Genomic DNA, 57,671 nt, shown 5'->3' on the forward strand with positions numbered 1-57,671 from the left:
GGTTCATCACGTTCGTGTGAATGAAATGAATATCCTTAAATTACTCACTCGTTGCTCAGTTTTGAGAGTTCAAACTCTCGAACGTTTGGTGGCGATAGCGGAGGGGTTCCACACGTACCCATCCCGAACACGACCGTTAAGCCCTCCAGCGCCGATGGTACTTGGACCGCAGGGTCCTGGGAGAGTAGGACGTCGCCAAGCGCAACCACTAAAGAAGAACTTCTTTGGTGGTTTATTATGGGCCCTTAGCTCAGCTGGTTAGAGCGCACCCCTGATAAGGGTGAGGTCGGTGGTTCGAGTCCACTAGGGCCCACCATATAACTTTATATTTCCTTTTGGGGCCATAGCTCAGCTGGGAGAGCGCCTGCCTTGCAAGCAGGAGGTCAGCGGTTCGATCCCGCTTGGCTCCACCAAAAAAAAACTGCATGAATACCATCTACTCAGTTGAGTTAGATCGATATTCACACAGGCTACAGTTTCAACGAAACTGTATTGCACCTTGAAAACTGGATACCGAAACGAATTTGCGTTTTAGAATATTCCTTTAAGCTGATCTTGTGTAAACAAGTGAAATAAAGGTAGCAGGTAAGGAAAGATTTTTTGCCTTTGGCAAAAATCATTCTTTATCGAACATCGACATTTTCTTTCTTTGAAAGAAAAGTCTAGGTTAAGCTACAAAGAGCACACGGAGGATGCCTAGGCGCCAGGAGCCGACGAAGGACGTGGCGAACAACGATAAAGCCTCGGGGAGCTGTAAGCAAGCTTTGATCCGGGGATGTCCGAATGGGGAAACCCGGCTGTCTTCATCGACAGTCACTTTCTGCTGAATACATAGGCAGAATAGAGGCAGACCAGGGGAACTGAAACATCTAAGTACCCTGAGGAAGAGAAAACAATAGTGATTCCGTCAGTAGCGGCGAGCGAACGCGGATTAGCCCAAACCAAGGAGCTTGCTCCTTGGGGTTGTGGGACGTCTCACATGGAGTTACAAAGGAACCGGTTAGATGAAGAGGTCTGGAAAGGCCCGCCAGAGAAGGTAAAAGCCCTGTAGTTCAAAACTTGTTCCCTCCGAGACGGATCCCGAGTAGTGCGGGGCACGTGAAACCCCGTATGAATCCGGCAGGACCATCTGCCAAGGCTAAATACTCCCTGGCGACCGATAGTGAAGCAGTACCGTGAGGGAAAGGTGAAAAGCACCCCGGAAGGGGAGTGAAATAGATCCTGAAACCGTGTGCTTACAAGAAGTCAGAGCCCGATCTATGGGTGATGGCGTGCCTTTTGTAGAATGAACCGGCGAGTTACGTTCCCGTGCAAGGTTAAGGTGAAGAGCTGAAGCCGTAGCGAAAGCGAGTCTGAATAGGGCGATCTTTAGTACGTGGACGTAGACCCGAAACCGGGTGATCTACCCCTGTCCAGGGTGAAGGTGCGGTAACACGCACTGGAGGCCCGAACCCACGCATGTTGAAAAATGCGGGGATGAGGTGGGGGTAGCGGAGAAATTCCAATCGAACCCGGAGATAGCTGGTTCTCCCCGAAATAGCTTTAGGGCTAGCCTCGGAAAAAGAATCGTGGAGGTAGAGCACTGATTGGGTGCGGGGCCCGCAAGGGTTACCAAGCTCAGTCAAACTCCGAATGCCATAGATTTAGTTCCGGGAGTCAGACAGTGAGTGCTAAGATCCATTGTCGAAAGGGAAACAGCCCAGACCATCAGCTAAGGTCCCCAAGTGTGTGTTAAGTGGGAAAGGATGTGGAGTTGCACAGACAACCAGGATGTTGGCTTAGAAGCAGCCACCATTGAAAGAGTGCGTAATAGCTCACTGGTCGAGTGACTCTGCGCCGAAAATGTAACGGGGCTAAACACACCACCGAAGCTATGGCTTGATGCATTGCATCAGGGGTAGGGGAGCGTTGAATGCGGGTTGAAGGTGTACCGTAAGGAGCGCTGGACTGCATTCAAGTGAGAATGCCGGTATGAGTAACGAAAAGATCTGTGAGAATCAGATCCGCCGAAAGCCTAAGGGTTCCTGAGGAAGGTTCGTCCGCTCAGGGTAAGTCGGGACCTAAGGCGAGGCCGATAGGCGTAGTCGAAGGACAACAGGTCGAAATTCCTGTACCACCGTAATCCGCTATGAGCGATGGGGTGACGCAGTAGGGTAGTGACGCGGACTGATGGATGTCCGTCTAAGCAGTGAGGCTGGTGTGTAGGCAAATCCGCACATCGTAAGGCTGGACTGTGATGGGGAGCGAAAATTGTAGTAGCGAAGGTCATGATCTCAGACTGCCAAGAAAAGCCTCTAGCCAGGAGAAGGTGCCCGTACCGCAAACCGACACAGGTAGGCGAGAAGAGAATTCTAAGGCGCGCGGAAGAACTCTCGTTAAGGAACTCGGCAAAATGACCCCGTAACTTCGGGAGAAGGGGTGCCTCGGTAGGGTGAATAGCCCGAGGGGGCCGCAGTGAAAAGGCCCAAGCGACTGTTTAGCAAAAACACAGGTCTGTGCGAAGCCGCAAGGCGAAGTATACGGGCTGACGCCTGCCCGGTGCTGGAAGGTTAAGGGGAGTGGTAAGCCCTTCGGGGCGAAGCTATGAACCGAAGCCCCAGTAAACGGCGGCCGTAACTATAACGGTCCTAAGGTAGCGAAATTCCTTGTCAGGTAAATTCTGACCCGCACGAATGGCGTAACGACTTGGGCGCTGTCTCAACGAGAGATCCGGTGAAATTTTAATACCTGTGAAGATGCAGGTTACCCGCGACAAGACGGAAAGACCCCATGGAGCTTTACTGCAGCTTGATATTGAATTTGGGTACGATCTGTACAGGATAGGTGGGAGCCGTAGAACTTTGAGCGCCAGCTTGAAGGGAGGCATCCTTGGGATACCACCCTGATCGTATCTAGGTTCTAACTTGGTACCGTGAACCGGTGCGAGGACAGTGTCAGGTGGGCAGTTTGACTGGGGCGGTCGCCTCCTAAAGAGTAACGGAGGCGCCCCAAGGTTCCCTCAGAATGGTTGGAAATCATTCGAAGAGTGCAAAGGCAGAAGGGAGCTTGACTGCGAGACCTACAAGTCGAGCAGGGACGAAAGTCGGGCTTAGTGATCCGGTGGTACCGCATGGAAGGGCCATCGCTCAACGGATAAAAGCTACCCTGGGGATAACAGGCTTATCTCCCCCAAGAGTCCACATCGACGGGGAGGTTTGGCACCTCGATGTCGGCTCATCGCATCCTGGGGCTGAAGTAGGTCCCAAGGGTTGGGCTGTTCGCCCATTAAAGCGGTACGCGAGCTGGGTTCAGAACGTCGTGAGACAGTTCGGTCCCTATCTGTCGTGGGCGTAGGAAATTTGAGAGGAGCTGTCCTTAGTACGAGAGGACCGGGATGGACGTACCGCTGGTGTACCAGTTGTTCCGCCAGGAGCACCGCTGGGTAGCTATGTACGGAAGGGATAAGCGCTGAAAGCATCTAAGCGTGAAGCCCCCCTCAAGATGAGATTTCCCAATTAGTAAGACCCCTTGAAGACGACGAGGTAGATAGGTTGGGGGTGGAAGTGCAGTAATGCATGGAGCTGACCAATACTAATCGGTCGAGGGCTTATCCTAAGATAAAACGCAAATGAGTTTCGGATCCAGTTTTCAGGGTGTAACCTTGAAATTGCGCTTGATATTCCAAATCACTTTGTTGAGATACAGAATAACTTGCGGAGTTTTGCTAAGTGAGTCCATTTATATGGAGAGATACCCAAGTGGCTATAAGGGGACCCTCTGCTAAGGGGTTAGACTGCGAAAGTGGTGCGAGGGTTCGAATCCCTCTCTCTCCGCCATTTAGGACAAGCTAGCGAAATATTATGTTATGGCGGTGTAGCTCAGCTGGCTAGAGCGTACGGTTCATACCCGTGAGGTCGGGGGTTCGATCCCCTCCGCCGCTACCATACATACCCAGGAGGCTTAGCTCAGCTGGGAGAGCATCTGCCTTACAAGCAGAGGGTCGGGGGTTCGATCCCCTCAGCCTCCACCATTGTGCCGGTGTAGCTCAACTGGTAGAGCAACTGACTTGTAATCAGTAGGTTGGGGGTTCAAGTCCTCTCGCCGGCACCATTTTTGAATTTTGAAAAATCCAGGGAACTGTGGTGTAGAGGCCTAACATGCCTGCCTGTCACGCAGGAGATCGCGGGTTCGAATCCCGTCAGTTCCGCCATTTTTCAATTCAATAGTTTTACCGTACTAAAGTGGGAAGGGGTATCCCTCCGCACTTTATTTTTTTGTTAATGGATATGGCTCGGTAGCTCAGTCGGTAGAGCAGAGGACTGAAAATCCTCGTGTCGGCGGTTCGATTCCGTCCCGAGCCACCTTTATATGGAGGATTAGCGAAGTGGCCAAACGCATCAGACTGTAAATCTGCTCCCTTACGGGTTCGGTGGTTCGAATCCATCATCCTCCACCAGTTTTACGAGCCATTAGCTCAGTTGGTAGAGCACCTGACTTTTAATCAGGGTGTCGAAGGTTCGAGTCCTTCATGGCTCATCAGAAGTCATCAACTATAGGTTGATGGCTTTTTTTGTATTGTTTTAAGTTATGTTTTTATATAGCTTTTTTATTTTACGGTATCGACAGGTTATAATGAGTTCATTATGTTCGCTTAGTGCTTATTCTATATTCTAAAAAAAAGTGAAGTGGTGATCGCGTGACTCTGGATACAGAATGGATTCAGCAACAGCTTCAGAATATTATTCAAGCGCCTTTTACCATAGTGCCTTGGTGCCCGGAAATGATGGCAGAGGGAGAGACAGCCGATTCAGTTATTCCGGATAGATCGTTTGTCCGTGACAACAAGTTATATTTTCCATTTCGTGCGTCGGCAGGTGAACTGGCTGCATTTGTGGTAGAGGCCAGATATTTGACGGATCGAGAACGGAAACTGGTAGAAGCGCTATTGGGGAACATGGAGCAGGTCTGGCAGAACGGTCCACAATTGTCGGATAACCCGGTTTATAGCGAGGAAGAGCGCATGAATCGTTATGGACAATGGCTTATACAGCAGGCTGCCAATCTAAACAAGGAAGAAGAGGTTCCAGATGAATTGCAGCTTCGTGATTCGCTATCAGCGTGTATGGTTCCGATTTTACTGAATGGCGAGGGAACACAGGAGGGGGCTATTACTTATACCCAGCTCCATCGATTGTTCGCGAGCTATTTTGGAGGGGATGTGCTGCTTACTCCATTGGACAAACAGTCTTGGCTGATTATGGCTAAAAAGGAGCTTTTATTAGGAGCGGACGATGAACGGGATAAAGACACTGAGTCCAGGGATGCAGATTTTACGGAATCGTTGGAGGAGGTTCTCACGGCTTTTAGCTTGGGTCTATATGAGCTTATTGCGAATGAGTGGGTGGGTGTATTCCATTTGGCGGTTTCTAAGCCTTCAATCCCTTTGCAAAGTCTTCCCCAAGAGCTGAATTTGTTATGGGAGACCATACATTTGGGCAAGATTTTTCATGTAACAGAGCACATCCACTTTTCATGGGAGCTTCATTTGGAAAGGCTGTTAAACCGCATTTCCAAGGAACAACGCGTATTATTTTTAGAGCAGGTAATGAAGTCATCTGTCATACTGGAAGACTCAGAAACGATGGCCACATTAGACATCTTTTTTCAACTGGATTGTAATGTGAGTGAGACAGCTAAGCGTCTATATGTGCATCGAAATACGTTGATTTACCGTTTGGACAAGATCAAACAGGAGACTGGATTGGACGTGCGGACGTTTAATGATGCGGTTTTAGTCAAGCTCTATCTTCTATTGTACAAAGTGACAAAAAGGAAATAGCATTTTTGTGCAGTTTGCGAATAGCCATGCTACGGGGACTAGGATAAGATACAAGTAAGAAATGTATTCGATTTCATAACTTGATCTTAGGGAGGCAAAAGCTATGGCTGGTGTACGTTTAGAGCATATTTTCAAAAAATATCCGGGTGCAGATAAAGCTACGGTTGTTGATGTCAATTTGGACATTCAAGATAAAGAGTTTCTCGTGTTGGTTGGTCCTTCCGGTTGTGGTAAATCTACTACGCTCCGTATGATCGCTGGTCTAGAGGAAATTTCAGACGGTAAATTGTACATTGGAGATCGTGTTGTGAACGACGTGGCTCCAAAGGACCGCGATATCGCGATGGTATTCCAATCCTATGCCTTGTATCCGCATATGAATGTATATCAAAACATGGCTTTTGGTCTGAAACTCCGTAAGGTGAAGAAAGAAGAAATTGACAAACGTGTACGTGAAGCGGCTAAAATCCTTGATATTGAGCATCTGCTGGACCGCAAGCCGAAAGCGTTATCAGGTGGTCAACGCCAGCGTGTTGCCTTGGGACGTGCGATTGTGCGTGACCCGCAAGTGTTCTTGATGGATGAGCCACTGTCCAACTTGGATGCCAAGCTGCGTGGTCAGATGCGTGCGGAAATCACGAAGCTGGCTAAGCGTCTGGAAACGACTGTTATCTACGTAACCCATGACCAGGTCGAAGCCATGACGATGGGTGACCGGATTGTAGTTATGAAGGATGGTATTATCCAACAAGCTGCATCCCCAGATGAACTGTACAACCGTCCAGTGAATCTGTTCGTAGCTGGTTTTATCGGCTCTCCTACGATGAACTTTATCACAGGTAAGCTGGTTGAAAAAGAAGGTGCATTGCATTTTGCTGCGCCGGGTCTGGATCTGTTTGTACCAGAAGGTAAAGGACAGATTTTAAAAGCGAAGGGCTATATCGGGAAAGAAGTGATCTTGGGTATCCGTCCTGAGGATATTCATGAAGAGCCTGTATTCTTGGAGGCTTCTCCGAATACGATCTTTACATCCACTGTGGATGTAACGGAAAACCTCGGTCATGAAATGCTGTTGTACCTGAGCGGTGCTGGAAATGATACGATTATTGCCCGTGTAGACGGACGCTCCAATACTCGTGATGGTGTCAAAGCGAAGTTGGCTGTTGATATGAACAAGGTTCATATTTTTGATAAGGAATCGGAATTGAGTGTTCTGGTTGGCGAATAAAATTTGCCTCTGGAAGAGAGTCGCAGTTTTCCCCGAGCGGAGAACTGCGACTCTTTTTATATATCGCATACGGCTACTAGCTTCGGCATTGCATTCATTGGAAAATTCCGATACGATGGGTACAATGGACAGGTCTAGATGTAGGTTCGTTGGCAGGAGTCCTAGATGGGATCAACCCAGCTGGCGGAATGGAGCTAGCCTGGAACCATATGTTAAATCAAGTGGAGTGTGCATTGGCGCAGGATAGACTGGCGTTGGGTTGTATGGTTAATAGGGTAAAGCTACATAAATCAAGTGACGTATAGAATCTGGTTTTGCAGATGAAGGGGAGAATAAAATGGCTAAACAGGTAAAGGTATCCGAGCTTGTACAGCAGTTTCAAATGGAAGTTATTTCCGGTGAAAAAGGTCTGCGAAGACTGATCACAGTGGACGATTTAAATCGCCCAGGTCTGGAGATGGCCGGGTATTTTGAATATCATACACAAGAGCGGGTACAGCTTCTGGGAAGGTCTGAGTTGGCTTTTCTGGGAATGCTTCCTCCTGAGGAACGCCGGGATCGGATGGAGCGTCTGTGTACAGAGCTGACTCCATGCATTATCGTCACACGTGGTCTAGAGGTACCGGCTGAGTTAGTGGAGGCGAGCGCAGAGCGAGATATTCCTGTACTGCGCACTAATATGGCGACGACGATTTTATCAAGCCGCATCACAGGCTTTCTCGAAAGAAAGCTGGCTCCTACAGCAACTATTCATGGTGTACTGTGTGACGTGTATGGCGTGGGAATGCTTATCACAGGAAGTAGTGGAATTGGTAAAAGTGAAACGGCACTGGAACTGGTTAAACGTGGACATCGCTTGGTAGCAGATGACGCGGTAGAAATTCGGCAAACGTCCGATTTTCAGCTGCATGGTACAGCACCTGAGCTGATCCGTCACCTGTTGGAAATTCGTGGCGTGGGCATTATTAATGTGATGACGCTGTTTGGGGCCGGTGCAGTTCGTAATAACAAACGGATTACATTGGTTGTTCGTCTGGAGGCATGGCAGCAGGACAAGCAGTATGACCGTCTTGGTCTTGATGAGGAAACGACACGCATTATTGATACAGATGTTCCACTGGTTACGATTCCAGTTCGTCCGGGCCGAAACTTGGCTGTTATTATCGAGGTGGCGGCGATGAACTATCGTTTGAAACAAATGGGTGTTAATGCAGCCCTGCAATTTACAAACAAGCTGACTGCTACAATTTCTGAAGATATGGAAGAGATGGATTAAGGTTTGTTCGTTTGCAAGGAAGAACGAGGAGTGAGAGAAACATATGTCAACGGCAACATTACTGCTGAATCCGATCGCTTTTTCAATCGGGGCAATCAAGGTCCACTGGTATGGGCTTATTTTGGGGCTGGCGGCGCTTGTGGGTTTATATCTTGCCATCCGTGAAGGAAAAAGATTCGGTATTCCGCAGGACTTTTTTATGGATATGCTGCTTCTGGGTGTTCCCTCAGCTATTATTGGAGCGCGTATTTATTATGTAGCCTTCAAATGGGAAGACTACCGAGATAATCTATGGGATGTTTTTAAAATTTGGAATGGCGGTATTGCGATATACGGTGCCTTGATCGGGGCCATTATATGTGCGGTCATTTATTTCCGGTATAAAGGGTATAACTTCTGGCGTATCGCTGATATTTGTGCACCAGGCCTACTGATCGGTCAAGCGATTGGACGCTGGGGTAATTTTGTCAATCAGGAAGCCTACGGTGGACCGACGGAAGAGACATTCTTGCGAAATCAGCTCCATCTGCCGGATTTCATTGTGAATCAGATGAACGTTAACGGGGTGTTCCATCACCCTACATTTTTATATGAATCACTGTGGAGTATTGTAGGTGTGATTTTGCTGCTCGTCATTCGTCGTATGAAATTTGTGCGTGCAGGCGAAATGTTTGCATTTTACTTCATTTGGTACTCAATTGGCCGTTTCTTCATCGAGCGTGTACGGACGGACAGTTTGGCTTTTCAGGGACCGGATTGGCTGGCTTCCTTTGTGAATGCTTTGTGGTCTCCTATGGTATGGCTAGGGTTTGAACCAGGGCATCTGGACCCGAGTTACGGTAATGTACGGATCTCGCAATTGCTGCCTATCTTTATTGTTGTAGCTGCGGTGATTTTCATTTTGGTTCGTCGCCGGAAGGGTACATCTGTTGCTCGATATAGCGATCCGATTATCTCCAGCAAAGCGGGGATTGATCAGGTACCTGACGTGATGCCAGAGCAGGTATCCCGTCCAGGACAGGACGCGGTTCCTCCAACAGCTACGGCGGATAAGCTACCTAAGGAAGACACGGACGAGGACAAGAAGGAGCATCTATGATAAATACGATTTTGTTTGATTTAGACGGCACCATCATGGATACGAATGAGCTGATCATCAGCACATTTCTACACATTTTGAATCATCCGGATGCTGATCCGCTGACGCGGGAGCATATTATTCCTCATATGGGTGGAACGCTGGACGATCAACTCCGTACTTTTTCGGGATTAACGGATGTATCTAGGTTGGTTAAGGACTACCGTGCTTATAATCAGATTCATCATGACCAAATGGTGAAGCCATTTCCATATGTCATTGAGGTCATTCAGGAGTTGCGTGCGAGAGGGATTAAGCTGGGGGTTGTGACAACCAAAATACGACCATCCACGATACGTGTACTTAATCTGTTCAATCTGACTTCCTCAATGGACTATATTGTAACGGTAGACGATGTGGAACATCCAAAGCCACACGCTGAACCAGTGCTCAAGGCCTTGACAGGTTTGAATGCTGAAGCAAAGCATACATTGATGGTCGGAGACAGTTCTTTTGATATTTTGTCAGCTCAGGCAGCAGGTGTGAAATCGGCTGGTGTAGCTTGGTCGCTCAAGGGCGAGGAAACTCTGCGCGGATATGGGCCTGACTACATGTTGCATGATATGCGGGATTTGCTGAAGCTGGAGCTTCAGGGTGTCAATGTATCGTGAGAAGGGTGAACCGCTATCCTGTAGAAGGCCCCAATGCGTTGTGGCAGATTTATCGGACGGTGAGCCGCTGGAAAGGCATTAAGAACTTTATTTTTATACAGATTGCCCGGTATTGTCCTGTGCTTTCTCTGAAAAACGTCATTTACCGCAGAGTGCTGGGGATGAAGGTGGGGCAACATGCGGCCTTCGGCCTGATGGTGATGGTGGATGTTTTTTTCCCGGAGCATATTACGATAGGGAACAATTCGGTCATTGGATATAACACAACGATACTGGCTCACGAATACCTCATACAAGAGTATCGTATCGGTAAAGTGGTGATTGGTGATCATGTGCTGATCGGCGCCAACGCAACCATTTTGCCGGGTGTCACCATCGGTGACGGAGCTATCGTAGCAGCCGGAGCGGTCGTGCATAGAGACGTGCCCGCAGGTGCATTTGTGGGTGGCAATCCGTTGCGTGATTTAAGACGCTCTGGTGTGGATGAGTAGGAAATAGCACAATAAGGAAGACCCCTTATATATTAAGGGGTCTTCCTTATTGTTGTTTTTCTGTATAATAAGTGGGGTAATGCATGTTAATTATGTTTAAAAATTGATAACAGACATATTTGCAAAGCGATATGGGAGCGTGTTGATTTGGTCAAAAAAGAACGTATACCAGAGCTTGATGTTTACCGGGGAATATTAATTGCAGCCGTTGTTACCATTCATGCGACTTCAATGGCTTTAATTGATGCGCGCCATTCTCTATTGTTTTACCCTTTTCTATTTTTAAATATGTTTAGTAGCTTTGCGGTGCCAGTATTTATTTTTGTGAGCGGGTTTGTTTTATTTTACAATTATGTCGATAGGCCGCTTCGTGGTAAGAATATGCTTATATTCTTCCGAAAAAGACTGATGTTTATTGTGTTACCGTACGTTTTGTTTTCTCTTGTGTATTATTTGACCTTGGTAACACGCGGGTTGATGCCGCTCAGTGATCTTCCGCTCGTGCTGTTAACGGGAAAGGCGTACACGCATTTGTATTATGTCATCATCATCATCCAATTTTATTTGGTCTTCCCACTGTTGTTGTGGGGAGTGCAGCGCTTATGTCATTGGATATCGAGTCCACGGAGAGTAGCCTGTATCATTTTGGCAGTAGGGTTAGTCATTCAATGGGGGTTTGTATTGCTGAACAAATATGTTTGGCAAGAGGAAAGAGGAAGTCTCGCGATTACGTATATCAGTTATTTTGCCTTGGGCGCAGCTGTAGCGATTGGATATGAAGGGTTTAAAAAGTGGCTTTTTCCGGTGTCAGGTACAGTAATTAGACGCGGACAGTTGATCAGTTGGTGGGGCTTGTGGGTGGCTTGGCTACTCCTGGGTATAGCATATGTACAAATATGGTTTGTAGCATATCGCGAAGCCATCTATGCAGACTCGCTGATCTATGAACTGCTCCATAATGCATATGCCCTCGTCTCAGCGCTGGTGCTGTTTCAGTTCTCGGTTTTATTATATCGTCATGCTAACGATAGGCTGAGAGTGTTAATCAGCTGGCTGGGCTCATGCTCATTCGGCATTTATTTACTTCACCCGGCGTTATTGAGAGTATATCGCAAGCTGGATTTGCACGGAACGCCAGTAGAATATATCTTCTCTGTTGCGGGTGGATGGTTGTTGGCGTTGTTTGGCTCATGGTTGATTGTGACGTTGTGTTTTCGATATGTACCATTTGCATGGATCGGTTTGGGCACGGTTCCGAAGTTTTCTTCCCGGAGTAAAGATGAACAAATGAATAGCTAAATATTTTGATTGATTGGACTGTTGGCTTAAGGCTGGCAGTCTTTTTTTTAGGATTCGTGTATTTTGCATTGGATAAAATATAGAAAGGGGCAGCGGCTTGGCGAATCTGTAAAAAAGGGCTGCTCCGTTCGGTTGACGTTCACAAGTAGGGCATGATAATATATCGAATATACTTTAGTTTGTTAGCACTTTACCATGATAAAGATATTGTGAAATCATGAGGTGATAGAGATGTCTAAGCCAAAAGGATTCGAGATCCCTGTAGGGGTTCGAGATTATCTTCCACGTGCAGTGTCGAAGCTGCGGGCCATCGAACTGAATGTACTCGAATGCATGGAGCGCTGGGGTTACCGCCAGATCATGACGCCTACGATGGAATACTACGATACGGTAGGAGTGGCTAGTTCTACTTCCGATCGAAAGCTGTTTAAATTACTCAATAACCGGGGAACCACGTTGGTGCTGCGATCGGATATGACCGCTCCCATTGCGCGGGTGGTATCTTCGTTGCTAAAGGAAGAGGAAGTACCACTCCGACTTTCCTACCACGCAAATGTATTTCGGGCGATTGAGGAAGAGGCAGGAAGAGAAGCGGAGTTTTTTCAGACAGGTGTGGAGCTGGTAGGTGATGATTCGCCTGAGGCTGATGCAGAAGTTGTAGCATTGGCTATTGCATCATTACAGGCGGCAGGAGTGGCCTCTTTTAAAATTGCCATGGGACATGTGGGATTTCTGAACGGCTTATTTGAGGAAATCATTCCAGGCCGTCAGGCTGAACAACAAGCGCTAAAGGAACTGTTGCTCAGTCGTGATGTAGTGGGCTACCGAACAGCGATTGAAGCTTTGGGCTTGGCTCCCGAACATCGGGATAAGCTGGAAGCTATTCTTCGGTTGCGCGGTGGAAAAGAAATTTGTGACCAGGCTACCCGTCTTAGTGTGGAGCAGCAGACGATTCGATCCATTGCACATTTGTGCGAGGTGTGGGAAGTACTGGAGGCATACGGCGTATCTGAGCATGTGTTAATCGACCTTACCATGATCGGGGATTTTTCATATTATACAGGAATGACTTTTGAGGGCTATGCGGCGGAGATTGGGTTCCCGGTATGCAACGGGGGTCGCTATGACAATCTGCTTCAGCAGTTTGGTCGATCCGTACCTGCAACGGGATTTGCATTGAAGACAAACCGGATCGTCGATGGTGTGGATGGTATCCAAATGGAGACGAAGCTTCCTGTACTTATCCGTTATGACGAACAGGGACGCCAAGAGGCGTTATCCGCAGCCGCACAGCTACGCGCAACAGGTCTTACTGTGGTGACAGGACTCACGGGCGGACCGGAAGATCGACGTCGTGAGCAGCAGGGGCTGTACGCAGAGGTATACAGCTATACAGCCGAAGGAAGAGAGCCAGTACAAGGGGGGAACTGCCATGACAGAAACATTGAAAGTAGCCATGCCAAAGGGACGGATTTATAAGCAGGCTTCTGAGCTATTTCGCCGAGCAGGGGTTCCCATTCCGCTGGATGTGGACGAGACGCGCAAGCTGGTCATTCCACTGCCTGAGCTAGGCATGGAATTTATTATGGCGAAGCCCGTCGATGTTCCTACGTATGTGGAATATGGGGCAGCGGACATCGGCATTGTGGGCAAGGATGTTTTGCTGGAAGAGAACAAGGATGTGTATGAACTGCTGGATTTGGGGATCGCCCGTTGTCGGATGTCAGTGATTGCTTTACCAGATTGGCAGCCAGGTATTCGTCAGCGGGTCGCTACAAAGTATCCGAATGTGGCTTCCCAGTATTTTCGGGAGCAAGGCCAACAGGTGGAGGTTATTAAGCTGAATGGCTCCATTGAGCTGGCGCCGTTAATTGGTCTGGCAGACCGCATTGTTGATATGGTAGAAACGGGGCAGACCTTGCGGGAGAATGGATTGGTCGAGCAGATCAGCATACTGGATATTACCAGTCGTCTGATTGCGAATCGGGTCAGCTACCGGATGAAAAACAGCTCGATTCAGGCTTTGTGTGATCGATTGCATCAGGTGATTCCCAATGCGGTGGCACCCCGGGAGTAAATGAACTAAAGGAATAAGCCAAGGGTTAAAGGAGCATTCTGCAAGCTGCAAGTAAGGGGGAATGGACAAATGAAGATTGTATCAGCCCGTGATTTCAGTCTCCAACGGGAGGTGGATTACGGCACACCTGAGCAAAATGAGGCTGTGCGTACCATTATTCAGTCGGTACGCCAAGAAGGGGATGAGGCTGTCCTGCGGTATACGCAATCGTTTGATGGTGTATCGCTGATCGCAGAGCAGCTTCGTGTGACGGAGGAAGAATTGAAGGCGGCATATGACAAGGTAGAGCCTTCTTTTTTACAGGCGATTCGAGAAGCGGCGGATAATATCCGTGCTTTTCACATGAAGCAAAAACGTAATTCGTGGATGGATTTACAGCCGGATGGTAGCTTGCTCGGCCAAATTATCCGACCGTTGAAACGTGTAGGCGTGTATGTTCCGGGCGGTAAAGCGGCCTATCCATCCTCTGTGCTGATGAATGTCATTCCCGCTCAGGTGGCTGGTGTACCTGAGATTGTCATGGTGACACCCCCGGCGACAGGCGGCAAGGCAGGGATAGATCCATATACACTGGTAGCTGCGGCAGAGGCTGGTGTAACGGAAATATATAGGGTTGGCGGAGCGCAAGCGATTGCTTCCCTCGCTTATGGAACACATAGCATTGAACCAGTCGATAAAATTTGCGGTCCCGGTAACATTTATGTAGCGCTGGCGAAGCGCGAGGTGTACGGCGCGGTGGATATCGACAGTATAGCGGGACCAAGTGAAATTGTCGTGTTGGCTGACGACACGGCGAATGCCTCATATATAGCGGCTGACCTGCTTTCACAGGCGGAACATGACGAGATGGCCTCAGCCATACTGGTTACGCCCTCGCAACGCTTGGCCGAAGAAGTATCAGCTGAAGTACAGCGCCAATTGGCAGAGCTGCCGCGCAGAGATATTGCTGCTGCATCGGTGGAGGCTTACGGGGCTATCATTGTCGTCGACACTTTGGAAGAGGGCATCCATATTGTAAACCGACTGGCACCAGAACATTTGGAAATTATGACAGAGCAGCCGATGGAGCATGTAGGTCTGATCGAAAACGCGGGAGCTATTTTCCTGGGAGCGTACAGCTCGGAGCCAGTAGGCGATTATTTTGCCGGACCTAACCACATTATTCCGACGAATGGAACGGCACGTTTTTCCTCGCCAGTGGATGTTGATGATTTTATCAAGAAGTCGAGTATGATCTATTACAGCAAGGAAGCGCTGCTGCGCAATGGAGAGACGATTATGCAGCTTGCCCGCCATGAAGGACTGGAAGGTCACGCACGGGCGATACAAGTTCGATTGGACAATGAAAAGAAGGCGGTGGATGGCGATGGGGAACGAAAATAACGTAGCAGGACGTACAGGCAGCGTCAGCCGAAAGACGAACGAAACGGACATTCAGCTATCTTTTGCAGTAGACGGCACAGGGCAAGCTGAGATTGAAACGGATGTTCCTTTTCTGAATCACATGCTGGACTTGTTCACCAAGCACGGACACTTTGATCTGAATGTGCAGGCCAGAGGGGATGTGGATATCGACGATCATCATACCGTAGAGGATATTGGTATTTGTCTGGGACAGACCTTGCTGGAAGCATTGGGTGATAAAAAAGGAATTAAGCGCTATGCCAGCGTCTTTGTACCAATGGATGAGGCGCTCGCACAGGTTGTCATTGATCTGAGTAACCGACCTCATTTTGAGTATCGTGCGGAGTATCCATCACAGCAGGTAGGGAGCTTTTCGACAGAGCTGGTGCATGAATTTCTGTGGAAATTTGCGTTGGAGGCTCGCATGACGCTACACGTCATCGTTCACTACGGGCAAAATACCCACCATATGATTGAGGCGGTGTTCAAAGCGCTGGGACGTGCACTGGATGAAGCGACATCCATTGATCCACGGGTGACGGGAGTGCCTTCAACGAAGGGAGTGCTGTAGCCCATGTCCATTGCCATTGTGGATTACGGCAGAGGCAATCTGCATAGTGTGAGCAAGGCAGTTGAGCGTCTTGGCTATGAGGCTGTAGTAACGGGAGATGCCCAAGTGATTCGTTCCTCCAGCGGTGTGATTTTGCCGGGTGTAGGGGCATTCGGGGATGCTATGGAGCATTTACGTTCCAGCGGATTGGATCGGGTGATTCAGGAGGTTGCAAGCGCTGGACAACCACTGCTCGGTGTTTGTCTAGGAATGCAACTGTTGTTCACTCGTGGTGAAGAATACGGCAGTCACGAAGGGCTTAATATCTTACCAGGTGAGGTCGTTCGGTTTGCTCCTGATCTGGGGGTTAAAGTGCCGCATATGGGCTGGAATCGTCTGCGTATGACTCAGCCGAACCACCCGTTGTTACAGGGCTTGGAGGAAGGACATGTGTATTTCGTACATTCCTATCATGCGAAGCCGGAGGCCGAAAGTGACCTACTGGCGGTGACTGACTACGGTGGGCCCGTAACGGCTATCGTGGGCAGAGGCCATGTATATGGCATGCAGTTCCACCCGGAGAAAAGCGGGGAAATGGGGATGCGGTTGCTTCGACAGTTTTTGGAACTGGCGGAAGCGGAAAAGCGAGCGTAACGATTCATGTGTCTATAGTTGAGGGTACGCCAACTTTGGTCGTTGATGGATGTAAAGGCATATAGATGTTGAATAGCTCACAAGGGGGTCATACTTTGTTCACGATATACCCAGCGATTGATATTCGCGATGGCAAATGTGTACGACTGGTACAAGGAGATTATAGCCAGGAGACGATATACAACGAAAACCCAGTGGAGGTTGCCCAAGAATGGGAGCGTATGGGCGGCTCCTACATTCACTTGGTTGATTTGGACGGTGCTAAAGCAGGCCAACCGGTGAACGATGAGCTCATTGGGCGCATCGCTTCTGCGGTGCAAGTGCCTGTACAAGTGGGTGGCGGCTTGCGTACGCGTGAACATGTGGAGCGGCTGTTGTCGTTGGGCGTGAGCCGTGTGATCTTGGGTACGGCAGCGATTGAGGACCGTGCTTTTACGGAAGCGGTATTGGGTACCTACGGTGATCGGATCGCCATTGGTCTGGATGCACGGAATGGCTATGTGGCCACGCGCGGATGGCTTGAAACCTCGGAGGTTCGAGCGGATGAATTGGCTGCTGAGTTGGCCTCCAAGGGAGCGGAAACGTTCATTTTTACAGACATTTCCCGCGACGGAATGATGCAAGGCCCGAATGTGGAGGCTATCGTAGCGCTTGCGAAAAGCAGTGGACGAACCGTGATCGCTTCCGGCGGTGTCAGCAAGATGGACGATCTGATCACGCTGAGCACCTATGCGAAAGAGGGTGTAGGCGGTGCTATTGTGGGTAAGGCATTGTATACAGGCAGCATTGATTTACAGGTAGCCGTACAAGCTGTAGCAAAGGCATAGGGGGAGTAGGCATGCTGGCTAAACGTATTATTCCCTGCTTGGATGTAAAGGATGGCAGGGTGGTTAAGGGCGTTAATTTTGTGAACCTACGCGATGCAGGTGATCCGGTGGAATTGGCGGCGCTTTATGACCGGGAAGGGGCAGATGAAATCGTATTTCTGGATATTTCTGCTTCAGTTGAAGGGCGTGCCACCATGGAAGAAGTAGTTCGTCAGACAGCCGGAGAGATAGCCATTCCTTTCACCGTAGGTGGCGGGATATCTCATGTCGATGATATGAAACGCATTTTGCGTGCCGGGGCTGATAAAATCGGCGTAAATACGGCGGCTGTCCGTAATCCTCAGCTGATTGCGGAGGGTGCGCGCAGCTTTGGCTCACAATGTATCGTTGTTGCCATTGATGCCAAGTATAACGAGGCGTGGGGCGAGTGGGAAGTATATACCCACGGAGGCCGCACGCCATCTGGTATTCGCGCCTTGGCCTGGGCCAAGGAAGCTGAACAGTTGGGAGCCGGTGAGATTCTGCTGACCAGCATGAATGCGGACGGAACCAAGGACGGCTTTGACCTGCCGCTGACTTCTGCGGTATCGGATACCGTCGGAATTCCAGTTATTGCTTCTGGCGGAGCAGGCAAACAGGAGCATTTCTATGACGTGTTTACGGCGGGCAGAGCGGATGCTGGATTAGCAGCAACGATTTTTCACTATAAAGAAATAGGAATCCCTGACCTAAAACGGGATTTGAAGCGCAGAGGAGTGGAGATACGATGAGCAACGAATTGAACCAACAGCTATCTCTGGAGCAGATACTGGATAATGTCCGCTGGAATGAGGTGGGTCTTGTCTCGGCGATTGTGCAGGATGATGCCACCCTTCAGGTGCTTACGCTGGCCTACATGAACCGCGAGTCGCTGAAACTGTCTTTGGAGTCGGGAGAGACCTGGTTCTGGTCTCGTTCCAGACAGGAGCTGTGGCACAAGGGGGCTACTTCAGGGAATACGCAAAAAATCACTTCCATCCAGTTGGATTGTGACGGTGATGCTCTGTTGATACGTGTCATTCCGAACGGTCCTGCCTGTCATACAGGAGCAACGAGCTGCTTTTTCCGTGATATTTCCGCGCCAGGGACGGCTGTAGCACCTGTTGCAGGAAATGCAGGAGACCACACGCTGGTAAATCAAACCGATGATATTTCCAATGCTTCAGCAGACCGCTTTGAGGTACTTGCCCAGCTGGAGGCGATTATTAAGGAGCGCGAAGAGACACGTCCTGAAGGGGCCTATACGACCTATCTTTTTGATAAAGGTGTAGACAAAATCTTGAAAAAGGTTGGCGAAGAAGCATCCGAGACGATCATTGCCGCCAAAAATAAAGATAATGATGAACTGCGCCTGGAGGTTAGCGACCTGATTTATCACCTGCTGGTGCTGTTGCAGGAGCGCAAGCTACCGCTAGATCACGTGCTGGCTGAGCTGAATCGCCGTCATGAACGACCTCGTCGTGATTAGTACGATTTGTTGTAGTGTTGAAAGAGGGAGGATCGCATGAAAATTGACTATCATACGCATCACGCCCGCTGTGGGCATGCCATAGGGAGTCTGGAAGAGTATGTACAGCAGGGAATTCGGCTGGGGCTGGATCAGCTCGGCTTGTCCGATCACATGCCACTACTGCATGTAAAACCGGCTGACTATTACCCGGAAATGGCGATGCCTATGGAGGAGCTGCCCCGATACGTGGAAGAATGTTTGGAACTGAAGGAACGTTTTAAAGAGCAAATTGATATTCGTGTTGGCTTGGAAGGCGACTACATTGAGGGCTGGGAACGAGAAATCGAAGATATCATCACCGCGTATCCCTGGGATTATGTGATTGGTTCCGTCCATTTTCTAGGTGAATGGGATATCACGGACTTCCGTCAGGTACACCATTGGGAAGGCAAAAATGTGCTTGAGGTGTACCGCACGTATTATAATGCGGTTTCTAAGGCGGCAGCTACCGGTTTGTATGACATCATGGGGCATTTGGATGTCATTAAGCGCTTCGGCTATCATCCGAAGCCGGAGGAAATGGAGGAGCTGCGTGAACTGGAGCGCTCCGCACTCTCAGCCGTTGCCCGCAGCGGTCGGGCGATGGAACTGAATGCATCAGGGCTTTCGAAGCCCTGTGCTGAGATGTTCCCGAGCCGCCGCATGCTGGACGAAGCTTTTTCGCTAGGCATCCCGCTGACCGTAGGATCGGATGCCCATGATCCGGCGAAGCTGTCCGAGCACTTGGAGAAGGCACGCGCGCTTCTATATGAAGTCGGCTATCGCGAGCTTGCCGTATTTCAGCATCGCGAGCGCTCGCCGGTGCCGCTGACGCTTTAATTATTACGTTTATTGGGTCTAAGTATCATATCCAGTGGCTAGCCGAACGCTCCCTATGTATACAGGGAAAAGCGCTCGGCTATTTAGCGTATTCTTGTATATATATCTATTGTATACGAGCATATATCCGTTTTTTGGAATGAGGTAGGATCGACTGTCAAGTCGTTTTGAAGTTGTGGTATACTGAAGGGTATGAACATGTCAGTTACTTTTAAAGGAGGTGCCTTGGTTATTTATGAAAGGGAAACATCTGCGAGTATCGGAACCTAGCCCTAAGATTATTGCTTTGCGTTTCGACGCATCTTTCTTTTTTGAGAAAGCTGTGCGCTCGCTTGATCGCAATCATTATGACAAGGCATTGAAATATTTTCGCAAAGCCGTTGAATATGAACCGGATAATCCGGTGAATCATTGCAATATGGCGGGTATATTATCAGAGATGGGGGATTATGCAGGTTCGAATGAGATCCTGTCCTCTGTTCTGAGTGACGTAGACTCGTCGATGACAGAGTGTTATTTCTATATGGCGAATAATTACGCTAATATGGAGCAGTTTGAAGAAGCGGAGAAAGCATTGGTCACGTACCTGGAGGAGGACGAAGAAGGCCAGTTTCTTGATGAAGCGGAGGAAATGATGGAGCTGCTCTATTATGAGCTGGACCGTCCAACGAAGCTGAACCGCATTAAGGCCCGGCAGGGAGTAGTAGAGCATGATCAGGCTCGTGTCCTGCTGGAGGAGGGGAAATTTGCTCAGGCAGCCCAGTTGCTCAAGCAAATTTCAGAGGAACAACCGGATATGTTCGCTGCGCGAAATAATCTGGCGTTAGCGTATTACTACATGGGATTGTTCCAAAATGCTAAGGCTACCATTATTCAAGTGTTGGAGGATGAGCCGGGGAATTTACACGCATTGTGCAACTTGGCGATCTTTTATCAGCACGAGGGCGGCGGCCCGGAATTGGATCGTCTGGTGCAGACTTTGGCGGTCACTATACCGTTTCAGGAGGAGCAGGTATTCAAGCTGGCGACCACTATGGGCATTCTCGGACGCCATGAGGAGGCCTACAGACATTTCCGCAGGTTGCTTCATGGCGATGGAGAGAACAATGCGGACGCTTCTTTGTACCATTACACGGCGGTAGCTGCCAGCAATACGGGAAGATATGCGGAAGCACGGCGGTTGTGGAGTCATTTGCAAAAGCAGGATGCTTCCTCGGAAGTTCCGCGGTTTTTCCTGTCCCGACTGGAGGAACTCCAGCAGGAGGGTACACCGCTGCAAGTGCTCAGCTATCATTATCATCTCCCGTTTGAGGAGCAATTCCGCATGTGGGAGAAGTTTGGTGCTGACCAGGTGCCTGACAGCATGAAGAAGGACCCGCTAATCCGGTCATCCTTCTTCTGGGCCTTGCGCCACGGGGACCGGGCGACTCAGCTTCAGGTCATTCAGGCGTTAAGCTTGATCGGTGATGATGAGGTGCGTCAGGCACTGGAGTCCTTCGTAGAAGACCCGGACCAGGAGGATGAGCTGAAACGCCGTGCCTTGCAAGTATTGCAAGAGCTGGCGGAGCAGGGTGAGCAGAAAATGTACCCGGAAACGGAACGTTCTGATCAGTTGGAGGTTGAGAACGATCCTCATACAATTGAAGGTGATGTATCTGCCTCCCCGGTTGATCCACAATGGCAGGCAGTGCTGGATAAGGTACTGACCGTTATGAGCAAGCCATCCGATCCGGTCATGCAGCACGACTTGAGATCGCTGTGGCTGGAGTATTTGGATCGGCTTGCCCCGGAAGTTCCGATGGTTCAGCATACTGAGGGATGGGCAGCGGCGCTGGAATATTTGACTGCCAAAATGCATCATCATTCAGTCACCTATCAGGAAGTAGCCGATCGCTATGGTATTTCCGTATCGACCGTAAGCCGCTATGCACGCCAGATTGACAGCGTGTGTGGTATCAAACAGAAGCTGAAGCAGCCGCTCTCCACGTTTAAAAAGCAGGTCTGAGACCTGCTCCAAACATCACTTAAAGGAGGCAACAAACGTATGTATAAATCCATAATTATTGGTACAGGTCCTGCAGGCTACACAGCGGCTATTTATTTGGCACGTGCTAACATGAATCCGCTGATCATTGAAGGGATGCAGCCCGGTGGGCAGCTTACTACAACGACCGAAATTGAAAATTTTCCGGGTTTTGAGCAAGGTATCCTCGGGCCTGAACTGATGGATAATATGCGCAAGCAGGCTGAACGTTTTGGCGCTGAATTTACTTCCGGTTGGGTAGAGGAAGTGGATTTTAGCAAACGTCCTTTTAAAGTGAAGGTAGAGGGTAAAGGCATCATTGAGGCGGAGTCGGTCATTATTGCTACAGGTGCGTCCGCCAAATATCTTGGTATTCCGGGTGAGCAGGACAATGTAGGTCGCGGAGTCAGCACTTGCGCAACTTGCGATGGCTTCTTTTTCCGCGGGAAAAAGATTGTCGTGGTTGGCGGTGGCGATTCAGCCATGGAGGAAGCGAGCTTCTTGACCCGTTTTGCTTCCAGTGTAACCTTGGTCCATCGTCGCGATGAGTTGCGGGCATCCAAAATTATGCAAGATCGCGCGCGTGAGAACGAAAAAGTACATTGGGCATTAAACCGGACTCCTCTGGAAGTTGTGACGGGAGAATCTGGTTTAAAGGGTTTGAAGGTACACAATAATGAGACCAATCAGGATGAGCTGATTGAGGTAGATGGCGTGTTCGTAGCCATCGGGCATACACCGAATACAGGTTTCCTGAACGGACAAATCCATACGGATGAACACGGCTATATTGTAGTGAAGCCAGGCACAACGGAAACGAACATCCCCGGAGTTTTTGCCTGTGGGGACGTACAGGATAATCGTTACCGTCAAGCGATTACGGCTGCGGGAACGGGCTGTATGGCGGCTATGGACTGCGAGAAATATCTCGAAGGCAGTGCTGTTCACGACTGGAGCGAAACACTGGATCAATAAAAGCGTGTCTATAGTACACAAAAAGGCTAACGGGAGAGCGAAGGAAACCTCTGTTATGCCACATCTTTTGTTCAGGAAGAGAAAGCCTGCTGCGTTTGCACGGGCTTTCTCCTTTTTATGGGTGCATAAGGTTAAAAGTTCCTCTAATCGTACACTTTTCAACAAGGAAGTGTCCTTGACCGTAACGAGGGCTTCAATTATAGTTGGAACGTAGGATTACTATTATGAAGTAGGAATTATAAGCATATATTTCATACCAGGTTTTTAAGTAAACATAAAGGTGGCTTGGAACATGTCTGAAAGTATCTATGTGGGTGTCGATTTGGGCGGTACAGCGATTAAAGTAGGCATTTGTAATGAGAACGGACAGCTTTTGCACACATACGAGGGACCAACCGAAACCGATAAAGGTGTAGATGTTGTCATTGGTAATATCGAAAAATATGTGCGGCACATTGTTGAGGAATCTCCTTATGAGTGGGATCAACTCAAGGGTGTCGGTGCAGGCGTTGCAGGTTTTACGAATGTTCGTGATGGTATTATTGTCCTCGCTCCTAATATTGGCTTTCGTGACGTACCGATCCGTGCGCTCCTAGAGAACCGGATTGGCAAGCCTGTGAAAATAGACAATGATGCGAATGTTGCTGCGCTAGGTGAGGCTTGGGCTGGTGCAGGCAAAGGCATCGAAAACTGCGTATGCTATACCCTGGGAACAGGAGTAGGTGGCGGTATTATTATAAACGGTAGAATATACCAAGGTTCTTCAGGCATGGCCGGGGAAATTGGTCATATCAGCGTCGTACCTGATCTGGAGGCAATTCAGTGTGGATGCGGCAAAATGGGTTGCTTGGAAACTGTATCTTCTGCAACAGGCATCATTCGTATGGCCAAGGATGCTGTGGAACGTGGCGACCGGACCTCTCTGGCGCTGGAGGATCAAATTGCCGCCAAGGAAGTATTTGATGCTGCTAAAGCCGGGGATGAAGTCGCACTGCGTATCGTGAACCGGGCTGCCTTTTATTTGGGGAAATCCATGGCAGCGGTTGCCGCTGTGCTTAATCCAGAGTTGTTTATTATAGGCGGCGGTGTTTCTAAAGCAGGCGACTTTTTGTTTGAAGAGATGCGTCGCGTATACGCCAAGCTGGCACCTGAACCGCTTCAAAAAGGTGTATATATCGTACCAGCGGTGTTAGGCAATGACGCGGGTGTTGTAGGGGCTGCAGGGTTGCTGCTACGCTCCTGACCACAGGTTACTGATAATACGGGTACTGGCATAGAGCGAAGAAGCAAAAGGAGAGGGAAGTCCATATGACAGATAACCTAAAAAATGCTGCGCCGTGGGCAACGCTCATTATTATTACGGGGATGTCAGGCGCAGGGAAGACCATTGCGGTTCAGAGCCTGGAAGACTTGGGCTTCTTCTGTGTTGATAATTTGCCCCCTGTACTGATTCCCAAATTTGCAGAGTTGATTGAGCAGTCTAATGGTAAAATAGGCAAGGTTGCACTCGTCATTGATTTACGCGGACGAGAATTTTTCACTGCCTTGTCGGAATCGTTGAATTATATTAAAGATCATTTTACGATTCATTGTGAAATTTTATTCTTAAATGCGAATGATGGCGTTCTCGTACAGCGGTATAAGGAAAGTCGTAGACGTCATCCGCTGGCTCCAGACGGTATGCCTTTGGATGGGATTCGGTTGGAGCGCAAGATGTTGGAAGAACTAAAAAGCTCGGCTACACAGGTTATTGACACAAGTGTGATGAAGCCTGCAACTTTAAAGGCAAGGATTATTTCACGATTTTCTCATCTGGAGAGCAGTATGCTTTCCGTGAACATTACTTCTTTTGGCTTCAAGTATGGTATTCCCATTGATGCCGATCTTATATTCGATGTGCGCTTCCTGCCTAATCCCCACTATGTGGATCAACTACGTCCCCACACTGGACAGGATAGCGATGTATATGATTATGTCATGAAATGGCCCGAGACTCAGGCATTCTTGACCAAGTTGCTGGATATGTTACACTTTTTGATTCCGCAATATCGCAAAGAAGGCAAAAGCCAGGTCATTATCGGCATTGGCTGTACTGGCGGTAAGCATCGTTCTGTTGCAATATCGGAGTATTTAGGAAAAATGCTGGGTGCCAGCGAGACAGAATCTGTTTCTGTTTCGCATCGGGATGCTGATCGGGACCGGCATTAATGAGGTGAAATCATGAAAGAGACCGGATCACAACGGGAGCGCCCACGTATAGTTGTTATGGGCGGCGGAACCGGCTTGTCCGTCATGCTGCGGGGCTTAAAGCAAAAGCCGCTAGATATTACGGCTATTGTTACAGTCGCTGACGATGGCGGAAGTTCCGGGATTTTGCGCAGTGAGCTGCAGATGCCCCCCCCAGGGGATATTCGCAATGTGCTGACTGCCTTGGCTGACGTGGAACCAGTGATGTCAGATATGCTGAAATACCGTTTCGGTGCGGGATCAGGATTGTCAGGCCATAGTCTGGGCAATCTGATTTTAGCAGCGATGACCGATATATCGGGAGATTTTGTAACGGCGGTGCGTGAGCTTAGCCGTGTATTTGCTGTCCGGGGACGTGTGCTGCCAGCAGCCGAGGAAGGCGTTGTGCTAAGCGCCGAAATGGAGGATGGCACGGTGATTACCGGAGAGTCCAAGATCCCAGAAGCGGGCGGACGAATCAAACGCGTCTTTCTTGAACCGACTCACGTGGAGCCGTTGCCTGAGGCTGTAGAGGCCATTAATGAAGCTGATGCGATTTTGATTGGCCCCGGCAGTCTATATACCAGCATATTACCGAATTTGCTTGTACCTAAACTCGCTGAAGCTGTAGTGAAATCAGACGCTATCAAAATATTTGTCTGTAACGTTATGACCCAGCCTGGTGAAACCGATGGCTATACAGTAGGAGACCATCTGCAAGCTATTTTTGAGCATGTAGGGCATCATCTCTTCGACTATGTCATTGTAAATAACGGAGAAATTCCACCCCAAGTACAGGAAATGTATGCCGAGCAGGGAGCCAAGCCAGTTCAAGTAGACATGGGCGAGCTGACCGACCGGGGATATAAAGTGGTGGCAGATACATTAGTTCTGTTCCGCACGTATTTACGGCATGATGCAGACAAATTGAGCCAGCATATTTACCAATTGGTACAAAACTGGATATTAAGAAGGAGGTGAGTCCCTTGTCCTTTGCGGCACAAACGAAAAAAGAGCTTACGATGATTGAAAGCCAGTCCTGCTGTGAGAAAGCGGAACTATCTGCGCTCATACGTATGCTCGGATCCGTACAACTGTCGAATAAAAGGGTGATATTGGACGTGTCCACAGAAAATGCCGCGATTGCAAGGCGGATTTACTCCTTGATCAAGAAGCATTTTCAACTTCATATCGAACTGCTTGTACGGAAAAAAATGCGCTTGAAAAAAAATAATGTGTACATTGTCCGTATTCCTAATGATGTGCAACAACTGCTAAAGGATCTTTATATCGTCTCAGAAGGTTTCTTGTTCACTGACGGGATTAATCGGGATATTGTTCGGAAAAACTGTTGTAAGAGAGCTTATTTACGGGGCGCCTTTATGGCAGGTGGCTCTGTCAACAATCCTGAAGGATCATCTTACCACCTTGAAATTTCCTCGATGTATGAGGAGCATTGTCAGGCACTCGTTGATCTTGCGAATGAGTTTCATCTAAATGCTCGCTGTATTGAGCGAAAAAAAGGTTTTATTCTCTACATCAAGGAAGGCGAGAAGATCATTGAGCTGCTTAGCATCATTGGGGCGCATCAAGCCTTGTTCAAATTTGAAGATGTACGCATTATGCGCGATATGCGCAATTCCGTGAATCGTATTGTCAATTGTGAAACGGCTAATTTGAACAAGACAATTGGAGCTGCTGTCCGGCAAATTGAGAATATTAAGTTGCTGGAGAGAGAAGTTGGCTTGGAGACCTTGCCGGATAAACTGCGTGAAGTGGCAGAAGTTCGGCTCGCTCATCCCGATTTGAATTTGAAAGAAGTCGGGGAAATGCTCAAAGGGGTCGTGAGTAAATCGGGTGTAAATCATCGGCTTCGCAAAATTGATGAGATGGCTGACAAAATCAGGGGCGAAAATGGCCTGATTCCGTAAAAAGAATGTTGGTGGGGCTTTTAGCCCCAGTTTTTTTAGTTTTTTTTCTAGTGTCTGTCCCGGGTTAATGTTATAATGTGATAAATAAAATGGAGTAAGTAGTGTCCAGATTTATTTGATGAGGGGGTAAGCTGACATGTCAAAACATCCGGTAGTCGTACGTTTGAAAACAGGACTGCACGCCAGACCTGCTGCGTTGTTCGTACAGGAAGCGAATAAATATTCATCTGAGATTTTTGTGGAAAAAGATGACAAAAAGGTTAATGCCAAGAGCATCATGGGTATTATGAGTCTTGCCATCAGCACAGGTACTGAAATCAATATTAGTGCTGAAGGTGCGGATGCCGAACAGGCTGTAAACGCTTTAGTAAGTCTGGTTAGTAAGGTAGAGCTGGAAAATCAATAAACAAAGACTTGTTTTGTAATATGGTGTATGATCTTAGTGAAAAGCCCCTTTGGGGCTTTTTTTATATCCAGAAAAAAGTCTTCGAACACTCCTCAGTTAACTGTTTTATGTGTGGATTTATTGGATATAGAGGCCGTATTAAGTTCAAACTATAAATAATGAAAATCCTCGTGGTCATGCTCTGTTTCGGAAATTTGTACGCTTGGCTGCAACCTTTTTCCGTCTTTTCCGTCTGGAAGGTACAAACATTTACTAGAAAGAGGTTGAATTCAATGAGACTTTGGACAAAAACAGTAGCCACAGCAGTTCTCACAGGTGCATTAATAGCAGGGGGAGTAGCAGGAGGATTATGGACAGGGGCAGAGCGTGCTTATGCTGCGTCAACAGCTTCGACGGTAAACGGTGTAATTAATGTGATTGGAAGCGGGGAAGTATTGGCAAAGCCCAATATTGCTTATCTCTCTATCGGTGTACAATCGGAAGGGAATACGGCAGCCGCTGCTCAAAAAGCTAATGCTACAAAATTGAACAAGGTTACACAACTGCTGAAAGAAAAGTGGAGCATCAGCGGAGATGACATTCAGACCAGCCAGTTTTATGTACAGCCTAACTACACCTATAACGAAAAAGAAGGGCAGAAGCTCAAAGGCTACACTGCCAACCATACACTTTCCGTTAAATACCGCGATTTGGATAAAATAGGTCAGTTGTTGGATGAGGCGACCAAGTCCGGAGCCAATAACGTAGATAATGTTCGTTTTTCGGTGGAAGATCCTTCGACTTATGAGGAAGAAGCCATTACTAAAGCATTGGGAAGCGCACAATCTAAAGCCAGTGCTGTAGCTAAAGCGGCCAAACGCGGATTAGGTGCTCTTGTGAATGTGACGGTAGATGGCGGAGAAGCACAAGTCTTTACACAACGTGAAAATGCCATGTCAAAATCGCTCATGGATTTAGCAGGTAGCGGGACAGACATACAATCGGGGCAAGTAACAGTGAAAGTTCAGGTGTCGGCTCAATACGAAATGAACTAATATTAGATCATCAAACGAAGCCACAAGCGGCCTGCATCATGCGCAGGCTGGCTTGCTGGCTTTTTTTGTATACCGAAACCTTTTTGTAATGAGTCTGTCATAGCTAAGGGTTATTAGGTGTACAGATTGAAATCGGGGAGTGTACAGATTGTAAACTACATACAATGGGGTATAGATATAATAAGTAAAGTGATTATTTACACATAGACAATACAGAAATAATAACAGGAGGAATACTTAATATGAATAAGCATACGAAAAAATGGGGTTCAGCACTGCTGGCAGCAGGGATTTTAGCAGGAGTTGCAGCTGTTCCCGTTTCATATATCCAGGCAGCATCGATTAAACAGCAGCAAGCGGCAACACAGCAACCAGGAATCACTATCCAATGGAATGGTAAAACGTTGCCCGCTAAAGGTGTTCAAGTGAACGGGAGTACAATGATTCCGGTGGCCGCACTGCGTGACAGCTTGGGGATTCCAGTAAGCTATGATGCGAAAGCAACGACCTATACCGTAGGTAGCGGGTACAATAAACTTTACATTATGGCTTCTTCCTCGGATGCCTACGTCAACGTCAATGGAATCAATACACGTAGTATGGATGCCAAACAGATCGCTGGGAAGCTATACATTCCTATGAGTCTGTTGAAAGACTATCTAGGCATAGATGCTCAATGGAACGCAGCTCAGAAGACAGTAACGCTAAGTAAAAGTCAGCTAAACCCGATCACAATTGCGTCTCAAACACTTCCAGCTTCGAGTAATGCGAAGGTATCTTACAAAGTTAAGTATCCGCAAATCAGCGGCAGCCAGCTGAATCCTGAGGCAGAGCAAGCCATTAACCATGTGCTTAAAAAGCATGCAGAGGGTATATTGGCAGCAGGCAAAAAGATAATGGCTGAGGGAGAGGCTACAACAGAAAGACCGTATGATTTCGAAAATGATTTTGCAATTGCCTATAACAAGGACGGTATTCTAAGTGTGATTATGCAGGATTACTCGTATATGGGTGGCGCACATGGAATGACGGTACGTAAAGGATATACGTTCTCGCTCGCTGATGGTAAACTGCTGCAGTTGTCTGACGTATTGAAGGCGAATCCAAATTACAAAAAGTTCCTCAATGCTGATTTGAAGAAAAAAATCGATGCGCTTCAGGCTGGTGAAGGATTCGGTAAATTTAAAGAGCTGGCGGCAGATCAGAATTTTTATGTGACGAACAGTGGAGTAACAATCGTGTTTGATTTGTATGATTATGCGCCATACGCGTATGGAATTCCGGAGTTTACCTACTCGTTCGGTCAACTGCTGCCTCAAGGCGGAAAGCCTTTTGCGGGACAGATTTAATAGTAGAAATGAGTAAGTTGGACTGTCTATACTCTAAAAAACAATAAAGCAAAAAAGCTGCCTACCGGATAATAACATCCGGAGCAGCTTTTTCATTTACCAGCTATCGAGAGGCGAATTTCTTCTCTTATACACCTTCTGGAGAGGAGCTAGTTAGCACTTTATCAATAATACCGTATTCCTTGGCATCATCAGCAGACATGAAGTAGTCACGGTCTGTATCTTTTTCAATGCGTTCCAGTGGTTGGCCTGTGCGATCTGCGAGAATGCGGTTCAGTTTATCACGCATTTTCAGAATGCGGCGTGCGCGGATTTCGATATCCGTTGCCTGGCCTTGTGCACCACCCAGAGGTTGGTGAATCATAATTTCACTGTTTGGCAAAGCGAAACGTTTACCTTTGGCGCCTGCATTCAGCAAGAACGCGCCCATGGAAGCCGCCATACCTACACAAATCGTAGATACATCAGGTTTAATGTATTGCATCGTATCGAAAATGGCCATACCAGCTGTAATGGAACCGCCAGGACTGTTAATATACAAGTGAATATCTTTTTCAGGATCTTCGGCAGCCAAAAACAGCATTTGCGCAATTATAGAGTTGGCTACAACGTCATTGACGTCCGAGCCTAACAAAATAATGCGATCCTTTAACAGTCTGGAATAAATGTCATAGGCGCGTTCGCCGCGGTTACTTTGTTCTACTACCATAGGAACATAGCTCACGTCAAAAAACCTCCCTTAAATATCGTTAGTGGATTTGGTGGACATGCCGAGTACACGTCCCTTATTTATAAACTGTTACCGTATTAACCACATGATAAACAATTTCAAACAAAAAGTCAAAGAAAGTCAAACTAATGATTAAAAAAAAGAGCCCTCAGCGCTCTTATTGGTTAAAACATTATATAGAAGCATTTAAGCGTTCATTTAAAATGGCGCGCCCGCGAGGAATCGAACCTCGATCTCAGGCTCCGGAGGCCTACGTCATATCCGTTGGACCACGGGCGCATAGTTGATTCAATGCAAACAACTAACTAATTAAACAGCTAATTGGAAACAAAGATGATTATATGATATACAGCAGTGAATTGCAAGCTTTTATTAAATGCGCATATTCAGACAAATGGTTGAGAAATATAGGTTCAGATAGACTTGCATATGGAGCAAATATTGGTTAAGATATACGTGGGACTTAAAAAGTTATCCCGGGACGTTTTAAGACCAGTTAGAGATAGAGCATTAGAGACAGAACTTAGAAGTGTGCGGGAGTGGAAAGCATGCGAAAGATATTAGAAATACAGAAGCAGCTTCTGCCCGACCTCATGGATGTTTTGAAAAAAAGGTACACGATCCTGCATCAGATTATGCTGTCCGATGTTGTTGGACGCAGAACACTGGCAGCTTCACTGAACATGACCGAGCGCGTGTTGCGCGCCGAAACCGATCTTCTTAAAGCTCAGGGGCTAATTGAGATTGAGAGTGTAGGCATGAAGGTGAGCAAAGCAGGACTGGATCTGCTGGAACAGCTGGAGCCGATTGCGAACAACTTGTTCGGCCTGTCCCAATTGGAGGACCAGATTCGTCAAGCCTATGGTTTGAGGAAGGTGGTTGTCGTTCCAGGGGATTCGGATGTTTCTCCGTTAACAAAGCAGGAGCTGGGGCGCGCTGGAGCAAAAGCGTTGCTAAGTGTTATGGACGACGAGGATGTGGTCGCTGTAACAGGTGGCACGACGATTGCAGACGTGGCGGAACAACTGGCATTGCCTTCTAATGGCCCCCTTAAGGGTGGGTGGTTTGTACCGGCACGCGGGGGTTTGGGAGAAAGCATGGAAATGCAGGCCAACACAATTGCTTCCACAATGGCTCGCAAGGTCGGCGCTCAATACCGTCTGCTCCATGTACCGGATTTGCTCAGCAATCATGCTTACAACTCCTTGCTTGAAGATGCGAACATTCAGGATATATTGAGCCTGATTCGCGAGAGTCGTATCATCATTCACGGGATAGGCAACGCCATAGCGATGGCACATAGACGTAAACTTGATCCCGAAACCTTTGCCCAGATCAGCAGTGAAGGGGCGGTAGCCGAATCGTTTGGTTATTATTTTAACGAAGATGGCGTCGTTGTTCACAGAATGCTGACGCTTGGACTCCGATTGGAGGACATTAGGCGTACCGATACGGTTCTAGGTGTAGCTGGAGGCAAGAACAAGGCGGCCGCTATTCATGCGGTACTGCGTTTCGGGCAAGAAGACATTTTGGTCACCGACGAAGGCGCTGCTGTTGAGATTGTAAGTCGTTATTTAAATGATTAATATAGGATTTATGAATCTGTTGTCTTGACAGGCTTTCGGGTCTGTCTTGAATATATAAAACTAAACTAAACGAACTTTGGGAGGAACTCACTCATGACAGTTAAAGTTGGTATTAATGGTTTCGGACGTATTGGACGCCTTGCTTTCCGTCGGATTCAAAACGTGGAAGGTATTGAAGTAGTAGCAATCAATGACTTGACAGATTCCAAAATGTTGGCACATTTGTTGAAATATGATACAACACAAGGCAATTTCCAAGGACAAGTAGAAGTACATGATGGCTTCTTCAAAGTAAACGGTAAAGAAGTTAAAGTTTTGGCTAACCGCAACCCTGAAGAACTGCCTTGGGGAGACCTGGGTGTAGACATCGTTCTGGAATGCACAGGTTTCTTCACAACTAAAGAAGCTGCTGAGAAACATTTGAAAGGCGGCGCTAAAAAAGTTGTTATCTCCGCTCCAGCTACTGGCGACATGAAAACTGTCGTTTACAACGTAAACCATGAAATTCTGGATGGAACTGAAACTGTAATCTCTGGTGCTTCTTGCACAACGAACTGCCTGGCTCCTATGGCTAAAACACTGCAAGATAAATTTGGTATCGTTGAAGGTTTGATGACTACAATTCATGCTTACACTGGCGACCAAAACACTTTGGATGCTCCACATGCTAAAGGTGACTTCCGTCGTGCTCGTGCAGCAGCTGAAAACATCATTCCTAACACAACTGGTGCTGCTAAAGCAATCGGTTTGGTTATCCCTGAGTTGAAAGGTAAATTGGATGGCGCAGCTCAACGTGTTCCAGTACCTACAGGTTCCCTGACTGAGTTGGTAACAGTTCTGGAGAAAAACGTAACTGCTGAAGAAATCAACGCAGCGATGAAAGAAGCTTCCGATCCTGAAACTTATGGATACACTGAAGATCAAATCGTTTCTTCCGACATCAAAGGCCTCACTTTCGGTTCTTTGTTTGATGCAACTCAAACTAAAGTTCTGACTGTCGGCGACAAACAACTGGTGAAAACTGTAGCTTGGTATGACAACGAAATGTCCTACACTGCACAATTGATCCGCACGTTGGAATACTTCGCTAAACTGGCTAAATAATAAGAACTTTCTTATTAGTAACATCATAGAGCGGAAACAGGTTATTGTTTCCGCTCTTTATATATCAAAATGTGCCTTAAATTCCTGTTTCGTAAAATTATAAGGGTGCGGAGGAATATGGAGATGAACAAAAAGAGCGTACGTGATATAGAACTGAATGGAAAACGGGTGTTTGTTCGTGTAGATTTTAACGTTCCGGTTGAAGACGGTAAAATTACAGATGACAAGCGTATTCGTGAAACCTTGCCAACCATTAACTACCTGATTGAAAAAGGTGCAAAAGTTATTTTGGCAAGTCACTTTGGACGTCCAAAAGGTCAGGTTGTTGAATCCATGCGTCTGACTCCTGTTGGCGTACGTTTGTCTGAACTGCTGAAAAAGCCAGTAGTTAAAGTGGACGAAGCAGTAGGCGAAGCTGTTAAAGCGAAAGTGGCTGAACTGCAAAACGGCGACGTGCTGTTGCTTGAAAATGTACGTTTCTATGCAGGAGAAGAAAAGAATGATCCTGAGTTGGCGAAGCAATTTGCTGAATTGGCTGACGTTTTCGTGAATGACGCATTCGGCGCAGCACACCGTGCTCATGCTTCCACTGAAGGTATCGCTCATATTCTTCCGGCTGTTTCCGGCCTGCTGATGGAAAAAGAATTGTCTGTTATTGGTAAAGCTCTGTCGAATCCAGATCGTCCTTTTACAGCCATTATCGGCGGTTCCAAAGTAAAAGACAAAATCGACGTGATCGACAACCTGCTGAACATTGCAGATAACGTAATCATTGGTGGCGGTTTGACTTATACATTCTTCAAAGCTCAAGGTTATGAAGTGGGTCAATCTTTGCTGGATGAATCCAAACTGGACGTAGCTCTTGGATTTATCGAAAAAGCGAAGAAACTCGGCAAAAACTTCTATCTTCCGGTGGATATTGTTGTGTCTGACGATTTCAGCGCTACGGCGAACACAGATATTGTGGATATCGACGGCATTCCTGCAGCTTGGGAAGGCGTGGACATCGGACCAAAAACACGTAAAATCTATGCAGATGTGATCAAAAACTCCAAACTGGTTGTATGGAACGGACCAATGGGCGTATTTGAAATCGAACCTTTCGCTGGTGGTACTCGTGAAGTAGCGGAAGCTTGCGCAACAACAGAAGCATACACCATCATTGGTGGCGGTGATTCTGCGGCTGCGGCTGAAAAATTCCACTTGGCTGACAAGATGGATCATATTTCCACTGGCGGCGGCGCATCTCTGGAATTTATGGAAGGCAAAGCACTTCCGGGTGTTGTTGCACTGAACGATAAATAATCAAACGCACTATGCGTGAATAAAGCTTTAGGGCACCTAATAGTTAGGAGTTGAAACCATTGAGAACACCGATTATCGCGGGTAACTGGAAGATGTTTAAAACCGTACCAGAAGCTAAAACTTTCATCGAAGAGATCAAAGGCAAAGCAGAGGTTGCAGGAGTGGAAAGCGTGATTTGCGCACCATTTACGAATCTTCCTGCTCTGGTTGAAGCAGTAAAAGGCACGTCTATTAAAATTGGCGCACAAAACCTGCACTTTGCAGAAGATGGTGCATTTACAGGTGAAATTAGCGGCGGAATGCTGAAAGATCTGGGCGTAGACTACGTTGTGATCGGACACTCCGAACGTCGTGAATATTTTAATGAAACAGACGAAACGGTGAACAAAAAGGTTCATGCGGCATTCCGTCATGACCTGACTCCAATCGTATGTGTAGGCGAAAAGCTGGAAGATCGTGAAGCTGGACAAACCAAAGAAGTTGTAAAAGTGCAAACTGTAGCAGCTTTTGCTGGTTTGGCTAAGGATCAGGCTGCACAAGTAGTTGTTGCTTATGAGCCAATCTGGGCCATCGGAACAGGCAAATCCTCCACTTCGCAGGATGCGAATGAAGTGATTTCCTATATCCGCAGTCTGATTAAAGAGCTGTATGATGAAAATACAGCAAATGCTGTACGTATTCAGTATGGTGGTAGTGTAAAACCTGAAAATGTTACTGAGTACCTGGGTCAAAGCGATATCGACGGCGCGCTCGTGGGCGGTGCCAGTCTTCAACCGGCGTCGTACATCGCGCTTGTTGAGGGGGCGAAGTAAGATGACAGCACCAAAACCGGTAGCTTTAATTATTATGGACGGGTTCGGACTGCGTGACACCGTGGAAGGCAATGCGGTTGCACAGGCCAACAAACCGAATTACGACCGGTATTTACAACAGTATCCTCATACGACGCTGACGGCTTCTGGCGAAGCAGTAGGTTTGCCGGAAGGACAAATGGGTAACTCTGAAGTGGGTCACTTGAACATCGGCGCAGGCCGTATCGTATATCAAGACTTGACTCGTATTTCGAAGTCCATCCGTGAAGGTGAATTCTACGACAATGAAACACTGGTTAAAGCAGTGCAACATGCCAAGAAGAACAACACGAAACTTCACCTGTACGGACTTCTGTCCGACGGCGGCGTGCATAGCCATATCAGCCATCTGTTCGCTATGCTGGACTTGGCGAAAAAAGAAGGCCTAACAGAAGTGTACATTCATGCTTTCATGGATGGACGCGACGTTATGCCAGACAGCGGCGTAGGCTTCATGCAGCAGCTGATCGCTAAGATTCAAGAAGTGGGCGTAGGTAAAATTGCGACTGTACAAGGACGCTATTATGCTATGGACCGCGACAAACGTTGGGAACGTGTAGAGAAATCTTACCGTGCAATCGTATACGGAGAAGGACCTCAATACACAGATCCAATGGAAGCATTGAAAGAATCGTATGAAAAATCAGTGTTCGACGAATTTGTGGAGCCAACTGTTATTGTGAAGGCTGACGGAAGTCCTGTAGGGCTGGTCGAAAGCAATGACTCTGTTATCTTCCTCAACTTCCGTCCTGACCGTGCGATTCAACTGTCTCAGGTATTTACAAACGCGGACTTCCGTGGTTTTGACCGTGGCCCGAAATGGCCTAAAGATTTGCACTTTGTTTGCCTGACGTTGTTCAGCGAAACGGTTGAGGGCTTTGTAGCTTACGAACCGAAAAATCTGGATAACACGTTTGGTGAAGTGTTGGTTCAAAACAACAAGAAGCAATTGCGTATTGCTGAGACTGAAAAATATCCGCACGTTACTTTCTTTTTCAGTGGCGGACGTGATGTGGAGCTTCCTGGCGAAACTCGTATTTTGATCAACTCGCCTAAAGTGGCTACATATGACTTGCAGCCGGAAATGAGTGCGTATGAAGTAGCGGATGCTGCTGTTAAGGAAATCGAAGCCGACAAGCATGATGCGATTATCCTGAACTTTGCCAATCCGGATATGGTTGGACACTCCGGTATGCTGGAGCCAACGATTAAGGCGGTAGAGACGACGGATGAATGTGTTGGACGTGTTGTAGATGCGGTTAAAGCCAAAGGTGGCGTGGTTATTATCATTGCCGACCATGGTAACGCGGATATGGAAATTGATGAGCAGGGACGTCCGTTCACAGCTCACACAACGAATCCGGTTCCGTTCATTTTGACTGACGAAAATATCGTTTTGCGTGAGCATGGAATATTGGCTGACGTAGCTCCAACGCTTCTGGATTTGATGCAACTTCCGCAACCTGCGGAAATGACAGGAAAATCTATGATTGCATCCCGCAAGTAAGCTTGATTTAATAAGTATAGGCTTGACCAATAAATCATGATTCACAAAGGAGATTAAGTACAAATGACTATTATTTCTGACGTGTACGCTCGCGAAGTCCTCGACTCCCGTGGTAACCCTACGGTTGAAGTTGAAGTATATCTGGAATCCGGTGCTATCGGTAGTGCTATCGTTCCTTCCGGTGCCTCCACAGGCGCTCACGAAGCTGTAGAACTTCGTGATAACGACAAATCCCGTTACCTGGGTAAAGGCGTTCTGCAAGCTGTTAAAAACGTGAACGAAATTATTGCTCCTGAAGTAATCGGCTTGGATGCTGTGAACCAAGTAGAAATCGACACGCTGATGATCAAATTGGATGGTACACATAACAAAGGTAAATTGGGTGCAAACGCAATTCTGGCTGTATCCATGGCTGTAGCTCGTGCTGCTGCTGAAGCTCTGGGCTTGCCACTGTACACTTACCTGGGCGGATTCAATGCTAAACAATTGCCAGTACCAATGATGAACATCGTTAATGGTGGCGCTCATGCCGACAATAACGTTGACGTACAAGAGTTCATGGTTCTGCCTGTAGGCGCTCCTACATTCAAAGAAGCTCTGCGTGTAGGCGCAGAAATCTTCCACAACCTGAAATCCGTACTGAACTCCAAAGGTTTGAACACAGCTGTTGGTGATGAAGGTGGTTTTGCTCCTAACTTCAAATCTAACGAAGAAGCTCTGTCCACTATTATCGAAGCGATCGAAAAAGCTGGTTACAAACCAGGTGTTGACGTATTCCTCGGTATGGACGTTGCTTCCACTGAGTTCTTCAAAGATGGAAAATATACTTTGGAAGGCGAAGGCAAATCCTTCACTTCTGCTGAGTTCGTTGACCTGCTTGCTTCTTGGGTTGATAAATACCCAATCATCACTATTGAAGATGGTTGCTCCGAAGATGACTGGGAAGGTTGGAAATTGCTCACTGAAAAATTGGGCAACAAAATCCAATTGGTTGGTGACGACCTGTTCGTAACAAACACAGAGCGTCTGGCTAAAGGTATCGATGAAAACATCGGTAACTCCATCCTGATCAAAGTAAACCAAATCGGTACGCTGACTGAAACATTCGATGCTATCGAATTGGCTAAACGTGCAGGGTACACAGCTGTTATCTCTCACCGTTCCGGTGAATCCGAAGACAGCACAATCGCTGATATCGCTGTTGCAACAAATGCAGGCCAAATTAAAACAGGTGCTCCTTCCCGTACTGACCGTATTGCGAAGTACAACCAATTGCTCCGCATTGAGGATCAACTGGGTGAACTGGCTCAATACCACGGCCTGAAATCTTTCTACAACCTGAAAAAATAATATTGCGCAAAAATGCTGATGGCGTTTCTGACCCATGATTTATGATCATGAAGTCTGAACGCTCAAAGCTTTTACGCATGAATAAAACAGGCCTACTCGCCACCGCGAGCAGGTCTGTTTTTTGTTATTATGGATGTGTATGAGAATTTATAACTTTGCAAAGGCTTAATGGCTGAGTGACTTGCTATAGCTGTTGTTATCTACTGGAAGCTGTGGTAGAATAAAAATAGTGTTTTGCGTTAATCTCCGGCTATTTATAACATGATATGTACATGTTTTCATAAAAGAGGCTGTGTTGTTTTGCAAAACAGATGTATAAGCTCAGGAGGTGGGATTTTTCATGGAAATCTTTTTGAAAGTGCTGCTCGTTGTGTTCTCGATTGCTGTTATTGCGGTTGTTTTACTGCAAAAGGGGAAAAGCGCAGGTTTGTCCGGTGCCATCTCTGGCGGTGCTGAGCATCTGTTCGGCAAGACAAAAGCTCGCGGTATGGATTTGATTTTACAACGCGCAACTGCTGTTTTGGGTGCGGGTTTCATGATCGTTTCTGTTTTAGTTGCATTTTTTGCAAAATAAGATAAATATGTACCTTAAGCCTTCGTTTCGCGGGAAACGGGGGCTTTTTTTAGATTTTGGACAGGCAGGGATGCCGTCGATTAAATTCGTGTATACTAGGGTATGAGTATATTAAGAGCCTTGTATCAGGAACAAGGACATGCGGATTTTATTACTGAAAATTAAAGGTCACCCGAGGTGGACAATATTATGATAACAGAGCAACAACTACTTGATTTTATGCGCGAGACCGCATACAAACCCATGACTTACCAGGAGCTGGAGCAGCATTTTGATATTAAGGATGCCGAAGATTTCCGTGAATTTCTTAAGCTTTTGAATGCCTTGGAGGAAGAGGGGAAAATTCTGCTGACCCGCACAAACCGTTATGGCGTGCCGGAACGGATGGATTTGCAGCGTGGGCGTTTGCAGGCTCATGCCAAGGGATTTGCCTTTTTGATTCCAGAGGACCGGGAGCACCCGGATGTATATATTCATGCTAACGACTTGAAGAGTGCGATGAATGGAGATACGGTACTGGTAAGAGTGACGTCGAAGGGACCTGCGGGTGGCCGATTAGAAGGCGAAGTTGTGCGGATCGTGAAGCGCGCAGTGCTTCAAGTAGTAGGCGTGTTTCAGAGCCACGAAGCATACGGTTTTGTTTTGCCGGATGATAAGCGCATTAACCGGGATATTTTCATTCCAAAGGATAGCTTCAACGGAGCTGTGAACGGGCAAAAGGTCGTTGTGCACATTGTGAGCTATCCAGAAGGACGAGCTGCGGCGGAAGGCGAAGTGTTGGAGGTTTTGGGTCATAAGGATGATCCAGGCGTTGACATTTTGTCCGTTATTCGCAAGCATCAGCTTCCGGAAGCTTTTCCAGATGAAGTGACAGAGGAAGCCGAGAATGCTCCCGACGCGATTACGGAAGAAGAGATTGTACGTCAGGGACGGCGCGATCTGCGTGATAAGATCATTGTTACCATTGATGGTGAGGATGCCAAAGACCTGGATGATGCTGTCAATGTAGAGCGCTTGCCGAACGGAAACTACCGTCTGGGCGTTCATATTGCCGACGTAGGGTATTATGTGCGTGAGAACTCCAAGCTGGATCAGGAGGCATATAACCGCGGTTGTAGCGTGTATTTGGTTGACCGTGTCATTCCTATGCTTCCACATCGACTTTCGAATGGAATATGTTCTTTGAATCCACAGGTGGATCGACTGACTTTATCCTGTGAGATGGAATTCAATGAGCATATGAAGGTTGTAAAGCATGATATTTTCACCAGTGTGATTAAAACGAAGGAACGGATGACGTACACTAACGTTCGCAAAATCCTCGAAGAGGAAGATGCTGAACTGATGGAACGGTACAAGGATCTGGTTGATGTATTCGGCACGATGAAGGAATTGGCATTGAAGCTGCGTGCTAATCGAATGCGCCGAGGTGCAGTTGATTTTGATTTTGATGAAGCCAAAGTGATTGTTGATGATGAAGGTAAAGCTGTCGATATTGTGAAGAGGGATCGTACGATAGCTGAACAAATTATTGAAGAGTTTATGTTGGCGGCCAATGAAACGGTAGCTGAACATTTCCATTGGCTCAAAGTACCTTTCTTGTACCGGATTCATGAGGACCCAGATCCAGAGAAGCTGCAAAACTTTATGGCTTTCGCAGCTAATTTTGGGCATCAGATCAAAGGTAGAGGGAATTCCATTCATCCGCGTGCACTGCAAACGTTGCTGGAAGACATTCAGGGTACGAAGGAGCAAACCGTGCTTAGCACGATGATGCTGCGTTCGATGAAGCAGGCAAAGTATGATGCGGAGTCGACAGGTCATTTTGGACTAGCAGCGGAATATTACTCTCATTTTACATCGCCGATTCGTCGTTACCCTGACTTGGTGATTCACCGTGTCATTCGTGAGGTATTGGAGAATGGCGGGGCTTTAACAGCCGAACGTCAGGAATATTTGACTGCACGTATGCCTGATATTGCGCAGCAATCTTCCGAGCGTGAGCGTGTAGCTGTGGATGCAGAGCGTGATACAGAGCAGATGAAAAAGGCTGAGTACATGCTGGATAAGGTCGGCGAGGAATTCGAGGGAATCATCAGCAGTGTAACCAGCTTCGGAATGTTCATTGAGCTCGACAATACAGTGGAGGGTCTGACGCGTCTGAGTGCGCTTACGGACGACTATTATCATTTTGACGAGCAGCATATGGCGTTGATCGGCGAACGCACCTCCAAGGTGTTCCGCATTGGAGATGAGGTTAAGGTTCGGGTCGCGCGTGTAAATATGGAAGATTACACAATTGACTTTGAACTTGTCGATATGAAGCAACGGCAACGCCGTGAACGGACTGGCGGTACAGGACAGGGCGGAGGCTTTGCGCGTGGCGAGAGCCGTGGTAAAGGCAAAGGCCGAGAAGGGCGTGACCGCAAGGGCGGCAAGGATAAGACTGGCAAAGAGGGTAAAGGCAGTCGTGATGTTACCGGGAAGCCAAAAGAGGCTGGCGCAGGTAACGGAGGCATTAGCACCGCAGGCCGTTCAGGGCGCGGCGGTGGGAACGGGGCAGGAGCTGGTTCAGCTAGCAGCTTCGGCTTTGGCAGTGGCAAGGGCGGGTATAACTCGCCAGCATCCGGGGCAAGCAAGCGACGGAAGAAGACGTCTGCCAGCGGTATTTTCATCGGCGGAGCAGCTACACCAGGAAGTGATGCCAGACCAAACGGTGAAGGAGCAGCACGACGCAAACGGAAGAATAAGGGCGGAAGTGGCGGCAATAGCACCGCTGGCTTTGTGCGGAAAAAGAAGAAGTAGGTGGCTATACTTGCTTGCTAGAAGGCAGGAGTCTTCTTTCGTGGCAGGGGATGAAACTAATCATGCGACTTAGGTATAAAGGCGGTTTCTGTCTGCAGTAACGGATAGGAGCCGCCTTGTTTTAAGTGTGATGTTAGTGTTAGTTAGAAATGTAGAAGGCTTGACCCTTCTTGCTTTTACCATCTGAAATTTGTTACAATATATTTCTAGGTGGCTCTTTGTAGCCAGATTTTGATGCCTGGATTTCAAGAGTGAATTACGTTATTCATAAGGAGTGGTATTCATGGGTAAGAAGGCAGACGGGAAAGTGCTCGCCCAGAACAAAAAAGCTTCCCATGACTATTTTATTGAGGACACCTACGAGGCGGGCATGGTATTAACGGGAACGGAAATTAAGTCTCTGCGAAATGGTCGTTCCAATATAAGTGATGCATTTGCTACGATCCGTAATGGCGAAATTCATATTCACAATATGCATATCAGTCCTTTTGAGCAAGGTAATCGTAATAATCCTACCGATCCGACGCGTACGCGTAAGCTGCTGTTGCATAAAGAGCAGATTCGCAAGCTTATCGGTCTGTCCAAACAGGAAGGTTACACGATTGTTCCGTTAAAGATTTATGTTCGCAATGGTTATGCCAAGCTTTTGCTCGGACTGGGTAGAGGTAAAAAGCAGTATGATAAACGTGATGCTGCCGCTAAACGCGATGCACAACGTGATATCCAACGCGCTTTGCGCGAGAAGCAGAAAATTGCGAGATAAGTTATTGTATTATTAGTTATGGTACAAATTACGTGGAAAAGTTACTTGTTCCTCTAATGGTGCTATTTTATAAGGCTTAAATGGCTTCATTTCGTTTCGTAATGACCTGTAATATGGTATACTAACGAAGTAGTCAGTTTTAAAGCTTTTAACTTTGTTCGAGTGTTGAATCTTAGGATTCAGCTTTTGATATTATGCATGCTTATGCTCCGGTATTTCCGGATTTATCCGTGGAGCCCTTTTATAATAAGGGGGCGTTTATGGATTCGACGGGGATAGTTCGAGCATGGGTAGCGGGTAGTGGGGACGCGTCCGCTTCATCAACGCTAAAGCCTATTAAACGGCAAACAACAAAACAACTACGCTTTCGCAGCCTAAGAAACTGTGTGCGTGCTTCTACTCTGCATCGCCCATGTGACAGGGATAGGGGCTAACAAATAGTGGGATACGCTGTCTCATCTCCGCCTGCGGTGAGCTGAAGAAGATAATCAGGCTGACCCAACGTATAGCCGGTTACGGGGCGATACTCGGGTGACATCAAAACTGTGACTACACCCGTAGAAGCTTATGTGTCGTTATCTTCGGACAGGGGTTCGACTCCCCTCGCCTCCATCGATCAAATCCACAACTTGTAGCTTAAAGATGACTTCTACGTGTTCCTTGTAGACGATCACCTTTTCTACATAGCTGCCGATGAACTTCTTGATCTCAGGAAGGTTCCGGCTGGTGATGTGGTCCTGAAAGCCAGAAAGCAGTTGTCGCAGAGCATCCTCTGTGATGGCTGCTTTTTCTTTTACCTGCTGAGCCTCAAGCAGTTTCGTTTCTAGCTCAATCTTTTGCTGTTCCAGTGAGGACAACTTTTCGAGAATGGTAGGATTGTTCAGACCGCCAGCCACCGCATTTACAATGTTATCGATCTGGCGCTCTACACCTTCCAGACTCTTGTTCAGGCGTTGTTGATCGGCTTTCACATGAGTTTCTTTGGACTTCTGGTACTCATTAAGCTGTTTAGCCAGAAGAGGGATAGCTTCATCGTTAAAAATCTTCTCTTGGAGTTGGGTTAGTACATAGGCTTCAATGTACTCCCGGCGTAATTCGGGATTCTTGCATGCCTTTGTTCGGTCACGGTTGCCGCAACGGTAGGTAACATATTTGAGCTTGCTTCTACCGCTGTATTTGGTATTGCCCATCATGGCATACTGAATACCTACGTTTTTCAAACATTCCCCGCAAACAATAAGTCCACTAAGCAGGTACATTTCTTTTGCCTTGTAAGCGCCAGGTTGGCGCTTGTTTTGATTCATCTTATCCTGTGCCTTCTGAAAATCTTCCTTGGTTACAAGTTGTGGCATACCACCTTCGACACGAATCACATCTTCACTATTTTTGTGTCGATTACCATTACGCTTACCAGCCGCATCCTTGCTGTCGGTGAGGTTGAAAATGTAAGTGCCTGTATACTTTTCATTGCGAAGAATGGTACCTAAGGTTCCTTTGCTGATCGGTTTCCCATAACGTGATGTGTAGCCTTGCTCCGTCAGTTCCCGAATGATCTGATTATAGCCGTGGCCAGCGAGGAACATAGAAAAAACAGTTTCGACGATGCCGCGTTCCTCTTCATTAATGATGTACTTTTTTGTTACAGGATCTACAGCATAGCCGATGGGAGGTAAGCCGCCTGTATGTTTACATTGGTATGCTGTTTCTTTCATTCCCTTCATGACCTCACGGGCCAAGTTTTTGGAATAGTACTCAGCCATACCTTCCAGAAAAGTTTCCATAATGATACTTTCGGGAGAGCCATCTAGGTTTTCGGTGACGCTGTACAGTTTAATACCGTTCAATTTCAGTTTGCGTTTGTATTTAGCACTGTCGTATTTATCCCGGCTAAAACGATCCAGCTTATGAACGATGAGCACATCAAAAAGGCCTTTTTCACTATCGACAATCATTTGCTGGAACTGTGGGCGTTTGTCTGTGGTGGCGCTTTTGGCGCGGTCGATATAGATTTTAACGAGTTCAAAGCCTTTTTGTTTGCAGTAGGCTTCAATGGCTCGAACCTGAGCGTCAATGGATTCATCCCGTTGGTTGTCACTGGAGAAGCGAGCGTAAGCTGCGGCGCGTTGAATGGTCATTAGTATAGTTACCCCTTTCGATGAAGGCGAATGATGATGGTGATGAATTTGTAAAAGAAGGTGAATCTGAGGGAAAGAGTAGCCCCTCTGTAAAAGGAGAGGCCACAGATTGATATATCTAACAAAAGCGTTAAAGTATTAAAGTGTATGGATGTGTTCGCGTTCTGAAAAGTCTACCGCTTAGGTATCATCAGGAACGTAACTGTGAGCCTATCGTTTTCGCTTCAAAATGGTATCCAGCATTTCAACGGCAGGTTGGTAGTATGAAGTAGTCGTTTCCCGTACCTGATCGGAAGTAAGCCAGGAAGAAGCATCGGGATCAGTACAAAATTGTTTGAGCTTGCGTCTGGAAATACGAGTCGAGTAATGCATTGGCATGAGAGCAAAAACCCCTTACTTATCTTTTTTTAGATTGGGCGATGATCTCGAATGCCAACTGAGCAGCAGCGACGATCAACGTGAGTATGGCTTGATTCATTACATGAGCCCCCTTTGCTTGAGGCTGACAAACGAGTCATCGCCCAAAATGATGTGATCCAGCAGTTCAATGCCTAAAATAGCACCGCTTTGTTGAAGCCGCTTGGTCATGTCCAGATCTTCCGTAGAAGGATCTGGCTTGCCAGAAGGATGATTATGACAAGCAATGATGGACGCAGCGTTGGACAGCACCGCTAGTTTAAACGTCTCCCTCGGGTGTAACAAGGACGAGCTGAGTGTACCCAGCGAAACCAACTGTAAGGCCATGGGCTGGTTCTTGGTGTTCAGGGTTAGGACACAAAAGGCCTCCCGGTCACAGTCCCCGATGAACTCTCGGAAAAGGCAAACGGTGTCCTCAGGCCTGTGAACCACCCGATCTGCAAAGAGCAGGGATTTCTCTCGAATGGTGTGCAGGTGTAGCACCTGTACACGTTTAGCGGTTTGTTTCATGGTGTTCCTCCTTTAAACAGGTTGTGATGTAGTCTTGTGATCAGGACTACAAAAATATAATGTCTGTTTGAAAGAGGAGTTGAAACGGATTACCTGTTTAGGTGGTGGCGCTGGAGCGACCCGAAAGTGACGTTTGTGAAAGCCTGTGCCACTAGCCTCTTTCTTTGCAGGGCATGGCTTTTTTAGGTGTCGTGGCGTTTGTGACCCTTTTTCTGGGAAACTACTCTTTTTATTTTTAGATGATGAAGGATAAAAAAATTGTCAGGGGGGAAAAAGAAAGCCACAAGCGCCCCACTTTCTCCAAATCCCTTACCAGGCAAGGAATTGAGATGTGGCGTACCTTCGATGTATCTGTCACATCCTCGCCCCTGACTGCCCCACAATGCCTCTTGCTACCGCTTAATCCAGGTCTTCAATGTTATCAACGACTTGGACCTGAGTGCTCTTCATCCAAGAAGGCTTAGGCGCGGTTTTCAGGCAAATGCCTTTGATTAAACGTTCCCCACCAGACTTACTGGTTTCAAATACAATTCCTTGTTCATTCAAAACTTCTTTTATTTTATTCGTCAGTTGCTGATTGCTTATGTTGAACAGACCGTTATGGCCTTCACGCTGACACCAGCTTACAAAACCGGCCTTTAGATCCTTGTTAAGTAGTTTACTCTCAGGATTAGCTTCAATCATATCCTCAACAAACACTTGAATTGGATTAATCATTTGGCTGTACTGGTTAGCCAGTTGCTGTACCTTTTTTGACTTTGTAAAACGGTAGGAGTGTTTACGTAAACGTTCCAATCCTTTTAACGCGAAGTTCAAAATACCAGCACCTTCCTTCATCAGCTTGTCCTTCAAATCCGGATCTTTTTGCTCGTCTGTAAATGTCTTTTCAAAGGGAAGAATGGTCATTTTACGAATGAGTCCGTAACTTTTGTCCTTGGAGTAGGGCAGGTTGTTGGTTGCAAATATGAGCTTACAAAATAGTTCCTGCATGTACCCTTGTTTAAACTTTTCTTCGGTACGAACAGGATCACCAGAAGCGATGGCCTTTAGGTAGCTCGTTTCAATCCCCTTACTGCCGACTTCATTCTCGGTGGTGATGTTGACCAACTTGTTGATCATCTCAGAGCGAGCAAAGGGCTTCTCCAGATCATTTAACGAAAGGGCTGAGGTATTCCGCTCTCCGACCAAATTTTTTAGCACATGAATGAGTACAGACTTTCCGTTAGACCCTTTTCCGTAAAAGAGAAAGACTTGCTCGGCTTTGGTGGATGTGGTCAGGCAGTAGCCAAAGATTTCAGCAATGAGGTCAATACGCTCCTGGTCCTGGTCGAAAATATCATTCAAAAAGGCCTCGAATTTTGGGCATGTAGCTTTAGAGTCATACTCGATGGGAACCTGTACGCTGGAATAGAACGTAGGACGATGTTTTTCCAATTGGAAATTACGTAGGTCAAGCATCCCGTTTTCCAGGTTAATGTAGTCGCGCTTGCTGTCCATTGGATGTTCCCGTGTGCAATCACGTGTCAAGGCAGTCATGTACTCTGCTTCGATTTTAGAACTCCAGAAATAAGGAACCCAAGTGTGAAGAATTCTTCGTACATTCTTTTTGAGTACATCGGGAAGTTGATCTCGCCACACTCCAGAATTGTAAACATAGTAGCGTTGCTCAGGAGCTACAAAAATAGTTTTGAGGTAATGACGACGGATGAATTCTGAAAACAGGTTAGGGTTTAAGCGAGCCGGCTTGTTGTTATTATCTAGGGTGAAACCAACGTCTTTCGGACCTTTATTGTACACAGACCTCAGTTTGGCCGTTTTGGACATGTAGGGATTAGGACGAGTACTTTTTTTTGTTTTGGGTTGGCTCAACATTTTAGCAGGACTATTCACGATGATTCCCTCCTCATTTTTACGTACATGGTGTTGAAAGCAAGTGGTGATTTGTTGTTCATTACAGCCAAATGTGCGGCAGCGCGTAGGCGGCTTCTTGTTCTGCTGTAATTGACGAATGCGATTCTGACTATGTGTGTCGTGTTTATCCGAAAGCGCCGAAAACTCTAATGCTAATTCCTCTGGGAGTAACTGTACCCACTTAAACCAGGTTTCTTCATCCAGGCCATGTTGTTGCTGGGTGGCATAATCCTGGGCAAAACGAGGGCAACGATCGTACAAGGTTTTCAGGTTACCTTGCACGTTGTTTTGTGCAGATGCAAACGTATTTTTGTTGGTTGGCACCCGAGTAGGACGCTGGAAAATCCATGAGGGTGCTTCTGCCAGCACTGTACTGGCCTTTAGGGTTCGATGATCCATTGGTATTGACCTCCGTTTGTATGAATGGATGGGGGGAGAACGGTCTGACGTCCACTTCCCAACACGTTTACTTCGCAATGTGACTCCGTCGGGTGTCGCTCAACCCAACTAGTGAACGACGATCCTTCCGGGATTTTGTACAAGTACCTCATTCCTCCGCCTGGGGTACTGAATTGCAATGTAGAGGGTACATTCCCTTGGGAAAGGCGCTCTAGGATGTCAAATCCCTTCTCTCCATCCACGTCGATGCCGATGATGCCACTATTCTCTCCTAGTACCAAACCGATGTTACATGACGGGTATTTGGAGAGCCAACGGTCAATCTTGGCTTGGGGTGGTGGCACAGCCTCTTGCCATCCCTTCAAAAAAGGGGCTTTTCCAGGATGACTGCACGTTTCTTTATGCCTCTCAGACATTCCTTCGTGATCGTGAGGGCAAAGCGGAATGACAGGTAAGCCCATGTCAGCGTATTTGTAAAAGTAGTGTCGTATTTCCTCCGTACGATCTGTAGTGTCTTTGTGTCGGTCTGCATTGTTCATGTTGTTTCCTCCCGTTTATGTCTTCTTGCTTGTCTTTCTATTTTTAGAATATGACAAGATTAAAGCGCAAAATAGGGAGAAAATTTTTATATTTCTAAACCCCTTGATATATTCATTTATTTGTGGTATTAAATGATTTTTAATTTGGTTAAAATACTGGTTTAACGAATCTTGTAAACAAAAAAAAGGCGGAGCTCCTTCCGCCTTTTCCTACTACCTTAATTTATCTTGATATGCACTTAATTTATATCTTTCAGGCTTGAACTTGTACTCATTAGAATTCATATTGGTTTTATTATCTGCAGGTCTTGAATTGATGAATTCATCTATTTCCTGAATTTGTTTTTCAGACCATTTTAATTGATGTTTTCTTTCTTCTTTTTCCTCTCTGTACTGTTCGCGGGCCTGCTCTAAGATATCTTCAATGGGAGAAAGTGATTTATCCCAATCTTCTATTTCCTTTTCAGATATAGCATTAATTTCAGAACTTCTGATGTCGTCGGCTATGTTTACGATCGAATTGAAATCATGATTAATCTTAACAATCAAGTCTTTATAAAAACGAAGTAGCTCTACTTTATCGGCATCATTCAAAGAATAGTTTTTTAATATTGGAAAGATCCTGTCAATCTTTTCCGTCACAAATGGAACCAGTTCCTGCTCGATCATTTTTGTGGCTTGCGTTAGATGAACTCTAGTTAGATTATACATTTTCTCCACATAATGGTTATATTGAAGGGGAGTAGTTCCGTCTTTCAGAATGAGTGCCACCAAATCTACAATTTCTTCCAATTCAGAAAGATCAAACTTTTTGGATTCGGTTTTGTACCTCTCGCGAAGGAAATTAATTTCCTCGTTTGTCAGTTGTTTTTCTAAATCAAAGCTCTTTAAATCTGAATAGAATTTCCTAAAGGCTTGAATAGTCTTTCCTGACCGAAGGGATAATAGCTTTTTAATACTTCCTTTTTGGGATTCAGGCAAGGAGTATTCGTTCCTATCTGGATGTTTAGAGATTTCGGTATCTACCCCTAAAATCCTCAAGATAAGTAAAAAATCATATCTTTGTGCTTTGATGAAGTCCTTCTTTTTTTCCTCTAAGTCATAAGGGTCCAATTTCTTATACTTCTCTTCTTTATCAGATTCCTGAAACAGCTCTTCTCCAATTTTCGAAAATGGAATTTTAATGATTGTATCCATGTCATCGCCACCTAATAGTTTTTCTTATTTTATGATGAAAACTTAGTGGGGGGCAATCTTTGTCTCTCAGGATGGTGATACAAAGGGGAACAAAAAAAAGACGAGTATTCTAACTCGTCTCCTTGTGTAATATGATCTAGCTACTGTGTATTTTTTACGAAAACACCACCCGTGTAATTGTATTCCTCGTACAGTCCCTGCGAACCGTATGGAAGTAGGAGCTGGTTGCCAGACATTAAAATATCCGTTTGTCCCATGCCACTCCACATCAGTTCTAAAGGTGAAGTCCCTTGTTCCGAAGCCATGAAATTATATGTGAGTATCCATACGTACATGTCGGCTTGCCCATCACTCGCAACCAAAACAATTTCAGGCGTTCCATCTTGAGTAAAATCATGTTCTTTGACAGCCAGGGAGTAATCAGGTAACAGGTCTCCAAATTTATCAAAGGGAGTACTGCCTTCTATGGAAGGCAAGGGTATGTTCCAACCCTGCTCCAAAGCATGATCGACGACTTGTACCTTAATCCCATTGGGATGATCTAATCCCAGCACAATGTCCATGTTATCCCCATCTAAACGAACAGGGTAGGTGAGATCGGCAGGAGGAGTCCAGTGCTTGAAATCCTTTAAGCTCACCGTTAGGGCGGCACCTACTGCTGGAGCTGGAGTCTGTGCTTCCTTCACAGGTGTTGTAGCTACCCGTACAGGAGGAGCGGATTCCTGTACAGGTAACTTGGTTTCAGTAATGTCTTGAGTCGGGGGTTCTGACTGAGAGGACGTTGAAGTGGAGGAAGTAGAGGTGCTTTCTTGCCAAGTTTCTTTATCAGAGGATGAGGGGTTTCCATCCAGTTTGGAAGTAACCTCTACTAAAAAATAAGTCCAGTCCGACAGATCTTGTCCATTTCCGTCAATAGCGTAAGCAACGGGAGTAAATTGATTTTCAGCAAACACTTGAAACACGGTTTGAATGTTGATGCTCACGCCTTGATCGGTGTAGGTGGCTTGGTACATGACGTATTTGTTTACATCTTCTTCGTTGCCGCCCTTGTTGACCTGTTTCCAGACGACATTGCTAAAATACTTGTCATTGCTCAGGGCTTCGTCCATCGTATGATGGGTGCCGCCTGGAACCGTAGCATCTTTAACCCAGGTGACGTATGGATTATGAAAGCCTCCGCGTGATGCAATGACAAGCAGTAAAATGAGAATCGCCACAATTCCCGCACTTACTATGCCAAATATTTTTTTAGGCTTGTTGCTTAGGACTTGGGGAACGATGGGATTTTGTCCCGTTTTTGTGTTGTCGGAATGTTTTATTTGATTAATTGTATCGGCTAAAAATTGAACGAATGAGTTTGAATCACCTTTAGAACCAGTTAGGATGTTCAGGTTGTTTCCTGAGCGCTGGCCGATTTGAATGTTGGTGTTAAAGGTGCGCCACAGAAAAAGAACGGTCAAAAGTAAGGGGAAAAAGTTCATGGTGATCAGAGTGACGAATACAAACAAAATAGCAAACACCAAGTCAAACCAATTGATTTTGGAACCCACAGCCACGGAGTTGATGTGGGTGAGCGGAATGTCCTGAGTCGATGGTTGTAAGGGGAAAGCGCCTAAGATGAAGTTTTGTCTAGTGAGCAACAGCTTTTCGTCCTCGAATGTAACGGTTGTTTTCTTTTTTAAGTACGTAAGGTAACTGAAACCTCCGTTCCATTCAAAAGTGAAATTTTTCGGAGGGGGTGGAACTTGTTCAGTCTTGGTTAGCATGTGCGGTACACCTTTCTACATTGATTTAACATAGCTAATGAAAATAAATATAAGTTATGAGATTTGTATTATAAATTAGTCCAGTTTAGTTATTCGTTGTTTTGTGCAAAAGGCCAGCTTTGGGCTGGCCTTGTTTCCTATCTTTTAAAGAAACCCACCAGGGCTACATCCACATATTCCTAAAGATCCATTTTCTAATGACTACACCGAGTATTGCACCGAATACGATGCCTGAAATGATGCTCGTATCCGTAGAAATAGATCCAATCAGTCCAAGGACTGCTCCCCCAATAGCCCACTTCATTAACATTCAATTCAACCCTTTCAGTATGAAATAGAAGACGATTTTGGCGACTTTCCATCTATGCAGGATACTGATGACATACAATTTGGCCTACTACTCAAGTACTATAAGTAAGATAAATCCATTATAGAGTACTTATAATACCTTAAACAAGATATTTTTATAGTTTAGTAGTATTACTTAACCTTATTCATTTTAACTACCCTTACTTTATAAGGGGTGCATAGGATGTCTGATTTGTTAAAATTGGTCGGAGCAAGGATCAGGAATTTACGCAAGCAGCGAGGACTTTCTCAAGCAAAGCTTGCAGAACTGTCCGAATTACAGGACTCCTATATTGGCGGCATTGAACGAGGAGAGCGAAACATATCGCTGAAATCAATTGATAAAATTACTTCTGCACTTGAAGTTGAACCTGTCGAAATTTTTAGGTTCGGCTCGTTAGATGGAATTGAAGGAAATACAGAGAAGCATCATGTTATAGAAATGCACCGTTCTTTACTCATGGAAAGAAGTTTTGAGGAGGTTGCAATGATTCAAAGAGTTGTGCGCGACATGCTTCATACATTTGATAAAGAAAAGAATAAATAATGTAGTTTTCAATGTAATTTTACGATGATTAGATCAAAGATCATGCTCCTTAATATATTTCTTATTAACAGTAATTTTTGTTCCCTGAAAATGAGTGTAAAACTTCATGTCACGAGTCGATTGGTTGGCTTGTACTGTAAAAGCCTGTTGGAGCGAAGAATCGTCCGTAATGAAGTAATCCCGTCCTTTCTGCTTACCAAACAAGGAAATGAGAGCATATTTAAAACTGGCGGGATTACAAATGCCTCCAGTACCCAAAGGGAGCAGCTCAACGACCTGTCCTATGGTAAGTTTTTGCCCCACATCAGGCTGTTTATCCAGTAAGGAGAGCAGGCAAGCAAATAGAACATCTGCATTGGAGCGCAAAGTGATTTTCTCCAAGTCGTAGTGTTCTGTTTTAGCGTCATTCCATGAGAATTGCCAGATGTGTGGCTCACTAGTCATGTAGCTGCTATCTACATTTTTGTAAGCATGACGGTTGCCGTATGCTTTTAGAAAACGGTCGAGTTGAATACGGTTGTGATCACCAAAGGAAAGCTTGGGTAAGATGGCGCGGAAAAAGCTAGTGTAATTTTCGAGGTCAAGTAACGAACGTGACAAACTACGGTCGTTTTCCTGGTGATTGATTGTTTGAAGCAATTCGTACATGGCTTGAAGGCGATGGGAGTCCGTGATTTCGTATTCGTCAGGACGCATGAGGTGTAAAAGGAAGGAAACAGCCTGAAATCCATTCGTCCAGTTTGTCAGCCGATCTTCCCAAAATTGAAGGATGCCAGCGGATTCTGAGGGCATTTTTTCTGTGAACTCCGGCCACAGCTTTATGACGGTTCTAACCACATTACTTTGTGCAGAGGGTAGGTCTTTCCGTTGCCAGCCTCCGAATGTCCAACCAAGTATTTGCTTTAAAATCGTCGGCGCCACATTAGCTGGATCACACAAAAGACGCTTCCATTCTTCCAAAGGATATACGGGATATCTGGCGTAGGGGAAGCGTGTGAGATGTGTATCTATCTGCTCTTGGATGAGAGTAGCAAGAGCTCGTTTTTCTTTCTCCGTGAAGGTTAATGTTGGCATGGTTTTCGCTCCATTTCTAACAATATTAAGATAGCACAGATACAGATTTAGATTTAAAGTAGTTATCTTGTGATTTTTTAAGTTCGTACATACTAAGGTCGGTATACAAATTAAAAGTTAGGAACCACCGATAAGGACTCCTACCTATTTTTGGAATATTATGCATGGTAGATATTTGGAATAATTTGTGGTTTAATTAAGTTGATTTTAATTACATACAAATATAAAATTATAAGGAGAATGATATAGGTATGAGTAGTACACCGTTCACAAGAGATGATGTGAAAAACGCAATTAAAAATGGTACTGACGATAAAGATCAGTATGTCGCAGTTACTCGTGATGGTAAAGTTGTCTTAGTCAAGATCCGTAAACTTCAAGATAATTGGGAAGATTACTCAACGAGATTTCCTGAGGGGTTTGATAGCGGAAATGACTATATAGGGGTAAATGCAAGTAAAGACGATAAACATGTAGACTCTGTTCATGATGCTCTTGAAAAAGGATGGAAGAAATTTATGAAAACTGGTAGACACAGCATAGCTTGGTAGAAGGATGAATTTTCCTAACTGACTGTAGGTTGAAAATTAGAATAAAACGTCCTTGGAATCTGCACTTAAGTGCAGATTTTTTTGCCTTAAAGTACAGATCTTATCCTAACCCAAAACAAGAAACTTGTAATTATACTTAATATGGATTTGGACTCGGTGTCGATGATTATAACGTTTGTATTGACAATCCGATTTAAGTGTTTTGAAAATATATGCAGTGTCCAATGTAGCTTTGGAGAAGAGATTTTATCGATACCGTCACTTTTTGGAACTTTTAAGCAAGGAAGGGATCATCTTCTTTTGCATTCTGCATGAACAGAATGCGTTGCTCCGGTGTAAGGAACGGGTCTTCTAGCGCGATGTAGCAAGGATCGGCTAACTCATTCACCCAACGTAAGGCATCTGCAATTTCACCGCCATGAAATACAGGGCTATCTGACAGTGCTTCATCCTTTTTTAAAATATCTACAACTCCAGTATCCTGGTCTATCGTCACAAACAGATTCGTACCGTCCACATATCTGTTTGTCCCACTCTGATCGGTTGTCCTGATGATCACACGCACAAAAAAGGCCTGTTCGGGATGGAGCACTTCATGCTCTTCCAAACAGGCGGGTAGGAACTGTTTTTGATTGTGAATGAATGATTTAAGTGACACTGCCATGATCCAGGTATTTCCGTACGATTCTAGATCATTGATAATATCCCCGTTGTATTCAATGACCTCTTTTAGCTTGTTCAGTATGTTTTCCTCATTTGCCTTTAAACTTCTGCTTGTTCTTTTAGCCATTGCTCGGCCTCCTTGTGATGAATTCCGACTTGTGTAAACAGAGTGATGATGTAGTCATTGGTGTTCATGACGGCGATTTTGTAGATCTGGGTGTTGCTGAGGTCGTACAACTCGACATATTCAGGGCAAATACCGAAAAGTCCGTCGTCTTCTCGTCTAAAACCTACGAGGCTTAGATCGTGTAGGTTATCCCCTGCCTCTAGTATGAAGATGGGGCCGTAAGGTTGGAGGGAGAAATACGGATCATCTTGGTCATAGAATGAGTTGCGAAGCTGGGTGAAGTATTCCTGGATGTGTTTTAAAAAAGTGGGGGCAAGCGGAGAGTGTTGCAGTGAGTCGATGTCTTGCTGGGTCTGTATGATGCGCACAACGTAACCTCCTAAAAGAAAATAAGACCAGGCATAATGAAGGGTCTTTCAGAGTTATAATATTTACTTTTATTCTTGATAAAGACGGATTTACGATAACTTTTTTGTCAATAGACTACATTAGATGCATGTTGAAGTTTCAGTAATAATACGAAGTATGGTGGAGTAATAAATAATTTACAATGATTGTGTTATAATTTCATTAAAAATATTGCGTAACCTAACGAAACAAAGTATATTATAGGTAACAAAACTTTAATCTTTGGCAAAGGAGTGTAAGCGTGAAATACAATATCAATTTATTTGGAAATAACTTTGATTGTGAATTGCATGTACAAGATAACACTTTATCTATTGCTTTGGATGAGGATAACCAAAAGGCGTTAAAATCGTATTTATCCAGAGTGCTCCAGAAATATACGGAAGTGAACATATTAGAGAAAGATTCCTTAGAATTGATGGTCAATAAAGCTATCCAGGTCGAAAAAAATATGGGTGGCCGAATGTCTGAGCCAAAGCTTAAATTACCTTATGAATTTGCACCAGAGGTGAAAGAGAAACTCATTGAATGTGCGGATCTACAGGAAACCTCAGCGACTCAGTTGTTAATTCGCTTAATTGATCAGAAGTATCATGAAGTGATGCACAACAACAAAGCGGAATGAGGAGGAATTTAAAATGGCTTATGGGAATAAAGTGAAATTTCATTATGATGTGCCTGCATATATAAAGAAAGAGTTAGCAGAGGCGGCTAAAAAGCTGGGGGTCACCGCCACTGAGCTACTCACTAGAATTATTGAAGAGGAGTACCAAAGAGTGAAAGGGACAGGGCAGGACTCGAAATGAGTCCTGTTTTTTTATGCTTTAAACAGTTTGGTTAGGCAGTTATGTAGGTGAAGACTCTCGCTGATAGAGAAAGAATGATAGCGATATTGATTGGTATTCCTTTCAACTTGATCCATATAAAAAAGGTACAAATTCCAGTAATCCTCTTTTGCATTGGTTGTTACTAGAAGTAAGCTAAAGAGCTCCGGCTCGTCTAGAACTTCGAATGCAATTTTGGAATCTGTATGTTCAGTACTAAGGATTTCATGGACATGTGACGAAAGTGGAGAAGCTGGCAAATTTCGAAATGAAAGAAAGCTTTCCTTGAGCGAAATATAGTCCATTGTTAGTGAATTCCCCCTCTTATTCCCTTTTATTTCATTATATTACGTTACGTACAATTACGCAATATACTATAAGTATTCTTTTTCACTTATTGATTATATACGAACGTACGTTTGTAATCAATGAAAATATTTACTATATTAAACGTTCGATTTTTCTAAAAGTTTCAAGCTTTGATATAATTTATTGTGAAAAAACTCCATTAGTAACATGGAGTTTAATATGCTTATTTTACTTATTTTGTTTTTTAATTGTTTCTAGTAACTCATTCATGGTCTTGTTTAGCTCATCAAGTCGCTCTTGAATGCTGTTCATTAGGTTTCTCAATAAGATGATAGCAATAATGATTGGAAAACCCACATTACTGACTAAGTTAACCCATAAATCAATACTTTCCAAGTGTATCACCACCTTGAATAACATTTATTTGTTTTGGAATAATCGCAACTTTCCATAAGTGAATAACGTCATATATCATGGTTGTATTTGTGAAAAAAATATAAAGAAATCCAAATTTGTACAAGGAGATGGATAAAGTGAAACGTAAAAAAGCAGTCTCTTTAATAATTTCTACTATAGCAACTTCTCTTATTTTGAGTGCTCCCTTACACCAAGCATATGCAAAAAGTAATGACATAAAGATTGTTGGGAACCAAGGAACTATTTCATCTGATGTTTCCCCATATGCCATCAAAGGAACTACTTTGGTGCCTGTTAATGTTATAACTAAGCTTAATATTCAAGGGGTTAAGATTAATTGGAATAATACCAACAAGGAGGTCACAGTTGTACACAATAATGAAACAATTACTTTGAAACTTAACAATAGCACTGCATCCAAGAATGGTACTAAAATTGAGTTGGAGCAACCAGCAATACTAAAACATGGACGTGTAATGGTTCCTTTGCGTTTCATTGGTGAGGCAACGGGACAACAGGTGAGTTGGAATGCAAAGGCTAGAACTATACGGATTGGAGAGCCTTCATCTACCTCAAGTTCAACCGTCACACAAAAGACTGCTTTATCTAAAGCGCGAGAAGAAACAACTAACCTCCCTGTTACTGCATTGGGTGATGAGTTATCAACAGGTGGGATAGCAACTAGAATTGTTTATTTCCCCGTTGGAATATCGGATCGATACTTTGAACAAACTATTGGCCGTATAACTTACTATGAAGTGAAGAATGGTAAGCGTCTGGAAAAGTGGTCAGCTAACTTCGATGAGAATAAATCTGCTAAGAATACAGGACTATCATTTTTACCCTTTAAAATAACTAAGGAAATAGGAAGTAGACCAACGATTGATGGCGCAGTGGATTATTATAAATTTATTGCACCGATTGATGATTTATCATACGGAGTTATTGATAAGCAGGGAAAGGAGAAGAAATTGGGCCACTTAGACATTTCTAAATCAACTACTTCATTTCCAGATATAAATAAATAATAACAATGTAGATTAAAGCGGGCTGAAAAATTTTCAGCCCGCTTAGTTAACTCAAAACCTTTAATTCAGTGATGTACTCAGGGGCAACTCAGAATAAACTTTCAAGTCAGATTTTCTATAAGTGTATACGGGGTTGAAGCCACTTGTCCAGGATTGCCATGTGTTATTTGAGTCTCTGTACTGTAGGTTGGAATACGATGTTTGGCTGTAAGTAACAGTGCCAGAATAATCTCCTGCGCCT

At 45.8% G+C, this 57,671-nt stretch carries 53 protein-coding genes, 11 tRNA genes, 2 rRNA genes and 1 other RNA gene (1 of these 67 cut by a window edge); 52 read left to right on the plus strand and 15 right to left on the minus strand.

Annotation, left to right across the window (positions count from 1 at the left end; all coding sequences use genetic code 11):
• Positions 1–84 precede the first annotated feature (84 nt).
• The 37 genes from rrf to ACYCS5_RS15705 all read left to right on the plus strand — a co-directional run bounded on the left by rrf (position 85) and on the right by ACYCS5_RS15705 (position 29,685).
• Positions 85–201 (plus strand): 5S ribosomal RNA (rrf, locus tag ACYCS5_RS15525).
• Positions 202–239: 38 nt separating this feature from the next.
• Positions 240–316: transfer RNA gene (locus ACYCS5_RS15530), tRNA-Ile, on the plus strand.
• 21 nt (positions 317–337) lie between these two features.
• Positions 338–413: transfer RNA gene (locus tag ACYCS5_RS15535), tRNA-Ala, on the plus strand.
• A gap of 252 nt (positions 414–665) precedes the next feature.
• Positions 666–3,594 (plus strand): 23S ribosomal RNA (locus ACYCS5_RS15540).
• A gap of 129 nt (positions 3,595–3,723) precedes the next feature.
• A tRNA-Ser gene (locus ACYCS5_RS15545) sits at positions 3,724–3,815 on the plus strand.
• Positions 3,816–3,846: 31 nt separating this feature from the next.
• Positions 3,847–3,923 (plus strand) — tRNA-Met (locus ACYCS5_RS15550).
• A 10-nt stretch (positions 3,924–3,933) separates the two neighbouring features.
• A tRNA-Val gene (locus ACYCS5_RS15555) sits at positions 3,934–4,009 on the plus strand.
• A 4-nt stretch (positions 4,010–4,013) separates the two neighbouring features.
• Positions 4,014–4,089 (plus strand) — tRNA-Thr (locus ACYCS5_RS15560).
• 23 nt (positions 4,090–4,112) lie between these two features.
• Positions 4,113–4,189, plus strand: a tRNA-Asp gene (locus ACYCS5_RS15565).
• A gap of 78 nt (positions 4,190–4,267) precedes the next feature.
• Positions 4,268–4,340: transfer RNA gene (locus ACYCS5_RS15570), tRNA-Phe, on the plus strand.
• 9 nt (positions 4,341–4,349) lie between these two features.
• A tRNA-Tyr gene (locus ACYCS5_RS15575) sits at positions 4,350–4,435 on the plus strand.
• 7 nt (positions 4,436–4,442) lie between these two features.
• Positions 4,443–4,515: transfer RNA gene (locus ACYCS5_RS15580), tRNA-Lys, on the plus strand.
• A gap of 160 nt (positions 4,516–4,675) precedes the next feature.
• Positions 4,676–5,818, plus strand: coding sequence for a PucR family transcriptional regulator (locus ACYCS5_RS15585; RefSeq protein WP_165149384.1), 1,143 nt, complete (start codon positions 4,676–4,678; stop codon positions 5,816–5,818).
• 103 nt (positions 5,819–5,921) lie between these two features.
• Positions 5,922–7,046 carry an ABC transporter ATP-binding protein gene (locus ACYCS5_RS15590; RefSeq protein ID WP_029519022.1) on the plus strand — a complete coding sequence of 375 codons (1,125 nt, stop codon included), beginning with the start codon at positions 5,922–5,924 and terminating at the stop codon, positions 7,044–7,046.
• Positions 7,047–7,383: 337 nt separating this feature from the next.
• Positions 7,384–8,322 carry an HPr(Ser) kinase/phosphatase gene (gene hprK / locus ACYCS5_RS15595; RefSeq protein ID WP_029519020.1) on the plus strand — a complete coding sequence of 313 codons (939 nt, stop codon included), beginning with the start codon at positions 7,384–7,386 and terminating at the stop codon, positions 8,320–8,322.
• 43 nt (positions 8,323–8,365) lie between these two features.
• Positions 8,366–9,421, plus strand: a complete 1,056-nt coding sequence (gene lgt, locus ACYCS5_RS15600; RefSeq protein WP_318628126.1) for a prolipoprotein diacylglyceryl transferase — start codon at positions 8,366–8,368, stop codon at positions 9,419–9,421.
• Positions 9,418–10,071 (plus strand): pyrophosphatase PpaX, encoded by a 654-nt coding sequence (gene ppaX, locus ACYCS5_RS15605; RefSeq protein ID WP_029519017.1) that lies wholly within the window; start codon positions 9,418–9,420, stop codon positions 10,069–10,071. The genes lgt and ppaX overlap by 4 nt, the downstream gene beginning before the upstream one ends.
• Positions 10,068–10,562: an acyltransferase gene (locus ACYCS5_RS15610; protein ID WP_318628127.1), complete on the plus strand. Its 495-nt coding sequence runs from the start codon at positions 10,068–10,070 to the stop codon at positions 10,560–10,562. Before ppaX ends, ACYCS5_RS15610 begins: the two co-directional genes overlap by 4 nt.
• Positions 10,563–10,709: 147 nt before the next feature.
• Positions 10,710–11,861: an acyltransferase gene (locus ACYCS5_RS15615; protein ID WP_459759740.1), complete on the plus strand. Its 1,152-nt coding sequence runs from the start codon at positions 10,710–10,712 to the stop codon at positions 11,859–11,861.
• A 231-nt stretch (positions 11,862–12,092) separates the two neighbouring features.
• The gene (locus ACYCS5_RS15620; RefSeq protein ID WP_459759741.1) at positions 12,093–13,340 is read left to right on the plus strand and encodes an ATP phosphoribosyltransferase regulatory subunit; all 1,248 of its coding nucleotides are present in this window, start codon (positions 12,093–12,095) and stop codon (positions 13,338–13,340) included.
• The gene (hisG, locus tag ACYCS5_RS15625) at positions 13,294–13,938 is read left to right on the plus strand and encodes an ATP phosphoribosyltransferase (protein ID WP_061830205.1); all 645 of its coding nucleotides are present in this window, start codon (positions 13,294–13,296) and stop codon (positions 13,936–13,938) included. The genes ACYCS5_RS15620 and hisG overlap by 47 nt, the downstream gene beginning before the upstream one ends.
• A gap of 69 nt (positions 13,939–14,007) precedes the next feature.
• A complete protein-coding gene (gene hisD, locus ACYCS5_RS15630) occupies positions 14,008–15,321 on the plus strand; it encodes a histidinol dehydrogenase (protein ID WP_459759742.1) in 1,314 nt (437 codons plus the stop codon).
• Complete coding sequence (gene hisB, locus ACYCS5_RS15635; protein ID WP_029519009.1) at positions 15,305–15,913, plus strand: imidazoleglycerol-phosphate dehydratase HisB; 609 nt, start codon at positions 15,305–15,307, stop codon at positions 15,911–15,913. Before hisD ends, hisB begins: the two co-directional genes overlap by 17 nt.
• A gap of 3 nt (positions 15,914–15,916) precedes the next feature.
• Positions 15,917–16,546 (plus strand): imidazole glycerol phosphate synthase subunit HisH, encoded by a 630-nt coding sequence (gene hisH / locus ACYCS5_RS15640; RefSeq protein ID WP_029519007.1) that lies wholly within the window; start codon positions 15,917–15,919, stop codon positions 16,544–16,546.
• Between the two features lie 95 nt (positions 16,547–16,641).
• Positions 16,642–17,373, plus strand: coding sequence for a 1-(5-phosphoribosyl)-5-[(5-phosphoribosylamino)methylideneamino]imidazole-4-carboxamide isomerase (gene hisA, locus ACYCS5_RS15645; protein ID WP_165149360.1), 732 nt, complete (start codon positions 16,642–16,644; stop codon positions 17,371–17,373).
• Between the two features lie 11 nt (positions 17,374–17,384).
• The gene (gene hisF / locus ACYCS5_RS15650) at positions 17,385–18,143 is read left to right on the plus strand and encodes an imidazole glycerol phosphate synthase subunit HisF (protein WP_039274196.1); all 759 of its coding nucleotides are present in this window, start codon (positions 17,385–17,387) and stop codon (positions 18,141–18,143) included.
• Positions 18,140–18,880: a bifunctional phosphoribosyl-AMP cyclohydrolase/phosphoribosyl-ATP diphosphatase HisIE gene (gene hisIE, locus ACYCS5_RS15655; protein WP_069012126.1), complete on the plus strand. Its 741-nt coding sequence runs from the start codon at positions 18,140–18,142 to the stop codon at positions 18,878–18,880. The genes hisF and hisIE overlap by 4 nt, the downstream gene beginning before the upstream one ends.
• Before the next feature lie 36 nt (positions 18,881–18,916).
• Positions 18,917–19,741, plus strand: a complete 825-nt coding sequence (gene hisJ / locus ACYCS5_RS15660) for a histidinol-phosphatase HisJ (protein WP_069012124.1) — start codon at positions 18,917–18,919, stop codon at positions 19,739–19,741.
• 235 nt (positions 19,742–19,976) lie between these two features.
• On the plus strand, positions 19,977–21,746 hold the full coding sequence (locus ACYCS5_RS15665; protein WP_165149358.1) for a tetratricopeptide repeat protein: 1,770 nt from the start codon (positions 19,977–19,979) through the stop codon (positions 21,744–21,746).
• Between the two features lie 39 nt (positions 21,747–21,785).
• Complete coding sequence (gene trxB / locus ACYCS5_RS15670) at positions 21,786–22,739, plus strand: thioredoxin-disulfide reductase (RefSeq protein ID WP_029518998.1); 954 nt, start codon at positions 21,786–21,788, stop codon at positions 22,737–22,739.
• A 292-nt stretch (positions 22,740–23,031) separates the two neighbouring features.
• Complete coding sequence (locus tag ACYCS5_RS15675) at positions 23,032–23,982, plus strand: ROK family glucokinase (RefSeq protein ID WP_029518997.1); 951 nt, start codon at positions 23,032–23,034, stop codon at positions 23,980–23,982.
• A gap of 65 nt (positions 23,983–24,047) precedes the next feature.
• Positions 24,048–24,947: an RNase adapter RapZ gene (rapZ, locus tag ACYCS5_RS15680; RefSeq protein WP_013308254.1), complete on the plus strand. Its 900-nt coding sequence runs from the start codon at positions 24,048–24,050 to the stop codon at positions 24,945–24,947.
• A 12-nt stretch (positions 24,948–24,959) separates the two neighbouring features.
• On the plus strand, positions 24,960–25,946 hold the full coding sequence (locus ACYCS5_RS15685) for a gluconeogenesis factor YvcK family protein (RefSeq protein ID WP_023986485.1): 987 nt from the start codon (positions 24,960–24,962) through the stop codon (positions 25,944–25,946).
• A 5-nt stretch (positions 25,947–25,951) separates the two neighbouring features.
• Entirely contained in the window at positions 25,952–26,896 is a 945-nt protein-coding gene (whiA, locus tag ACYCS5_RS15690) for a DNA-binding protein WhiA (protein WP_029518996.1), read from the plus strand.
• A gap of 136 nt (positions 26,897–27,032) precedes the next feature.
• On the plus strand, positions 27,033–27,302 hold the full coding sequence (locus ACYCS5_RS15695; RefSeq protein ID WP_013308257.1) for an HPr family phosphocarrier protein: 270 nt from the start codon (positions 27,033–27,035) through the stop codon (positions 27,300–27,302).
• A 272-nt stretch (positions 27,303–27,574) separates the two neighbouring features.
• Entirely contained in the window at positions 27,575–28,336 is a 762-nt protein-coding gene (locus tag ACYCS5_RS15700; RefSeq protein WP_069012121.1) for an SIMPL domain-containing protein, read from the plus strand.
• A 242-nt stretch (positions 28,337–28,578) separates the two neighbouring features.
• Entirely contained in the window at positions 28,579–29,685 is a 1,107-nt protein-coding gene (locus tag ACYCS5_RS15705; protein ID WP_165149356.1) for a PdaC/SigV domain-containing protein, read from the plus strand.
• 127 nt (positions 29,686–29,812) lie between these two features.
• On the opposite strand, the gene clpP is transcribed toward ACYCS5_RS15705, so the two are convergent.
• Positions 29,813–30,409 carry an ATP-dependent Clp endopeptidase proteolytic subunit ClpP gene (gene clpP / locus ACYCS5_RS15710; RefSeq protein ID WP_013368815.1) on the minus strand — a complete coding sequence of 199 codons (597 nt, stop codon included), beginning with the start codon at positions 30,407–30,409 and terminating at the stop codon, positions 29,813–29,815.
• A gap of 210 nt (positions 30,410–30,619) precedes the next feature.
• Positions 30,620–30,694, minus strand: a tRNA-Arg gene (locus ACYCS5_RS15715).
• A 269-nt stretch (positions 30,695–30,963) separates the two neighbouring features.
• Here ACYCS5_RS15715 and ACYCS5_RS15720 point away from each other — a divergent pair.
• The 10 genes from ACYCS5_RS15720 (at position 30,964) to ssrA (ending at position 42,875) form a co-directional block, all read left to right on the plus strand.
• Positions 30,964–32,001: a sugar-binding transcriptional regulator gene (locus ACYCS5_RS15720; protein ID WP_340883999.1), complete on the plus strand. Its 1,038-nt coding sequence runs from the start codon at positions 30,964–30,966 to the stop codon at positions 31,999–32,001.
• Between the two features lie 93 nt (positions 32,002–32,094).
• On the plus strand, positions 32,095–33,105 hold the full coding sequence (gene gap / locus ACYCS5_RS15725; RefSeq protein ID WP_023986488.1) for a type I glyceraldehyde-3-phosphate dehydrogenase: 1,011 nt from the start codon (positions 32,095–32,097) through the stop codon (positions 33,103–33,105).
• Between the two features lie 123 nt (positions 33,106–33,228).
• Positions 33,229–34,410 carry a phosphoglycerate kinase gene (locus tag ACYCS5_RS15730; RefSeq protein WP_029518988.1) on the plus strand — a complete coding sequence of 394 codons (1,182 nt, stop codon included), beginning with the start codon at positions 33,229–33,231 and terminating at the stop codon, positions 34,408–34,410.
• A gap of 59 nt (positions 34,411–34,469) precedes the next feature.
• The gene (gene tpiA / locus ACYCS5_RS15735; protein ID WP_023986490.1) at positions 34,470–35,222 is read left to right on the plus strand and encodes a triose-phosphate isomerase; all 753 of its coding nucleotides are present in this window, start codon (positions 34,470–34,472) and stop codon (positions 35,220–35,222) included.
• A 1-nt stretch (position 35,223) separates the two neighbouring features.
• Positions 35,224–36,768 carry a 2,3-bisphosphoglycerate-independent phosphoglycerate mutase gene (gene gpmI, locus ACYCS5_RS15740; RefSeq protein WP_013308265.1) on the plus strand — a complete coding sequence of 515 codons (1,545 nt, stop codon included), beginning with the start codon at positions 35,224–35,226 and terminating at the stop codon, positions 36,766–36,768.
• 63 nt (positions 36,769–36,831) lie between these two features.
• A complete protein-coding gene (gene eno / locus ACYCS5_RS15745) occupies positions 36,832–38,118 on the plus strand; it encodes a phosphopyruvate hydratase (RefSeq protein ID WP_013308266.1) in 1,287 nt (428 codons plus the stop codon).
• Positions 38,119–38,458: 340 nt separating this feature from the next.
• A complete protein-coding gene (secG, locus tag ACYCS5_RS15750; RefSeq protein WP_013308268.1) occupies positions 38,459–38,692 on the plus strand; it encodes a preprotein translocase subunit SecG in 234 nt (77 codons plus the stop codon).
• Between the two features lie 189 nt (positions 38,693–38,881).
• Positions 38,882–41,497, plus strand: coding sequence for a ribonuclease R (gene rnr / locus ACYCS5_RS15755; protein ID WP_459759743.1), 2,616 nt, complete (start codon positions 38,882–38,884; stop codon positions 41,495–41,497).
• Between the two features lie 283 nt (positions 41,498–41,780).
• Positions 41,781–42,260 (plus strand): SsrA-binding protein SmpB, encoded by a 480-nt coding sequence (gene smpB, locus ACYCS5_RS15760; protein ID WP_013308270.1) that lies wholly within the window; start codon positions 41,781–41,783, stop codon positions 42,258–42,260.
• A gap of 250 nt (positions 42,261–42,510) precedes the next feature.
• Positions 42,511–42,875: a transfer-messenger RNA gene (gene ssrA / locus ACYCS5_RS15765) on the plus strand.
• Here ssrA and ACYCS5_RS15770 read toward each other — a convergent pair.
• The 8 genes from ACYCS5_RS15770 to ACYCS5_RS15805 form a co-directional block, all read right to left on the minus strand.
• Positions 42,836–44,395: a recombinase family protein gene (locus ACYCS5_RS15770; protein ID WP_459759744.1), complete on the minus strand. Its 1,560-nt coding sequence runs from the start codon at positions 44,393–44,395 to the stop codon at positions 42,836–42,838. The two genes, ssrA and ACYCS5_RS15770, sit on opposite strands and share 40 nt — an antisense overlap.
• Before the next feature lie 210 nt (positions 44,396–44,605).
• Positions 44,606–44,773, minus strand: coding sequence for a hypothetical protein (locus ACYCS5_RS15775; protein WP_431085892.1), 168 nt, complete (start codon positions 44,771–44,773; stop codon positions 44,606–44,608).
• 99 nt (positions 44,774–44,872) lie between these two features.
• Positions 44,873–45,322, minus strand: coding sequence for a JAB domain-containing protein (locus ACYCS5_RS15780; RefSeq protein ID WP_459759745.1), 450 nt, complete (start codon positions 45,320–45,322; stop codon positions 44,873–44,875).
• 399 nt (positions 45,323–45,721) lie between these two features.
• Positions 45,722–47,632: a DNA primase family protein gene (locus ACYCS5_RS15785; protein ID WP_459759746.1), complete on the minus strand. Its 1,911-nt coding sequence runs from the start codon at positions 47,630–47,632 to the stop codon at positions 45,722–45,724.
• Entirely contained in the window at positions 47,614–48,171 is a 558-nt protein-coding gene (locus ACYCS5_RS15790; RefSeq protein ID WP_459759747.1) for a bifunctional DNA primase/polymerase, read from the minus strand. The genes ACYCS5_RS15785 and ACYCS5_RS15790 overlap by 19 nt, the downstream gene beginning before the upstream one ends.
• Before the next feature lie 213 nt (positions 48,172–48,384).
• Entirely contained in the window at positions 48,385–49,368 is a 984-nt protein-coding gene (locus ACYCS5_RS15795) for a hypothetical protein (protein ID WP_459759748.1), read from the minus strand.
• Positions 49,369–49,508: 140 nt separating this feature from the next.
• Entirely contained in the window at positions 49,509–51,134 is a 1,626-nt protein-coding gene (locus tag ACYCS5_RS15800) for a hypothetical protein (RefSeq protein ID WP_459759749.1), read from the minus strand.
• Between the two features lie 163 nt (positions 51,135–51,297).
• On the minus strand, positions 51,298–51,444 hold the full coding sequence (locus ACYCS5_RS15805) for a hypothetical protein (protein ID WP_249507051.1): 147 nt from the start codon (positions 51,442–51,444) through the stop codon (positions 51,298–51,300).
• 222 nt (positions 51,445–51,666) lie between these two features.
• Between ACYCS5_RS15805 and ACYCS5_RS15810 the strand changes: the two genes are divergently transcribed.
• The gene (locus ACYCS5_RS15810) at positions 51,667–52,029 is read left to right on the plus strand and encodes a helix-turn-helix domain-containing protein (protein WP_025675877.1); all 363 of its coding nucleotides are present in this window, start codon (positions 51,667–51,669) and stop codon (positions 52,027–52,029) included.
• Positions 52,030–52,062: 33 nt separating this feature from the next.
• Here the strand turns inward: ACYCS5_RS15810 and ACYCS5_RS15815 are convergent, their stop codons facing one another.
• Positions 52,063–53,103, minus strand: coding sequence for a hypothetical protein (locus ACYCS5_RS15815; protein ID WP_459759750.1), 1,041 nt, complete (start codon positions 53,101–53,103; stop codon positions 52,063–52,065).
• A gap of 251 nt (positions 53,104–53,354) precedes the next feature.
• Here ACYCS5_RS15815 and ACYCS5_RS15820 point away from each other — a divergent pair, with 251 nt between their 5' ends.
• On the plus strand, positions 53,355–53,654 hold the full coding sequence (locus ACYCS5_RS15820; protein WP_459759751.1) for a hypothetical protein: 300 nt from the start codon (positions 53,355–53,357) through the stop codon (positions 53,652–53,654).
• A gap of 274 nt (positions 53,655–53,928) precedes the next feature.
• On the opposite strand, the gene ACYCS5_RS15825 is transcribed toward ACYCS5_RS15820, so the two are convergent.
• Together ACYCS5_RS15825 and ACYCS5_RS15830 are read right to left on the minus strand one after the other, a co-directional pair.
• Entirely contained in the window at positions 53,929–54,444 is a 516-nt protein-coding gene (locus tag ACYCS5_RS15825) for a hypothetical protein (protein WP_459759752.1), read from the minus strand.
• Entirely contained in the window at positions 54,417–54,812 is a 396-nt protein-coding gene (locus ACYCS5_RS15830; protein WP_274483516.1) for a hypothetical protein, read from the minus strand. Before ACYCS5_RS15830 ends, ACYCS5_RS15825 begins: the two co-directional genes overlap by 28 nt.
• Positions 54,813–55,093: 281 nt before the next feature.
• On the opposite strand from ACYCS5_RS15830, the gene ACYCS5_RS15835 reads away from it, so the two are divergent.
• Both ACYCS5_RS15835 and ACYCS5_RS15840 read left to right on the plus strand, forming a co-directional pair.
• Complete coding sequence (locus ACYCS5_RS15835; RefSeq protein ID WP_274483518.1) at positions 55,094–55,477, plus strand: hypothetical protein; 384 nt, start codon at positions 55,094–55,096, stop codon at positions 55,475–55,477.
• Positions 55,478–55,490: 13 nt separating this feature from the next.
• Positions 55,491–55,658, plus strand: coding sequence for a hypothetical protein (locus tag ACYCS5_RS15840; protein ID WP_274483519.1), 168 nt, complete (start codon positions 55,491–55,493; stop codon positions 55,656–55,658).
• A gap of 555 nt (positions 55,659–56,213) precedes the next feature.
• Here ACYCS5_RS15840 and ACYCS5_RS15845 read toward each other — a convergent pair.
• Complete coding sequence (locus ACYCS5_RS15845; RefSeq protein WP_459759753.1) at positions 56,214–56,381, minus strand: hypothetical protein; 168 nt, start codon at positions 56,379–56,381, stop codon at positions 56,214–56,216.
• A 137-nt stretch (positions 56,382–56,518) separates the two neighbouring features.
• Here ACYCS5_RS15845 and ACYCS5_RS15850 point away from each other — a divergent pair, with 137 nt between their 5' ends.
• On the plus strand, positions 56,519–57,430 hold the full coding sequence (locus ACYCS5_RS15850; protein WP_459759754.1) for a copper amine oxidase N-terminal domain-containing protein: 912 nt from the start codon (positions 56,519–56,521) through the stop codon (positions 57,428–57,430).
• 60 nt (positions 57,431–57,490) lie between these two features.
• On the opposite strand, the gene ACYCS5_RS15855 is transcribed toward ACYCS5_RS15850, so the two are convergent.
• Positions 57,491–57,671: the 3' portion of a hypothetical protein gene (locus ACYCS5_RS15855; RefSeq protein WP_459759755.1), read on the minus strand. The gene runs 395 nt beyond the window's last position; the window shows 181 of its 576 coding nt (coding positions 396–576); its start codon lies off the right edge, out of view; its stop codon occupies positions 57,491–57,493.

The sequence above is a fragment of the Paenibacillus sp. SEL3 genome (assembly GCF_054602585.1).

Bases quoted from the DNA above. Each gene is read 5' to 3' on its own strand.
- ACYCS5_RS15590 (WP_029519022.1), top strand. From the start codon at position 5,922: ATGGCTGGTGTACGTTTAGAGCATATTTTCAAAAAATATCCGGGTGCA.
- hprK (WP_029519020.1), top strand. From the start codon at position 7,384: ATGGCTAAACAGGTAAAGGTATCCGAGCTTGTACAGCAGTTTCAAATG.
- lgt (WP_318628126.1), top strand. From the start codon at position 8,366: ATGTCAACGGCAACATTACTGCTGAATCCGATCGCTTTTTCAATCGGG.
- ppaX (WP_029519017.1), top strand. From the start codon at position 9,418: ATGATAAATACGATTTTGTTTGATTTAGACGGCACCATCATGGATACG.
- ACYCS5_RS15620 (WP_459759741.1), top strand. From the start codon at position 12,093: ATGTCTAAGCCAAAAGGATTCGAGATCCCTGTAGGGGTTCGAGATTAT.
- hisG (WP_061830205.1), top strand. From the start codon at position 13,294: ATGACAGAAACATTGAAAGTAGCCATGCCAAAGGGACGGATTTATAAG.
- hisD (WP_459759742.1), top strand. From the start codon at position 14,008: ATGAAGATTGTATCAGCCCGTGATTTCAGTCTCCAACGGGAGGTGGAT.
- hisB (WP_029519009.1), top strand. From the start codon at position 15,305: ATGGGGAACGAAAATAACGTAGCAGGACGTACAGGCAGCGTCAGCCGA.
- hisH (WP_029519007.1), top strand. From the start codon at position 15,917: ATGTCCATTGCCATTGTGGATTACGGCAGAGGCAATCTGCATAGTGTG.
- hisF (WP_039274196.1), top strand. From the start codon at position 17,385: ATGCTGGCTAAACGTATTATTCCCTGCTTGGATGTAAAGGATGGCAGG.
- hisIE (WP_069012126.1), top strand. From the start codon at position 18,140: ATGAGCAACGAATTGAACCAACAGCTATCTCTGGAGCAGATACTGGAT.
- hisJ (WP_069012124.1), top strand. From the start codon at position 18,917: ATGAAAATTGACTATCATACGCATCACGCCCGCTGTGGGCATGCCATA.
- ACYCS5_RS15665 (WP_165149358.1), top strand. From the start codon at position 19,977: ATGAAAGGGAAACATCTGCGAGTATCGGAACCTAGCCCTAAGATTATT.
- trxB (WP_029518998.1), top strand. From the start codon at position 21,786: ATGTATAAATCCATAATTATTGGTACAGGTCCTGCAGGCTACACAGCG.
- ACYCS5_RS15675 (WP_029518997.1), top strand. From the start codon at position 23,032: ATGTCTGAAAGTATCTATGTGGGTGTCGATTTGGGCGGTACAGCGATT.
- rapZ (WP_013308254.1), top strand. From the start codon at position 24,048: ATGACAGATAACCTAAAAAATGCTGCGCCGTGGGCAACGCTCATTATT.
- ACYCS5_RS15685 (WP_023986485.1), top strand. From the start codon at position 24,960: ATGAAAGAGACCGGATCACAACGGGAGCGCCCACGTATAGTTGTTATG.
- ACYCS5_RS15695 (WP_013308257.1), top strand. From the start codon at position 27,033: ATGTCAAAACATCCGGTAGTCGTACGTTTGAAAACAGGACTGCACGCC.
- ACYCS5_RS15700 (WP_069012121.1), top strand. From the start codon at position 27,575: ATGAGACTTTGGACAAAAACAGTAGCCACAGCAGTTCTCACAGGTGCA.
- ACYCS5_RS15705 (WP_165149356.1), top strand. From the start codon at position 28,579: ATGAATAAGCATACGAAAAAATGGGGTTCAGCACTGCTGGCAGCAGGG.
- ACYCS5_RS15720 (WP_340883999.1), top strand. From the start codon at position 30,964: ATGCGAAAGATATTAGAAATACAGAAGCAGCTTCTGCCCGACCTCATG.
- gap (WP_023986488.1), top strand. From the start codon at position 32,095: ATGACAGTTAAAGTTGGTATTAATGGTTTCGGACGTATTGGACGCCTT.
- ACYCS5_RS15730 (WP_029518988.1), top strand. From the start codon at position 33,229: ATGAACAAAAAGAGCGTACGTGATATAGAACTGAATGGAAAACGGGTG.
- gpmI (WP_013308265.1), top strand. From the start codon at position 35,224: ATGACAGCACCAAAACCGGTAGCTTTAATTATTATGGACGGGTTCGGA.
- eno (WP_013308266.1), top strand. From the start codon at position 36,832: ATGACTATTATTTCTGACGTGTACGCTCGCGAAGTCCTCGACTCCCGT.
- secG (WP_013308268.1), top strand. From the start codon at position 38,459: ATGGAAATCTTTTTGAAAGTGCTGCTCGTTGTGTTCTCGATTGCTGTT.
- rnr (WP_459759743.1), top strand. From the start codon at position 38,882: ATGATAACAGAGCAACAACTACTTGATTTTATGCGCGAGACCGCATAC.
- smpB (WP_013308270.1), top strand. From the start codon at position 41,781: ATGGGTAAGAAGGCAGACGGGAAAGTGCTCGCCCAGAACAAAAAAGCT.
- ACYCS5_RS15770 (WP_459759744.1), bottom strand. From the start codon at position 44,395: ATGACCATTCAACGCGCCGCAGCTTACGCTCGCTTCTCCAGTGACAAC.
- ACYCS5_RS15775 (WP_431085892.1), bottom strand. From the start codon at position 44,773: ATGCCAATGCATTACTCGACTCGTATTTCCAGACGCAAGCTCAAACAA.
- ACYCS5_RS15780 (WP_459759745.1), bottom strand. From the start codon at position 45,322: ATGAAACAAACCGCTAAACGTGTACAGGTGCTACACCTGCACACCATT.
- ACYCS5_RS15785 (WP_459759746.1), bottom strand. From the start codon at position 47,632: ATGGATCATCGAACCCTAAAGGCCAGTACAGTGCTGGCAGAAGCACCC.
- ACYCS5_RS15790 (WP_459759747.1), bottom strand. From the start codon at position 48,171: ATGAACAATGCAGACCGACACAAAGACACTACAGATCGTACGGAGGAA.
- ACYCS5_RS15795 (WP_459759748.1), bottom strand. From the start codon at position 49,368: ATGGATACAATCATTAAAATTCCATTTTCGAAAATTGGAGAAGAGCTG.
- ACYCS5_RS15800 (WP_459759749.1), bottom strand. From the start codon at position 51,134: ATGCTAACCAAGACTGAACAAGTTCCACCCCCTCCGAAAAATTTCACT.
- ACYCS5_RS15805 (WP_249507051.1), bottom strand. From the start codon at position 51,444: ATGTTAATGAAGTGGGCTATTGGGGGAGCAGTCCTTGGACTGATTGGA.
- ACYCS5_RS15810 (WP_025675877.1), top strand. From the start codon at position 51,667: ATGTCTGATTTGTTAAAATTGGTCGGAGCAAGGATCAGGAATTTACGC.
- ACYCS5_RS15815 (WP_459759750.1), bottom strand. From the start codon at position 53,103: ATGCCAACATTAACCTTCACGGAGAAAGAAAAACGAGCTCTTGCTACT.
- ACYCS5_RS15820 (WP_459759751.1), top strand. From the start codon at position 53,355: ATGAGTAGTACACCGTTCACAAGAGATGATGTGAAAAACGCAATTAAA.
- ACYCS5_RS15825 (WP_459759752.1), bottom strand. From the start codon at position 54,444: ATGGCTAAAAGAACAAGCAGAAGTTTAAAGGCAAATGAGGAAAACATA.
- ACYCS5_RS15840 (WP_274483519.1), top strand. From the start codon at position 55,491: ATGGCTTATGGGAATAAAGTGAAATTTCATTATGATGTGCCTGCATAT.